50 protein-coding genes and 2 pseudogenes are annotated in these 56,797 nt (G+C 72.2%); 21 read left to right on the forward strand and 31 right to left on the reverse strand.

Annotated elements, in window-relative coordinates; genetic code table 11:
• Positions 1-252: hypothetical protein (locus tag IH00_RS44400; protein WP_234335007.1), on the forward strand; the 252-nt coding region annotated here is incomplete at its 5' end.
• Positions 253-551: 299 nt separating this feature from the next.
• Complete coding sequence (locus IH00_RS0129915) at positions 552-1,511, forward strand: hypothetical protein (protein WP_031079047.1); 960 nt, start codon at positions 552-554, stop codon at positions 1,509-1,511.
• A gap of 163 nt (positions 1,512-1,674) precedes the next feature.
• On the opposite strand, the gene IH00_RS0129920 is transcribed toward IH00_RS0129915, so the two are convergent.
• A complete protein-coding gene (locus IH00_RS0129920) occupies positions 1,675-2,274 on the reverse strand; it encodes an HD domain-containing protein (RefSeq protein ID WP_031079049.1) in 600 nt (199 codons plus the stop codon).
• A 513-nt stretch (positions 2,275-2,787) separates the two neighbouring features.
• Positions 2,788-6,198: an AfsR/SARP family transcriptional regulator gene (locus IH00_RS44405; protein ID WP_052411726.1), complete on the reverse strand. Its 3,411-nt coding sequence runs from the start codon at positions 6,196-6,198 to the stop codon at positions 2,788-2,790.
• Positions 6,199-6,356: 158 nt separating this feature from the next.
• On the opposite strand from IH00_RS44405, the gene IH00_RS0129930 reads away from it, so the two are divergent.
• The gene (locus IH00_RS0129930) at positions 6,357-7,271 is read left to right on the forward strand and encodes an NAD(P)-dependent oxidoreductase (RefSeq protein ID WP_031079055.1); all 915 of its coding nucleotides are present in this window, start codon (positions 6,357-6,359) and stop codon (positions 7,269-7,271) included.
• A 445-nt stretch (positions 7,272-7,716) separates the two neighbouring features.
• Positions 7,717-8,235, forward strand: a complete 519-nt coding sequence (locus IH00_RS0129935) for a hypothetical protein (protein ID WP_158827985.1) — start codon at positions 7,717-7,719, stop codon at positions 8,233-8,235.
• Between the two features lie 72 nt (positions 8,236-8,307).
• Here IH00_RS0129935 and IH00_RS0129940 read toward each other — a convergent pair whose 3' ends face one another.
• The 3 genes from IH00_RS0129940 to IH00_RS0129950 form a co-directional block, all read right to left on the reverse strand.
• Positions 8,308-9,435, reverse strand: coding sequence for a tetratricopeptide repeat protein (locus IH00_RS0129940; protein ID WP_031079058.1), 1,128 nt, complete (start codon positions 9,433-9,435; stop codon positions 8,308-8,310).
• A complete protein-coding gene (locus IH00_RS0129945) occupies positions 9,432-10,667 on the reverse strand; it encodes an ATP-binding protein (protein ID WP_031079059.1) in 1,236 nt (411 codons plus the stop codon). The genes IH00_RS0129940 and IH00_RS0129945 overlap by 4 nt, the downstream gene beginning before the upstream one ends.
• 140 nt (positions 10,668-10,807) lie before the next feature.
• Positions 10,808-11,137 (reverse strand): hypothetical protein, encoded by a 330-nt coding sequence (locus IH00_RS0129950; RefSeq protein WP_031079061.1) that lies wholly within the window; start codon positions 11,135-11,137, stop codon positions 10,808-10,810.
• Positions 11,138-11,384: 247 nt separating this feature from the next.
• On the opposite strand from IH00_RS0129950, the gene thpR reads away from it, so the two are divergent.
• Positions 11,385-11,966, forward strand: coding sequence for an RNA 2',3'-cyclic phosphodiesterase (gene thpR, locus IH00_RS0129955; protein ID WP_031079063.1), 582 nt, complete (start codon positions 11,385-11,387; stop codon positions 11,964-11,966).
• 416 nt (positions 11,967-12,382) lie between these two features.
• Here the strand turns inward: thpR and IH00_RS0129960 are convergent, their stop codons facing one another.
• The 5 genes from IH00_RS0129960 to IH00_RS42960 form a co-directional block, all read right to left on the reverse strand.
• Complete coding sequence (locus IH00_RS0129960) at positions 12,383-16,051, reverse strand: hypothetical protein (protein WP_031079065.1); 3,669 nt, start codon at positions 16,049-16,051, stop codon at positions 12,383-12,385.
• Positions 16,048-16,446: a hypothetical protein gene (locus IH00_RS0129965; protein ID WP_031079067.1), complete on the reverse strand. Its 399-nt coding sequence runs from the start codon at positions 16,444-16,446 to the stop codon at positions 16,048-16,050. The genes IH00_RS0129960 and IH00_RS0129965 overlap by 4 nt, the downstream gene beginning before the upstream one ends.
• A gap of 318 nt (positions 16,447-16,764) precedes the next feature.
• Positions 16,765-18,423, reverse strand: coding sequence for a peroxidase family protein (locus IH00_RS0129970; RefSeq protein ID WP_063835453.1), 1,659 nt, complete (start codon positions 18,421-18,423; stop codon positions 16,765-16,767).
• A gap of 43 nt (positions 18,424-18,466) precedes the next feature.
• Positions 18,467-19,798 (reverse strand): cytochrome P450, encoded by a 1,332-nt coding sequence (locus IH00_RS0129975; protein ID WP_052411728.1) that lies wholly within the window; start codon positions 19,796-19,798, stop codon positions 18,467-18,469.
• Positions 19,799-20,615: 817 nt separating this feature from the next.
• Complete coding sequence (locus IH00_RS42960; RefSeq protein WP_031079072.1) at positions 20,616-21,086, reverse strand: hypothetical protein; 471 nt, start codon at positions 21,084-21,086, stop codon at positions 20,616-20,618.
• A 391-nt stretch (positions 21,087-21,477) separates the two neighbouring features.
• Here IH00_RS42960 and IH00_RS0129995 point away from each other — a divergent pair, with 391 nt between their 5' ends.
• Both IH00_RS0129995 and IH00_RS43500 read left to right on the forward strand, forming a co-directional pair.
• Positions 21,478-21,672, forward strand: a complete 195-nt coding sequence (locus IH00_RS0129995) for a hypothetical protein (RefSeq protein ID WP_031079075.1) — start codon at positions 21,478-21,480, stop codon at positions 21,670-21,672.
• 41 nt (positions 21,673-21,713) lie between these two features.
• The gene (locus IH00_RS43500) at positions 21,714-21,884 is read left to right on the forward strand and encodes a hypothetical protein (RefSeq protein ID WP_199819836.1); all 171 of its coding nucleotides are present in this window, start codon (positions 21,714-21,716) and stop codon (positions 21,882-21,884) included.
• Between the two features lie 647 nt (positions 21,885-22,531).
• On the opposite strand, the gene IH00_RS42965 is transcribed toward IH00_RS43500, so the two are convergent.
• The gene (locus IH00_RS42965; RefSeq protein ID WP_158827997.1) at positions 22,532-22,684 is read right to left on the reverse strand and encodes a hypothetical protein; all 153 of its coding nucleotides are present in this window, start codon (positions 22,682-22,684) and stop codon (positions 22,532-22,534) included.
• 362 nt (positions 22,685-23,046) lie between these two features.
• Here IH00_RS42965 and IH00_RS0130010 point away from each other — a divergent pair, with 362 nt between their 5' ends.
• A complete protein-coding gene (locus tag IH00_RS0130010) occupies positions 23,047-23,430 on the forward strand; it encodes a VOC family protein (RefSeq protein ID WP_031079077.1) in 384 nt (127 codons plus the stop codon).
• Between the two features lie 9 nt (positions 23,431-23,439).
• Here the strand turns inward: IH00_RS0130010 and IH00_RS40725 are convergent, their stop codons facing one another.
• Positions 23,440-23,841 carry a transposase gene (locus IH00_RS40725; protein ID WP_078888030.1) on the reverse strand — a complete coding sequence of 134 codons (402 nt, stop codon included), beginning with the start codon at positions 23,839-23,841 and terminating at the stop codon, positions 23,440-23,442.
• Between the two features lie 128 nt (positions 23,842-23,969).
• Positions 23,970-24,302 carry a glyoxalase superfamily protein gene (locus IH00_RS0130015; protein ID WP_031079079.1) on the reverse strand — a complete coding sequence of 111 codons (333 nt, stop codon included), beginning with the start codon at positions 24,300-24,302 and terminating at the stop codon, positions 23,970-23,972.
• Positions 24,303-24,747: 445 nt separating this feature from the next.
• Here IH00_RS0130015 and IH00_RS0130020 point away from each other — a divergent pair, with 445 nt between their 5' ends.
• Entirely contained in the window at positions 24,748-25,488 is a 741-nt protein-coding gene (locus tag IH00_RS0130020) for a class I SAM-dependent methyltransferase (protein WP_031079081.1), read from the forward strand.
• Positions 25,489-25,804: 316 nt separating this feature from the next.
• On the opposite strand, the gene IH00_RS0130025 is transcribed toward IH00_RS0130020, so the two are convergent.
• The 5 genes and pseudogenes from IH00_RS0130025 to IH00_RS0130040 form a co-directional block, all read right to left on the reverse strand.
• Positions 25,805-26,479, reverse strand: coding sequence for a DUF3618 domain-containing protein (locus IH00_RS0130025; RefSeq protein ID WP_031079082.1), 675 nt, complete (start codon positions 26,477-26,479; stop codon positions 25,805-25,807).
• Positions 26,455-26,910: a phage holin family protein gene (locus IH00_RS0130030; protein WP_234335008.1), complete on the reverse strand. Its 456-nt coding sequence runs from the start codon at positions 26,908-26,910 to the stop codon at positions 26,455-26,457. Before IH00_RS0130030 ends, IH00_RS0130025 begins: the two co-directional genes overlap by 25 nt.
• A gap of 981 nt (positions 26,911-27,891) precedes the next feature.
• Positions 27,892-28,200 (reverse strand): hypothetical protein, encoded by a 309-nt coding sequence (locus tag IH00_RS45530; protein WP_158827999.1) that lies wholly within the window; start codon positions 28,198-28,200, stop codon positions 27,892-27,894.
• A gap of 108 nt (positions 28,201-28,308) precedes the next feature.
• A pseudogene (locus IH00_RS44415) lies at positions 28,309-28,419 on the reverse strand (IS5/IS1182 family transposase); the annotation flags it as partial.
• Between the two features lie 323 nt (positions 28,420-28,742).
• On the reverse strand, positions 28,743-29,150 hold the full coding sequence (locus IH00_RS0130040) for a RidA family protein (RefSeq protein WP_031079087.1): 408 nt from the start codon (positions 29,148-29,150) through the stop codon (positions 28,743-28,745).
• 80 nt (positions 29,151-29,230) lie between these two features.
• Here IH00_RS0130040 and IH00_RS0130045 point away from each other — a divergent pair, with 80 nt between their 5' ends.
• Together IH00_RS0130045 and IH00_RS40740 are read left to right on the forward strand one after the other, a co-directional pair.
• A complete protein-coding gene (locus IH00_RS0130045; protein WP_052411730.1) occupies positions 29,231-29,881 on the forward strand; it encodes a TetR/AcrR family transcriptional regulator in 651 nt (216 codons plus the stop codon).
• A gap of 205 nt (positions 29,882-30,086) precedes the next feature.
• Positions 30,087-30,227: pseudogene (locus IH00_RS40740) on the forward strand (transposase); the annotation flags it as partial.
• Between the two features lie 58 nt (positions 30,228-30,285).
• Here the strand turns inward: IH00_RS40740 and IH00_RS0130050 are convergent.
• Positions 30,286-30,732, reverse strand: coding sequence for a DUF6228 family protein (locus tag IH00_RS0130050; RefSeq protein WP_420710939.1), 447 nt, complete (start codon positions 30,730-30,732; stop codon positions 30,286-30,288).
• A gap of 453 nt (positions 30,733-31,185) precedes the next feature.
• Between IH00_RS0130050 and IH00_RS0130055 the strand changes: the two genes are divergently transcribed.
• The 3 genes from IH00_RS0130055 (at position 31,186) to IH00_RS0130070 (ending at position 35,027) form a co-directional block, all read left to right on the forward strand.
• The gene (locus tag IH00_RS0130055) at positions 31,186-32,226 is read left to right on the forward strand and encodes a vWA domain-containing protein (protein ID WP_031079091.1); all 1,041 of its coding nucleotides are present in this window, start codon (positions 31,186-31,188) and stop codon (positions 32,224-32,226) included.
• Between the two features lie 999 nt (positions 32,227-33,225).
• A complete protein-coding gene (locus IH00_RS0130065; RefSeq protein WP_031079093.1) occupies positions 33,226-34,017 on the forward strand; it encodes an alpha/beta fold hydrolase in 792 nt (263 codons plus the stop codon).
• A gap of 254 nt (positions 34,018-34,271) precedes the next feature.
• Positions 34,272-35,027, forward strand: a complete 756-nt coding sequence (locus IH00_RS0130070; RefSeq protein ID WP_039947564.1) for a DNA alkylation repair protein — start codon at positions 34,272-34,274, stop codon at positions 35,025-35,027.
• Positions 35,028-35,285: 258 nt separating this feature from the next.
• Here IH00_RS0130070 and IH00_RS0130075 read toward each other — a convergent pair whose 3' ends face one another.
• A complete protein-coding gene (locus tag IH00_RS0130075) occupies positions 35,286-35,942 on the reverse strand; it encodes a hypothetical protein (protein ID WP_031079096.1) in 657 nt (218 codons plus the stop codon).
• A gap of 423 nt (positions 35,943-36,365) precedes the next feature.
• Between IH00_RS0130075 and IH00_RS0130080 the strand changes: the two genes are divergently transcribed.
• From IH00_RS0130080 to IH00_RS0130095, 4 genes are all read left to right on the forward strand, one after another.
• Positions 36,366-36,662, forward strand: a complete 297-nt coding sequence (locus IH00_RS0130080; RefSeq protein WP_031079098.1) for a hypothetical protein — start codon at positions 36,366-36,368, stop codon at positions 36,660-36,662.
• A 660-nt stretch (positions 36,663-37,322) separates the two neighbouring features.
• A complete protein-coding gene (locus tag IH00_RS0130085) occupies positions 37,323-37,943 on the forward strand; it encodes a hypothetical protein (RefSeq protein ID WP_158828001.1) in 621 nt (206 codons plus the stop codon).
• 239 nt (positions 37,944-38,182) lie between these two features.
• Entirely contained in the window at positions 38,183-40,303 is a 2,121-nt protein-coding gene (locus IH00_RS0130090) for a DUF4139 domain-containing protein (RefSeq protein WP_052411733.1), read from the forward strand.
• Between the two features lie 21 nt (positions 40,304-40,324).
• A complete protein-coding gene (locus tag IH00_RS0130095) occupies positions 40,325-41,887 on the forward strand; it encodes a mucoidy inhibitor MuiA family protein (protein ID WP_031079104.1) in 1,563 nt (520 codons plus the stop codon).
• An 18-nt stretch (positions 41,888-41,905) separates the two neighbouring features.
• Here the strand turns inward: IH00_RS0130095 and IH00_RS42970 are convergent, their stop codons facing one another.
• The 3 genes from IH00_RS42970 to IH00_RS0130110 form a co-directional block, all read right to left on the reverse strand.
• Complete coding sequence (locus IH00_RS42970; protein WP_158828003.1) at positions 41,906-42,055, reverse strand: hypothetical protein; 150 nt, start codon at positions 42,053-42,055, stop codon at positions 41,906-41,908.
• A 10-nt stretch (positions 42,056-42,065) separates the two neighbouring features.
• Complete coding sequence (locus IH00_RS0130105; RefSeq protein ID WP_052411734.1) at positions 42,066-42,533, reverse strand: DUF6003 family protein; 468 nt, start codon at positions 42,531-42,533, stop codon at positions 42,066-42,068.
• A gap of 188 nt (positions 42,534-42,721) precedes the next feature.
• Positions 42,722-43,108 carry a thiol-disulfide oxidoreductase DCC family protein gene (locus IH00_RS0130110; protein ID WP_031079107.1) on the reverse strand — a complete coding sequence of 129 codons (387 nt, stop codon included), beginning with the start codon at positions 43,106-43,108 and terminating at the stop codon, positions 42,722-42,724.
• A 328-nt stretch (positions 43,109-43,436) separates the two neighbouring features.
• Between IH00_RS0130110 and IH00_RS0130115 the strand changes: the two genes are divergently transcribed.
• Entirely contained in the window at positions 43,437-43,829 is a 393-nt protein-coding gene (locus tag IH00_RS0130115) for a hypothetical protein (RefSeq protein ID WP_234335009.1), read from the forward strand.
• A gap of 220 nt (positions 43,830-44,049) precedes the next feature.
• Here the strand turns inward: IH00_RS0130115 and IH00_RS0130120 are convergent, their stop codons facing one another.
• From IH00_RS0130120 to cseB, 4 genes are all read right to left on the reverse strand, one after another.
• Positions 44,050-46,611 (reverse strand): ABC transporter permease, encoded by a 2,562-nt coding sequence (locus tag IH00_RS0130120; RefSeq protein WP_031079111.1) that lies wholly within the window; start codon positions 46,609-46,611, stop codon positions 44,050-44,052.
• A gap of 81 nt (positions 46,612-46,692) precedes the next feature.
• Complete coding sequence (locus IH00_RS0130125) at positions 46,693-47,454, reverse strand: ABC transporter ATP-binding protein (protein ID WP_039947573.1); 762 nt, start codon at positions 47,452-47,454, stop codon at positions 46,693-46,695.
• A 226-nt stretch (positions 47,455-47,680) separates the two neighbouring features.
• Positions 47,681-48,967 carry a sensor histidine kinase gene (locus IH00_RS0130130; RefSeq protein ID WP_031079116.1) on the reverse strand — a complete coding sequence of 429 codons (1,287 nt, stop codon included), beginning with the start codon at positions 48,965-48,967 and terminating at the stop codon, positions 47,681-47,683.
• Between the two features lie 14 nt (positions 48,968-48,981).
• On the reverse strand, positions 48,982-49,722 hold the full coding sequence (gene cseB / locus IH00_RS0130135) for a two-component system response regulator CseB (RefSeq protein WP_052411735.1): 741 nt from the start codon (positions 49,720-49,722) through the stop codon (positions 48,982-48,984).
• A 798-nt stretch (positions 49,723-50,520) separates the two neighbouring features.
• Here cseB and IH00_RS0130140 point away from each other — a divergent pair.
• Positions 50,521-51,393 (forward strand): PhzF family phenazine biosynthesis protein, encoded by an 873-nt coding sequence (locus IH00_RS0130140; protein WP_031079120.1) that lies wholly within the window; start codon positions 50,521-50,523, stop codon positions 51,391-51,393.
• A gap of 531 nt (positions 51,394-51,924) precedes the next feature.
• Here the strand turns inward: IH00_RS0130140 and IH00_RS0130150 are convergent.
• The 3 genes from IH00_RS0130150 to IH00_RS0130170 form a co-directional block, all read right to left on the reverse strand.
• The gene (locus tag IH00_RS0130150; RefSeq protein WP_234335011.1) at positions 51,925-52,356 is read right to left on the reverse strand and encodes a DUF4240 domain-containing protein; all 432 of its coding nucleotides are present in this window, start codon (positions 52,354-52,356) and stop codon (positions 51,925-51,927) included.
• A 209-nt stretch (positions 52,357-52,565) separates the two neighbouring features.
• Positions 52,566-53,144 carry a suppressor of fused domain protein gene (locus IH00_RS0130160; protein WP_031079124.1) on the reverse strand — a complete coding sequence of 193 codons (579 nt, stop codon included), beginning with the start codon at positions 53,142-53,144 and terminating at the stop codon, positions 52,566-52,568.
• 360 nt (positions 53,145-53,504) lie between these two features.
• Positions 53,505-53,822: a hypothetical protein gene (locus IH00_RS0130170; protein ID WP_031079127.1), complete on the reverse strand. Its 318-nt coding sequence runs from the start codon at positions 53,820-53,822 to the stop codon at positions 53,505-53,507.
• A gap of 526 nt (positions 53,823-54,348) precedes the next feature.
• On the opposite strand from IH00_RS0130170, the gene IH00_RS0130180 reads away from it, so the two are divergent.
• Positions 54,349-55,218, forward strand: a complete 870-nt coding sequence (locus tag IH00_RS0130180; RefSeq protein WP_031079130.1) for an alpha/beta fold hydrolase — start codon at positions 54,349-54,351, stop codon at positions 55,216-55,218.
• Between the two features lie 378 nt (positions 55,219-55,596).
• On the opposite strand, the gene IH00_RS0130185 is transcribed toward IH00_RS0130180, so the two are convergent.
• A complete protein-coding gene (locus tag IH00_RS0130185; RefSeq protein WP_031079132.1) occupies positions 55,597-56,283 on the reverse strand; it encodes a LysE family translocator in 687 nt (228 codons plus the stop codon).
• Positions 56,284-56,797 lie beyond the last annotated feature (514 nt).

A 56,797-nucleotide genomic window follows, 5' to 3' on the forward strand; every position in this document is an offset into this window, starting at 1 on the left:
GACAGACGCCGCCCCCTTGGCCACGGCCCCAAGGCGTCGGCAACACCCCCGAGCACACCCGCCGCGGAACCCCGCGCCCGCGTCCTGGCCGCGGAGGCGGATCTGGACACCGGCCTGCACCACCTGCAGCTGCCCGACCTCGCCGAGCTGAGGGACCGGGGCGTGCTCGATCCACACGTGCTGGGAGACTGGTCCGGTGAGCATGACGCGCCGCCCGCTGGGCACCGGACCCCGCCCGAACCCTGCCGCTGAAGCAGCCGACCGCGGCGAACGCGGCCGCACCGTTGCCGCGCTCGCCGCCCAGGTCGTCGCCTCTCCTTCCGGAGCCCAGCCGCCACCGACCGCAGTCGGCCGCCGTCCCCTCGGCGCCGGACCGGAAGCGACTCCGCCGGGCTGATACGTCAGCCGCTCCGTGTCTCCGCTGTCGGCATGCCCGTCCCCACCGGCGCCGGAGAGCCGACCAGGTGCGGACAGGGGCTCCGCCGCGCGGCGGAGCGGGACCCTCCTCCGGCGCGATGTCCGAGGCCGCTCCAGTGGCGAGGATGTCGTCCATGACACGACTGCACTCCTGGCCCTCCTATGCCGGCCGCGCCGCGCTCGTGTGGAGCGTGGTGTACGCGTCGGGCGCGGCCCTCGCCGCGCTGCTGGAGCCCACGCTCGGGTACGCGCTCGCGCACCAGGGGCGCGGCGCGGCCGTCGAGTGGTCGCTCGCGGTGGCGTACGCGGCTGCCGCGCTTCTCGCCCGGCTCATGCTGCGCGCCCCGGGGCTGCGGTGGCCGCCGCTCGCCGCTTGGACGGTCGTACTGCTGTGCTTGTGCTCCGGCTTCGGGTTCCTCTTCAGCCCGGCGCACCTGCTGAGTTTCCTCAGCCGCAACCAGGACGCCGTCGACGTCGTCGTCCTGGTGAACGAGGGCGTGGCGGTGCTCGGTGCCGTGTTGTGGGGATGTGCGGCGCTGGCCTACCGGCGCAGGGCGCGCGGCACGTGCCCGTACTGCGGCGGGTCCGACCGGCGCCATGCCGTGGATCGCCCGGGCCGCGCCGCTGGGTACACGGCCGTCGCCGCGCTGGTCCCGTACACCGTACTGAAGACGGCGTGGGCGCTGGGGCTCACCGTCGGGTACACGGGCGCGGGCCGGCCGGGCATGGACCCGCGGTACACGAGCGACCTGGGACTCCGGTTGTACGAGTACGGCGTCGACGTCACCGCGGTGCTCGCCCTCGTCGGCATGGCGCTGGCCATGGCGCTGGTCCGCCCGTGGGGCGGGCGGCTTCCCCGGCTTCCGCTGCTGGCGCTCGGTTGGACGGGCGCGGGCGCGCTGGCGCCGTTCGGGATCTTCCTGGCGGTGTGGGGTGTCCTGATGTGGGCGGGTGCGATCAGCAACGGCTTGCCGGACCACGCCCCATGGGTGGTCGTGATCGCGTACGGCGGTTTCTCGCTGTACGGGCTGGGGCTGGCGCGTGCGACCTGGGCGTACCAGGTACGGACGCGGCGTGCGTGTACGCACTGCTGACGCCGCGCCTGCCCGCCCCGGCCAGGCCCGCGCAGGGTTACTGGTCGGCGAGCTGCCGGAGACCGGTGAACTGCCGTCCGGCCCGTGGGTCGTAGCGTGTGCCTTCCGGATGGACGCGCAGGTGAGCCCGGTCGGCAGGCGTTGATCTCTCACGGCCTGCGTTTCATCCGAGCGGATTGGATTCAGTCCGTTCCGCCCACCCTCCCGCGATCAACTTGGCCGCTGCGCAACCCGGCTTGCGTACTGCCTGGTCCTGGAAGAGACGTACGAAGGACTTGGCGAAGCCCAGCCGGGGGTATGCCGCAAGGAGTGCGCCCCGGAAAGTCGGATCGAAGACCTCCAGACCGTCCCCGGACACATCCGCGCTGGTGCCCACCTGCAACAGGCGGCTCTCCACGTCCACTTCCGGTGCGACGTCTTCCCGCATATGGAGCACGATCAACTCTGCCGCCCGGTCGCGTCGCTGCGTCGGCCAGCCGAGACCGGCCGTGAACACGCGGGCCAGATGGCCACCAGCTTCTTCGAACGGAAGGGTGTGACTGTCGAAGGGCGGAACGAGAGCCAGATCGTGCAGCAACGCCGAGACGAAGAACAACTCTCGGTCGAAGTCCAGGCCTTGCGCCTGCGCCCAGGCCGCTCCGAAGAAGTACGACCGCATGGAGTGGTGATGGAGCGCCTTGTCGGCGTATTCCTCACAGACCAGCCGGGCTGCCTCTGCCGCCCGCCCACCAGGGGCGCGTACCCCTGCGACCTCGATCAGCATCCGCCTGCCTCCTTTGAACCCGACCATGGTGCTTCGTTGCGCTGGAACGTCTGAAAGCCCTCGGATGCCCGTCGCTCGGGTCCCAGGGATGCACGACACGTGCAGTCTCCCCAGCGCGAGTGATCAGCGGCAGTGGTGCTCGTGCCAACCTCGCGTACGATCCGGCCAGGTCCGAGACCCACTTGGAACCCCTCTGGCACCGATGGAAACCGGTCCTGCCGCCCCCGAACGGTGCTGTACCAGGTGATGGCCGACGGGCTCGGCGACACGCCCCGCCGCGTGAGCGCCGGACGGGGAGAGGAACCGGGCGGGGTGTGCCGACCGTCTCTCGTCCGCGCGAGCTGGGAGCGCGTGCCCGGCCTCGAGTGCACCGCCCCCGGGCGTCCCTCCGGCCTCTCGTCGTCGCCCGGCGTCCTCGGCCTCTTGGTGCGGGCGGCCCGAGGCCGGCGCTCGGCACAGGCGGCCTCTCATGCCGCCCGCCTGCCGGGGCGTCGGCTGCTGCCGGTGACACGCTCAACGGGGCATCGTGGCATCGGTGTACGCCAAGGCGTGGACGCCCTCCCGGTCCAGCGTGGCGCCTTCGGCGTGGGCGGCTGCGTACGCCTGCGGTGTGAGCGCCGCGCGGACGGCGGCCATGACGCGGTCCACGTCACCACGTTCCGCGGGCAGCAGCGGAGCTCCGACCGACGTACGGGCCGCCTCCGCCGCGCCCAGCAGGAGGGCCGCGCCGCGGTGGTCGCCGGCCAGGGCGAAGGCACCGGCCAAGCCTTCCAGCGCGAGGGCACGCGCGCGCGGATCTCCCAGTTCGGTCGCCGCCTCCAGCCCTTGGAGGTGCAGCGCTCGGGCCGCGGCGGCGTCGCCGCGGTGCTCGGCGACGAACCCGAGCTCGGCCGTCACCAGCGTGATACCCGGCCCGTACCCGACCTTGCCGAACCAGGCCAGCAGGGAACGCAGATGCAGCTCGGCCAGGGCATGGTCGCCCTCCCGGCGCGCGCCCAGCGCGAGACCGAGTTCCGCGTCGACCTCCACGGACCTGAAGTGGTGTTCCCTCGCCAGCGCACGGGCCCGCTCGTGGTGGGCGCGGGCCTGGGCATGGTCCCCCGAGAGGAGGGCGAGTCTGCCCAGGCCGCACAGCCGCTTCGCGACTTCCCGGGACAAGCCGAGTTCCTCCGCGACGGCCAGCCCTTCCTCCTGAAGCCGGCCCGCCGTCCGGTAGTCGCCGCCGATCTCGCTGAGAGCCGCCAGGGGGAAAACGGTCTGGAGCCATCCCCACCGGTCACCGGCCGCTCGGAACAGCCGCGCACTCTCCTCGCCGTCGCGCCGGACGGCCGCCAGATCACCACGGGCCATGGCGTGCCGTGCCCGTACGCTCAACGCCGCGGCCCTCCCCCAGCCGTCGCCCAGCGCCGTGAAGCCGTCCAGGGCACGGTTCACGAGGGCTTCGCCCTCCGCGACGGCCCCGGCGCCCATCTGGGCCGAACCCAGGAACCACAACGCGGTGGCGCATCCCGCGGGATCATCGATCCGGTCGTACGCCGACAGGACCGCCTCGATCCGGCCCGCCGTATCCGCGTGTTCCCCGGGGCCGGCCATCACGGCGATCCCCGTCCGCCAGACCATGGCAAGGGCCCGCTCGGGCGTCGGCCGGTCGGGCAGGGAACCGAGCACGGTGTCCAGGGTCCTCGACGCCTCGACGAGCCTGCCGCGCAGCACCCAGTACCAGGCGAGCGCGTTCACCATGCGCAGGCTCCGGTCCGCCGCGTTCACGGCCACGGCGTGGTCGAGCGCCCGGCGCAGGTCGGCTCCCGCACCGTCCAGCCGCTCCAGCCACCGCTGCTGCTCGGGGCCGCGCAGCAGCGGCGCGGCGCGCAAGGCCAGACGGCTGTAGTAGAGGCTGTGCCGGTCGCGTACGGCCTCGCTCTCGCCGGCCTCGGCAAGGCGTTCACGCCCGTACGCCCTGACGATTTCCAGCAGGTGGTACGCGGTCGTGTCCGGACGGTCCGACAGCACGACCAGCGACCGGTCGACGAGGCTCTCCAGCAGGTCCGGCAGGTCGGCGGCCGGGACGTCGTCGCCGGCGCACACCGCTTCGGCCGCCTCCGGGGTGCAGCCTCCCGCGTGGACGGACAACCGGCGCAGTACGGTGCGTTCGGCTGCGGTGAGGAGGTCCCAGCTCCAGTCGAGCACGGCGCGCAGGGTCCGCTGTCGCCGGGGGGCGTCCCGCGCGCCGCCGGTCAGCGCTCCGAAGCGGTCTCCGAACCGGTCGCCGAGCCGGTCGCCGAGCCGGTCGCCGAGCCGGTTCAGCAGCCCGTGCACGCCCGCCGTCCGGACGCGGGAGGCGGCCAGTTCCAGCGCCAGCGGAATGCCGTCGAGCCGTCGGCAGAGCCGGGCGACGGCTTCCGCGTCGAGCCCGTCAGGTGCGAGGGAGGGCGTGGCGGCACGGGAGGTGAACAGCTCGATGGCGTCCGGGAGGGAGAGGGGCGGCACCTGCCGCACCGCCTCACCGGTGAGGCGCAGAGGCTCCCGGCTGGTCGCCAGTACCGTCAGTCCGGGAGCTTCGCGGAGCAGTGCCGCGACGACGGCGCTCACCGCCCGTACGACGTGCTCGCAGTTGTCCAGTACGAGCAGGGCGCGGCGGCCGCGAAGGGCGCCGGCCAGCCTGCGCAGGGGGGACGACGCCGCCTCATCACCTTCCTCCTGCTCATCCCGGACGCCCAGCACCTTGGCCACGGCCTCGGCCACCGCCGATGCGACCGGATCGCCCACCGCCGGTGTCGCCGCCCCGACACTCTCCGACGTCGTCTCGGACGTGGTCCCCGTCGACCCCGGCATCGCCGCCGTCGGCGTTGCCGCCGCCGACCCGGCCGCTGTCGTCGTGGCCAGTCCGTCCGCCTCCGGTTCGGCGGCCCCTCGCGCGGTGTGGCCCCCCGGCTGCGTGGGGCGCTCCGGGTCGAGCGCTGCCAGTTCCACGAGCCACACGCCGTCGGGGAACTCGTCCGACACCCGCCGCGCGCTCTCCAGGGCCAGCCGTGTCTTGCCGACGCCGCCGGGTCCGGTGAGGGTGACCAGGCGGGAGGCCGTCATGGTGCGGGCGATGCCGGCGAGATCGGCGTCGCGCCCGACCAGACGGGTGACCGGCGCGGGAAGGCGGGTGCCGACCGCGCGGGGCGGCCCGTCCAGTGCGCGATCCTGTCGCAGGATCGCCTGCCGCAGGGAAGCCAGTCCGGCACCGGGTACGAGTCCGAGCTCCTCGTCCAGGCGGTGGCGCAGCGTGTCGTAGCTGTCCAGCGCTTCGGTCTGGCGGCCCGCCCTGTACAGGGCGCGCATGTGCGCGGCACGCAGCCGTTCCCGGAGCGGATGGGCGGCCACGAGTGCCTCCAGTTCCGCGAGGAGCGCGCGGTCCTCGCCCAATGCGAGTCGTATCTCGACCAGTTCCTCCAGCACCGTGAGGCGCTCCTCGGACAGGCGGGTGATCTCCGCACGAGCGAAGGGTTCGTCGGCGAATCCGGCGAACGGCTCCCCCCGCCACAGGCCGAGCGCCTCGGTCAGCGCCGCGGCCCTCGTCTGCGGTGCGGCACCTGACGGCCCCGGCGCCGCGAGTGCCCTGAACCGCCCCGCGTCGACGGCGTCGGCGGGGATCCGCAGCGCATAACCCCCGGCCTCGGACACGAGCAGGCCGCGCTCGTCCGGCGCGGCATGCCGCAGCACCCGGCGGAGCTGGGAAACCTTGCCCTGGAGCGCGTTGCGTGGATTGTCCGGCAGTGCTTCACCCCACAGGTCGTCCACCAGCCTGTCCACGGACAGCGGACGCCCGGGAGCCACCAGCAGCCGGGCCAACAGGGTTCGTACCTTGGCACCGGGCACGGGTACGACTCGGCCGTTCACTCCCCACACCGTCAGCGGTCCCAGCACCCCGAAGCGCACGACGCGCTCCTCCCCTCTCCCACCGTGTCGCGGTCCTGTTCACGGTCCTGTCGGCAGACCCGGCAGCGACAGCGACAGCGGACCGTCAGCGCACCAACAGCCGGTCAACAGCGCCCTTGGCCACGCTGTTCCCACACCGACCACCACGGAGGAACAGCATGACCGGGAACGACGTCACCACCGCCACCGCGCACGACACCGGCCGCACCGTCACGGTGATCGGCTTGGGCAACCTCGGTCGCGCCCTCGCTCGTACGTTCCTGCAGGCGGGCCACCGCACCACCGTGTGGAACCGGTCGCCCGGCAAGGCCGAGGGTCTGGTCGCCGCCGGAGCGGTGCAGGCGGTCACCGTGGGGCAGGCCGTCACGGCGAGCGACCTGGTCATCGTCTGCGTACTCGACCACGAGACCGTACGTCAGGTCCTCGACCCTGCGGCCGGTGCCTTGGCCGGCCGCGTGGTGGTGAATGTGACCTCCGGGACCCCTCAATCCGCCCGGGAGCTGGATGCGTGGGTCACCGGGCAGGGTGCCGCGTACCTCTCCGGCGCCGTGTACGGGGTGCCGGAGACCATCGGCACGCCGGAGACGTTCGCCCTCTACAGCGGACCGTCCGACGCGTTCGACGCGCACAGCGCGCTGCTCGAACTGCTCGGCGCCAGTACGTTCGTGGGCACCGACGCCGCGCTGGCATCCGTCTACGACATCGCCCTGCTGGGCGGGATGTACGGCATGTTCGCCGGGTTCTTTCACGCGGTGGCCCTGGCCGACTCCTTCGGGATCAAGGCTGAGGAACTCACCGGGCTGCTGCTGCGCTGGCTCACGGGGGTGGCCGGCACTCTGCCCGTCTTCGCCAGGGAGATCGACTCCCGCGACTACGTCACCGAGACGTCCAATCTGTCCATCAACGCCGCCGGACTGGCCAACATCCTCGGCGCGTCACGCGCCCAGGGCGTCAGCCCGGATCTCCTGGCCCCGCTGCACGACCTCTTCACGCAACAGATCGACGAGGGCCACGCGGCCGCCAGCCTGTCCCGCGCGATCGAGTCCCTGCGAACCACCTCCCGGACGGCGTAAGTCTCCCTCGGTGCGCGTGCAGGGGCGCTGATCGGCCCTGTTGCGGGCGACGGGCTCCGGCCGCCATGGCCCGTCGGGACCGGCGAGCGGGGGCCGGCGGTGGCGGCCGGACGGCGGCCCGGCGGACGGGACCAGCGCCGGGACGGCCGCCCGTAAGCAGGGCCAAGGGCCCCGGCACGGTGTCCTGAGGTGGTCACCGAGCAGTGCGGGGCCCTGCACCGGACGCCGGGGACCCCAGCGCAGGCGGCCCCACATGGCGTTGGGCAGGGGGAGCCCTGTCGCTGTTCCAGCCGTGGGAGCCGGACCAGGGTGCCGTGGCGTCTTGGCGCCATAGCGGTGCCGGCAGTGCGCCGCCCGGCTGCGGGCGGGCATCATCCGGACGGACGCCGCAGCAGGCATCCATGTGCGCGGGCGTCCGCCTGCATGGCCGAAACCTCGCGATGCCATGCACACGATCAACGCTGAACACCGCATTGCAGGCAGATGCGACAACGCAAGCCGATCGCTGCCTTGCCCGACCCACGGAGGCATCGTGCTGCAGTTCCCACACCGTCTGTTTCTGGCTTTCGCCGTGCTCGTCGCCGTCCATGGTCCGGCAGCAGCCGCACCTCCTCCGCCCCCTCCCGAGTACCTCCGCATCGGTGCGGTCACCGCACGCTCGGAGACAGAGGCGGACGTGCTCGTCGGATACCGGTGCCGTGGAGAGCGGCGGATCGAGGTTGCGGTGGGCGATGCCACGGGCTGGTACTCCACCGGGAGCGCCGCAGCCGACTGCACGACCTTCGCAACCCGGTACATCACTGTGCGTGCCTCGTTCGATCCGGACCCCTGGTCCGTCTGCCCCATCGGTATGCGCTGCGCTCCGGACTTCGAGAGGGGGGAGCGGGTCCGGGTGACGGCACGACTCGTCGAAGGGCTGTTGGATGTCGTGGACGAGGACGCGGACACCCTCACCTTGCGGTGACCGCACCGGTGCGGCGCCGGGCCGGAGGGGATGAGGGGACGCCGCGACCGTGCGCACGCGTCCCCTCCCCGCTCAGCCGGTCTTCTTCCGGTCGAACCACATCGTCGCCGCCGCGGGCACCAGTCCGGCCCAGAACAGCACCTGCGGGACCGTGCGCTCCGTCCAGGGGATCTGAGTGATCAGCAGGGCACAGAGCATGGCCCACGCCGCCTGGCCCAGGACGATGCGGGGCCACGCGCGGCGGGTCACGAGCGAGCGCAGGCTGACCCGGACGCCCGCGCGAAGCCGGCGGTACCTCAGCACGGCGCCCAGGGACCAGACGACGGCCATCGGGACCAGGTCCCAGAGCCGCTGGCCGAGCGGCAGCGGCAGCTCCCGCGGGGTCTCGCCCTGCGTGACGAACAGGTCGACACCGACACCGGCGAGGGCCAGGCAGAGCAGGGCCAGCCAGCGGATACCGCGCAGCAGACGGTAGGAGGCTTCGTCCAGGCCGCGCCGCATCGGCGCCGAGTCCGGGGCGGAGGCCAGCGCGTCGGCGTACAGCGTGGCGGCCTCGGCCGCCTTGACGCCGGGGGCGGTCGCCGCCCTCTTCGTCCACCGGGCGAGGGCCTGCTCGTGCTGCGGGTCGATCCGGAGGATGGCCTCGTCGAGCTGGTCGGCGACGGAACGATCGCCCGCCATGTCGGCGATGAGCCATGCCACCTCGTAGGCGAAGAGCTCCTCCGGCCCCAGCCGTATGGCCTCCTGGGCCAGTTCGCCGGCCTCCCGCAGTGCGGCGAACTGGTCCTCGCGCCGGACCTCGCCGCCGTTGGCCCGCGCGGAGCGGATCGCCTTGATGCGCCACAGCCAGTGGGCGAGCAACGCGTAGCCGTGCCAGTGGTCGGGGGCGACGCGGATCACCTCGCGCAGCACGTCCTCGGTCTCCAGGAAGCGGCCCGACGCCCGCAGGGCGTGCGCGTGCATGACGAGCGCCCCGATGTCCTCGGGGTCCAGCGCCAGCGCCCGCTCCGTCGCCTCCAGGGCCTTGGCGCCGTCGGTCTCGTCGTCCTGGAGATGGCTGCGGGCGAGCTTGACCCAGGCGCGGATGTCCTCCGGGTCCTCCGCGAGCCGCCGGGCCAGCAGTTCCCTGGCCTCGTCGTACCGCTTGAGGTCGATGAGCAGGTCGGCCCGCTCCGCGGCGGGGTGCACGGCGGACGTCACAGCTTGCGCCTCTTCTTCAGGTACGCGACCAGGTCGTCGTACATCCCGCCCTCGTTGGCGAACATGGCCACGTTCCGCGCGGAGGCGAACCACGGCTCGGCGGACGGGACGACGTCCTTCGCGGCCGCCAGCAGGTCCTTCATCCCGATCATACGGACGGTGCCCGTGCGCGCCGAGTCCAGCAGTGCCCGCTCGGCCGCCGCCTCGCAGACATGGGCCAGGTCCGCGCCGGACAGGCCGTCGGTGGCCTTGACCAGCTTGCCCAGGTCCACGTTCTCGATGGGCCGGTCCCGCAGGTGGTAGCGGAGGATCGCCTCCCGGGCGGGTCCGTCGGGCGGCAGGACGAGGATGGTCCGGTCCAGGCGGCCGGGGCGGCGCAGGGCGTTGTCCACGTCCCAGGGCACGTTGGTGGCGGCCAGCACGAACACGCCCTCGTTCGCCGCCGAGTCGATGCCGTCCAGCTCGGTGAGGAGCTGGTTCACCGTGTTGCGCATGCCGCTGTGCGCGGTGCGGCTGCGCTTGGCGCCGAGGGCGTCCAGCTCGTCCAGGAAGACGACGCAAGGCGCCTGGCGGCGGGCGGTCTCGAAGACCTCGTGCATGTTGCGCTCGGAGTTGCCGATCCACATGTCGAGCACGTCGTTGACCGACACGGACAGGAACGCGGCGCCGAGTTCCCCCGCGACGGCTCGTGCGATGAACGTCTTGCCGCAACCGGGCGGCCCGTACAGCAACAGCCCGCCGCGCAGGCTCTTGCCGTACAGCTTGCGCAGCTCGGGGTTGCGCAGCGGGGCGAGGAAGGCGGCCTCGAGGCGGTCCTTCACATCCTGCATGCCGCCGACGTCGGCAAGTCGCAGGGCGCCGGGCCCCTCCACGTCCCACGCGTCGGCTTCCCCGGGATCGTCCTGGCCGTCCGCGCGGACCGGCGTCTCGACGAACCGCGGTGGCACGACGTCCCCGACCTGCTCCTCCGCGGCCTTCCAGTCGAACCGGGACCGCGGGGGCGGGGGTTGCGCCGGCGGCGGGGCCGGCGTGCCCATCGCGCGGGCCATCAGGTCGCGGGCCTGTGCGTCGCCCGGCGCGTGCTGAAGGGCCACGGCCGCCTCGGCGACGGCGGCCTCGGACCGGCCCGCGTCCAGCAGGAGCTCGGCCAGGTGCAGCCGCAGGGGCACGTCGGCAGGGGCTGCTGCGACGGCGGTGCGCAGACTCTGTATGAGAGGGGAGTCGTCCGACATGATCCACAGCCTAACGCCCGCCGTACGGCACCTCGGGACGCGCTCGACGTCAAGCCGAACGGCTGGTCCGCGGCCTGGTGGCCGGGGCCTGGTTCTTCGTCCGTGTCGGTGCAGGCTGGTGAGACGTCGAGTGCACGGGGTCAGTGGGACGGGACGAAGCCCGTTGACCGGTCGAGGTGGAACGGTGAGCCGGGACTCTTGGGCGTCCAGCCTTCGGTGAGTGCGGCACGGATGCTGTCAGCCACGTGGGCGGGCAGGACCGGGTTGCCGACTGCTCCGCACCAGTTGCTCGGGTGCGGCCGGCTGGTGGTGATCACCAGCGTGGTGCCGGAGGTCTCGGCGTGCTCGACCGCGTAGGTGAGCGGTGACCGGACCAGTCCCTGGTCGTAGGTCGGCCGCCCGCGGAGTCGCCACCGGTAGGTGGTGCCGTCCACGGTGATGAGCCGGGATCCCTTCTTGACCAATGCCATGTCCACATCCTTTCCCATGTGACAGTAGTCAACGGCAGCTGATCGTGTCGTGCCGATTACCCTCGCCGGTGCGGGGGTGGCGTCGGCTCACCGATCCACAGGCCCGGAAGGGCAGTTGGCCCGTCCGAGCTCGGATGTGGGGGCAGCGGGTGGTGGCCGCGCACGACGGGGGCTGACTCTGTCCCGGCGCTGGACGACAGCCACGCGCGGCAGCGGCCGACGCGGGTGGTGTACGAAGTCCTTCATGATGCACGAACAGATCGAAGCCGGGACCGTCCGCGTCTTCATAGCCCTGGCTCCTCCCGATGACGCCAAGGACGAGCTGGCGCAGGCGCTGCGGCCCGCTTACGACGCGTACCCGCACATGCGGTGGAACCGTATCGAGGACTGGCACATCACCCTGGCGTTCCTCGGTGAGCTGCCGAGGCAGGCCGTTTCGCTCCTGCAGCCGCCGCTCGCTGAACTGGCGGCCGCGCACCACCCCCTGCGCCTGTCCTTGCACGGCAGCGGACACTTCGACGAGCGAGTGCTGTGGAGCGGGATCGGCGGCGACCTCCACGGCCTGCGGCTGCTCGCCGACGAGGTGCGGGCACTGGTCGAGGAGCACGGCATCACCCTCCCGGACCGGCCGTTGAACCCGCATCTGACCCTCGCCCGGGCCCGCCGCGACGACACTTCCAGCGTTGTACGAGCCGCCGCAGGGCTCTCCGCGTTCACCGGCCGCACCTGGCAGGCCGCGCGTCTGCACCTGGTCGGCAGCAACTACGGCCGCGGTCCCGGGCCGATCCGCTACCGCGACATCGAATCCTGGCCTTTCAACAGCGCGTGATCAACCACCCTTGCGGGCAGGCCGGGGAGGAAGGCCCCGTGCGCGGGGATGCGGACCGTCCCGGCGGCTGCCGGAAACGGCGCCCCGGGACGGCCGACCGACGACAGCGCCGGTTGCACACGGGCGGCGGCCCGCGGCCTCCCTCCGTGCCGCCGTCCGTCGAGGTCACCGGGATCGCCCCGCGGTCTGCGGCCACCCGCACGGCACAGCGCAGTGTCGGGGGTGGCCGACCGGGCAGCCGCGGGCGGACGGAGCCCGGCGGCGGACAGAGCTCGGGGGCCCGGCAACGACCGGCACCGGCTGCGCGCGCCGGTGGCCGCCGCCCCGGCGGTGCGCGGTGCCCACGTGAGCTGCGCGGCCCCGCGCCCGCCGTCCGCCACCGGCAATCCGCAACCCCACCTTGGCGCACCGCCCGGTCAGTTCCTGCGGCCCTCCCACGCCCGCGTGAACAGCGTGGGCAGTGGGGCGGAGGGCACCGCCGCCATGTGCGAGGTCGACCGGTGCTCCCGCGCCAGCGGCAGCAGGCCCAGCTTCGACGCCTCGATCGGGAGGCGAGGCGGCTTCCGCTCCTGCCAGGCGCCCGGCAGGAACAGGGAGCGGCCTGCTCGCGGCCGGGCGGCGCGCAGCACGCGGCCGGACGCGCCGAGTTCGGCTTCGGCCTTCTTGAAACGCGTGGGCTTCCAGCCGGTCCACGCCTTGACGTTGCGGTCCGAGGGATCCGGCAGGGCGAGCAGCATCAGGTAGAGCGCCGCGGCGTCCCCGCCCAGTCCGAAGACCGTGGCGCACTCCTCGACGAGGTGCGGCACGGACCGCGTGGGGTCCTGTTCCCAGCCCGGGGGCCGCTCGCCATCGGTGGCGAGGTGCTTCCCGAGCGCGGCGAAGTCGTCGCTCAGCAGCAGCCGCAGGTCCGCTAGGGCGGGCAGCCCGGAGGGGCGGGGCAGCCATTGGGAGGGCAGCACGGAGTCGAGGTAGACGTCGAGGGTCTCGAGCAGCGGATCGTCGGGCCCCTTGAGCGCGGCGGGGTCCACGCGGAGATGACGCATGTCGTACTCCGTGTCCGCCACCTCCGTGACCGCCGGATGAGCGGTGAGCGCCTCGGTGGAAGGAGGCGGTCCCATCAGGTGGTTGCTCTGCAGCGAAAAGAGCGCGAGCGAGCCTGGAACGGTGGCCTCCTCGCACAGCCGGGATATCGCCGCGCCGACCGCGGGGCGCAGCGGGTCTCCCGCCGCGGTGCGGTAGGCGATCCAGGCGGCGATCCTCGGCAGGTCCAGCAGCTGCGGCTCGCCCATGAGGCCCGCGCGGCGGGACGACAGGCAGCTCGCCCCGGCGGCGACGCGGCCGAGCAGGGCCGGCAGCCTCAGGTGCGGCCACCAGCCCTGGTCGCCCCGGCGCCGCTGCCGGGCGGGGGCGGCCTCGCCCTTGGGCGGAAGCGTCTCCTTGGCGGCGAGAGGCAGGAGCGCGCTCGGTGCGGGCAGGGGGCTGCCCAGCTCGTGCAGCCACCATGCGGCGGCGCGGTCGACGTCGGGGCCCGTGGTCCACAGCTGCTCGGGATCATCAGGGAGCAGCTTGTCGTAGAGCGTCGTGAAGAAGTCGGAGCCGAGCATGGCGGTCAGTGCGGCGACGGCCTGGTCGGCGTCCTTCGGCCGGATCCTCCAGGGCTCCAGGTCGGCGGAGTGGTGGTGGGAGAGGTAGTCCTCCTCCTCGTCCAACTGGAAGGGGGCGCAACGGACGTGTGCCATCAGCAGCACGGTGGCTTCCGCCGGAGAGAGTGCCAGCCGCTCGGCGAAGGCCGCGGCGAGTTCCGGCCGGGCCGGTGACGGGCCGTGCTCGCGGTACAGCTCGGCGAAGCGCGCGAACCAGCCGCCGGGGCGCACCGGCCGCAGCACGTGGGCACATGTGACCCGCACACCCGCGGGAGCCAGCGGACCGTCCTCGGAGAACGTACCGTCGGGTGCGTACTCCCACAGCGTCCGGTGGGGCCGCCTGTCCCCTCCACCGGCGAGTACGAGGGCCACCGAGGTGGCCGTGCGGTAGACCTTCCCGGGGATCGGCGCGCGCATGTCGGTGCGGCCCTCGGGCGCCTCGCAGTGGACGATCCGCCAGCGGCCCGGCGCACCGGAGACGAAGGGATGGGCGGCGTACGCCATCAGCGACTGCGCCGCCGGGCCGTCCGTCCTGGAGGAGACGGCGCACAGGGCGAGTGCCGCGGCACACGCGTGCGTCCGGCGCAACCGGCCGTCGCGGGGCAGGGTGTCGAACGTGGTGCTCGCCTGCGTCAGATCACCTCCCCAGACGGGGGTGCCGTGCTCGGCGAGCTTCATGATCCGGCGGCTCACCCGGACGTCGGGATCGTCCACGTCCGCGTCCGGAGCCGGCGCCGCATCACCCTCGTCCGGAGTGAGGCGGCGGACCAGCCGCTCCAGGCCCTCGCGGCAGTTGACGGCCATCACCAGGGAGCGGGCGGCCTGACTGTGCATCGGTTCGCCCAGCTGCGGCAGCGCTTCCAGGATCGGTCCGCGATTGGGACCCGTGACACCTTCGCGGTCGACGAAGTAGGGCTGGAGTCCCGCCAGCAGTTCCTCCACCTGCGCACGCGAGACGGTGTCGGGGAGCTCGGCCATCAGCAGCGGCATGATGTCCACCGCCGCGAACTCCGCTGCGGCCTCGCTGTTCTTGAGGAGCAGGTCCGCCGCCTCGCCCACGTGGACGAAACGGCCGAGCAGCAGGACCAGCTCCTGGAAGTCGAGTCCCGCACGCAGCTTCGCCCGCTCGCGGTCGCACCATGCGCGGATCTCCTCGTGCCCGATCGGGTTGTCGAAGAGCTGCGGGATCTTCTCCCATCCCTTGGTGTTGTGCGGCTGGTACCAGCTGTTGGGCTCCAGGCCCTTGATGGTCATCTCCAGGTCGGCGCGGGCCCGCGCCCGCAGCTCGCGGGCGAAGCGCTCGTCCGCCTGCAGGTGCTCCAGCTTCGGCCGGCGACCGAGCTGCATCTGGTACAGCGGCGACGGGCCGAGGAGTTCCGGCGGGTCGGCGACCGGGACGCCGTGCTCCAGCAGCAGGTCGATCAGGTCGAGCGGCGTCTTTCCGTCGAGCTTGTCGCCGATCCGCCGGTATCGGATCTTCACGGGGACACCATCGGCCGCCAGCCGCGGCGCGAGTCTTTCCGCGAGCTCGTACATGACCGGCAACGGGCCGTTCCGGTCGCTGCTGGTCCGCACGCACTGGGACAGCCAGGCGGCGGCCTCGCCCGCGGGCAGCCCCGGGGCCTCACCGGTGAGCTGCGCCAGCGCACCGGAGCGCTCCAGCAGTTCCCGCCACACCCCGGGGTCGTCCCCGAAGCGGTCCGGACGCAGCCTCAGCACCTGGTGGGCCGTTTCGGGGGCGTGTTCACCCAGCATGTCCACGGCCGTGCCCTTGAGGCAGTCGGTCCAGAACGTGACGTCGGACAGCGAGACACCGCCGGCCATGAAGATCTCCCCGAGCAGCGTGGCCAGTTCCCTTTCGGGCTCGAGACCGGCGGCCCTGGCGATCTTGCGTACGTCGACGGCCAGCTGCGGGTACAACTCGGCCGACGCCTGGACACGGCGGATGACCACCTGGCGGAAACGCGAGAGCTCCGTCTCGGTCGCCACCCCCTTGACGGCCAGCTCACGCGCCCAGGCCCGCAGGGTCGTGGCGGACAGGGCCTTGCCTTCGGCGTACGTGAGGTAGCGGCCCAGCAGCCACTCCTGGTCGACCTTGCGCCCCTGGGCGCGCTCGGCCGTGCGGGCACGGCCGAACCAGGCGGCGGCGGTCGACTCCTCGGAACACCGCAGGGCCACGTCGGCCATCTCGTCCAGGAGCGTGACCAGCAGCGCCGGAGCCGACTCCTCCAGCCCGTGGAGGATGCGGTCGACATCCGCCTTGTGAACGAAACCCCACGTGCCGATCTGCTTCTGCAGGGCCAGGAGTTTCGGGACCGCCGGCTCCGCGCACTCCGGATGGGCGGCCAGGACCCGCTCGGGGAAGGGCAGCGCGCCGTCGGAGGTGTCCGGTATGCCGGTGGAGAAGCAGCCGTCCGGCTCCCAGTCCTTGGCGCGCATCATGCGGTCGCGGTACGGGATGAGCTGCTGGGGAGCACCTGGGTCAGCGTGTGGCCGCCGAACCCGACGTACCTACGCGCCCACAGGCCGCCCTCGCCCGGCTCGTCGGTGAGCCCGACCCCCTCGCTCTCCAGGGCCTCGCGCCAGAGCGGATCGGCATCGGCCAGTGCCCGCGGCACGCTCACCCCGGCCGGCGCCCACTCCCGCGCCTGCTGGCGGCACGCTTCACGCTGCGTCCTCAGCTGCTGACGTGCATCGAACAGCGCTCCGAGCCCCGGAGCTCCGGCGATCGGGGCGGGGAAGCCCTTGAGCCTGCGCCCCTGTGGATTGCGGTAGACGACCTCCAGATCGTCCGTCAGTTCGGCGGTGTAGCCGTTCTTCTCGACACGCGTGCCCATGCGTCCGTCTCCCCCGTGGTGCTGATCGACGGCTACACGCTAGGCGGCGTCACTGACATCGCCGCTCACACCCCACGCGCGCACCCGGGCCGACAGCCGGACACCGGAAGAGAGCCTTGCTCTACGGCGACGGGTGCCCGCCGCGGGCGCCGCGCGACCGGAACGACGTCGGCGGGCGCCGGATCCGCCGCTTCGGGCTTCCGCCCGGCAAGGCCCACGGCGTACGGCGGTCCGCCCCGCGGCGGCCGGAGGCACGCCGCCGGCTTTGCGGACCCCGCGGCCCGGGCGGCCGCCCGGGCCCTGCTCCGCCGGGAAGTCTCATCCGGCCACGCGTACCCTCCGAGGCCGGGCGGCCGTGCGGGCTCCGTCCTCGGCGGCACCGTTGCGGGGGGCGTGCTTCATGCCGAGGGACACCAGGTACCGCCCGTCGTCCTCCGGCAGGTTGCGGTGCACGACGTCGGAGAGCGAACGGGTCCGGCGCAGGATGTCCAGCCCCTCCGCGGAGAAGGTCGCCGGCGTGAACAGGCGCGGCGACAGCAGAGGGTTCGTCAGCGCCTCGGAGAACGCGTCGACACCGATGATCCGCCCGAGCAGGTTGCCGAAGAGGCTGCCGTGCCGGGCGTCCTCGGCGAAGAGGCCGACGTACAGGTCCAGCTCGTCGACGCCGCCGTACAGGTCGTGCAATGCCTCGCGCACCACCGGGTCGCCCGACACCTGGCGCAGGTCGGTCGCGCGGGGGAAGCCGAAGTGCTCGCGGTAGTCGTTGTACGAGGCCACCTGCAGCTCGCGGCCGACCTCGACGCTGCGGGCCTCGATCTGCAGCAGCAGGGGGTCGGTGTTGAACATGCCCACGCGGCCGGCGGGCTGACGGGAGAGATCGTCGAAGAGCGGGCCCATGCCCCGTTCCTCGATGATCCGGCCGTTGGCGAGCGTGTGCAGCAGCGGGACGTCCCGTCCGCCGATGCGATAGGCCGACGGGATGAGGCTGTGCCAGCGGTACACCAGGCTGAACTCGATGGTCGACCAGTTCTCCCGGTACCAGCTCGACCGGACCGTCCGCATCGGGTCGAGGATGAAGCGGAAGTGGAACGGGGTCAGGTGGTTGATGTACTCCTCCAGGACCAGCCGGATCGTCATCACCACCAGGATGTTGCGGGTGGTCTGGAAGACCCGCTCGTCGTCCCACGCCGGGTACGCCCGGGACAGCACTCCCGCGATCCGGTTGTGCTCGCGCAGGAACAGCACGTTGACGAGCATCGGGCCGATGTGGGCATGTGCCCGGTCACCGCCGGTCGCGAAGACCGTGTCGCGCAGATGCTCGGGCACCTCTTCCCACCGGACCGGCTTGAGGCGCTCGAACTCCGCCTTGATCCGCCCCTGGTCGCAGAGCAGCGGCGGGAACTCGCCACCGCCGACCGTCCGGCTCTTCAGCCGGCCGCCCTCGAACTCGCGCAGGCACGCCGTGACCTCCTCACCCGCCCCGTACAACTGCATCAGGTCGATGGTGTGCGGCGAGTCGGTGCGCCGGGGATCCCCGCCCCAGCCGTGCCCGCGCAGGAAGCCGTCCGTGAACCATTGGGCGAAGGCGGGCAGCAGGGCGGTCGACCGCGGGCAGGTCTGTCCGGTTCCTTCGCGGCGGAAGAGCTCGGCCGCCCGCTCCGGCGCGGGGCGCCCCGGATGCGGCGCGGTGTCCGGGGGGAGGTGCCGGCCGACGTACGACCGGTCCGTCAGCGAGGGCCACGACGTGTACGGCGCCATGGTGCTCAGCGGGTTGGGCCGCGGCGGGGCCTTCATGACGGCGATGTCCGTCAGCAGGGTGTTGGTCTTCCGGTGCAGCCACCGGTTGCCCTGCACCGCCCGCCACAGCGGCGCGTAGTGGGTGAGGACGTGCGCCTCGACACGGTTGCGCAACCCGTCACGGGAGGGGTCGCGGCCGTTTTCGCCCGGCGCGTGGCTCGGGCGCGGGATGGTGGTCATCTGGTGCCTGCTCTCTGCTCGGCGGCTGGGGACGCCCGCACGGTCAAGGCGACGCCCCGGTGCCCGCCGTCACGGTGTAGTGCTGCGGATAGGGCATGCCCGCGTAGTCCAGGGCGCGTTCCGAACCGGGCAGCGGCCTGACACCCGGGCGCAGGAGCACCCGCCGCACCATCTCGCAGACGATCGCCCGGGCCGGGTACTTGCCCACGCAGTCGTGCGCCCCGTGGCCCAGCACCATGTTGTGCACGGGCGTCCGGTCGGGCCGGAAGGCGTACGGGTCCTCGACGACCGTCTCGTCGAACATCGCCGATGCCATGTGCGCGTGCACCACCGTGCCGGGCGTGAGGCGGGTTTCACGCGGTGTTCCGGCGGCCAGCACGTGCTCGCGCACGCAGAGCCGAGGTGTCGTCGGCACGAAGGGGTGGAAGCGCAGTGCCTCCCAGACGTAGCCGTCGAAGGGCGCGGTGTCGTCCTCGGCGGCCAGCCGCTCGGCGCGGGCCAGCTCCTCGGGGCGGGTCGCCAGCTCCTTGAGCGCGGTCGCCGCGCACTGGGTGGCGTTCTGCTGGTAACCGATCAGGAAGCCGACGAGCTGGTGGTTGATCCGCTCCTCGTCCAGCGGCCGGCCCGTACCCGGCGGGAGGGCCGTGCGCAGCATCCTGCCGAGGACGTCGTCCGGCACGTCCGGGGCAGTGTGCGCCGCGTCCCGGGCGGTGTCCCGTGAGGAGGCGCCGACGACCCGGCGGCGGATCACACCGGCCACGAGGTCGTGCAGTTCCTTCCCGGCCGCCACGCCGGCGGCGTGCACCTCGGGATCCCGGTCCGGATTGACGAACACCGCGCGCTGGACGCGCTGCGACAGGGTGTGCAGCGTCTCCTCGGCCACGTCCGTGAAGCCCAGGTACTCCCGGGCCACCCGTGCCGCGACCGGGGCGGCGTATTCCTGGACGTAGTCGAACGTCGTACGCCCTGCCGCGCGCGCCGTCGCGATCGCCCGGTCCAGGGCGTCGTCGGCGAGCCGGCCGGTGAGCCGGCGCACCGGGAGGACATCCTCCGCGGGCAGCATCAGCTGGGCGTGCGCGCGGTCGTGCCAGTGGACGTCGGCTCCGTCGCGGGCCAGCATGAACGGCCCGTGCAGCGCCTCCTCCAGGACCGGCCCGTACACACCGACCGTGAAGACGTCGGGTGTCGACAACACCTCCACCACATCGGGCATCCGGGTGACGAAGACCCCCACCGGTGTGGCGAACACCGGTCGGTCGGCGCGCAGTTCGCGCAGCAGGACCGGACCGTCGTCCTTCATGTGCTGTCGCAGCAGGGCCACGCGCCGCGCGGCGTCGGTCTGCGGGATCGCGTCGTACGCCGCGAGAAACTCCATGGCTCCACCCAGACGTGGCAGGGCGACGCGGACACGCGGTCGCCGACGGATTCCCCCTCATTACGGCACGGAGTCCTGCCGCCCGCACCACGACCGCGTCACCGGTGTGAATATGCGTGTGGCACACGGGTCCGGCCGCGTGCCGTCGGGCCTCCTCCTCCGGCGGCGCCTCAGCATGGGACCGGACCGAACCCGGCGACGACAGGAGGCCGCACACCATGCTGGGACCGGGCGAACCCCCCGGCGGCGCACCCAGCGCCGGCGGCGCACGCGCGGCCGCGACCGGTGGCGCGCGCTCCGGTACCCGCCGGGGCACCGGAGCGCTGCGGTGACGGCCGTCCACGAAGCCTCGGCGGACGGGCCCTCCACGGGGCCGGCGGGCACCGTCCCCGTCACCGGGGCGGAGTACACCGGCTACCTGGTCGGCATCATCGTGCTGCCCTTCGTGGTGCTCGCCGCGGCCCTGCCCGTCGCCTGGGGATGGGGTGTCGGCATCCTCGACGTGACACTCGGGATCGTCATGTACGTGATCTCGATCGCGGGCATCTCGACCGGCTACCACCGGCATTTCACCCACCAGTCCTTCAAGGCCGAGCGGCCGCTGCGCATCGCCCTGGCGCTGGCCGGCGGCATGGCGATGGAGGGCCCGGTCGCCCTCTGGGTCGCCGAGCACCGCCGCCACCACCAGTTCTCCGACCGGCCGGGCGACCCCCACTCGCCATGGGCGTTCGGCACCGGGCGCCGCGCTCTGCTGAAGGGCCTGTGGCACGCGCAGAGTCGGCTGGTTCGCCCGGCGGAAACGCGCGGACCTCGCCCACTACGCGCCCGACATCCTCGACGACCCCGACATCAGCAACGCCCGGATCGCCGACAGTTCCGCGAACAGGGGCGCCAGCGTCGACATGGCCCGCTCGGCGCCCTTGTCCTTCAGCAGCGCCCGCAGGGCGCGCAGCGCCTCCACGTCCCGGTCGCCCTCCACGGCGTCCATCAGGCGCCGCATCCCCGGGTCCCGCCCCGACTCCGGATGCTCGGTGAGCACCGCGGCGGCGCGAAGCCGCAGCGACGTCACGGCGACCCGGTTCGCCAGGCTCTCCCCACCGCAGACCTCGCCGGCCTGGCCCACGCGCTTCAGGACCCCTTCCGCGGCCCCGACCGCGAACCCCAGGCCCGACGGCCGGGTCAACGCCCGTACGAGCGACCACTGCGCCGCGAGACCGCTGCCCGGATACCGCACGCTCGACCGGGTGAACCCCGGGTGTGCCGCGCCGGCATGGTGGTGAGTCGCCATGACGGCCCTCGCAGAGACTGAAATCCGGGCCGACCGACTCGGCCTGCCCTGGGGACGATGATCGCGTCTCCCCCAGCGGTGCGCATCCGGGCCGGGCGGCGCAGGAGACTGATCCTTGCACCCGGTACGAGGACTCCCGCGGCTGCGGGCCGCCGGGGGACGATGCGGTCCGGGTCCCGCTCACGGGCGTCACGGCCGGGGACGGTACGTACCCGGGCCGTGTGGGGCACCCTCCCAGCGGGGTCGGCACGCGCCGGGGACGTACGAGCGCTGCTGCCGCGGTGGGGGGCAGCGGGCTCTGCCCCGGCTTGCACGTTTCGTGCGGAGCTGTGCGGCTACCTGTGTGATCGGCAAGCGATTCGGCGAACGCCCGCAGGAAGGAGCAGTGCCGATGTCGAACCCTCAACAGCCTGAATTGCGGCGCAGTGACAAGGGGGCCGGCACCCCGCAGGACAGCCAGGCCCGCAAGGCCGCACAGCCCGGTACCAAGGGCGGGGGCCGCGCCCACGGCACCGACCGCGGGGACAAGGGCGGGGGAAAGGGGGGCGGCACGCCTCCCGAGCAGCAACCCGACCACCCGGCCTGAACCGCCCGGCCCACCGCGGTGCACACACGCAAGGAGAAGTCGTGACCGTTCCCGAGGAGAACCGCCCCAGGACGACGTCCACCGACGATGTCATCGAGACGCGTGATGCGGGGACCTCCCATGAGCAGGACAACGGCGCCACCGGGCGCACCCTGCGCGAGGCGATGGAGGAGGCCGGACTCCGGCCGGACGACGTGCGGGCTGAAGGCTGAAGGCTGAAGGCTCAAGTCAGCGAGGCGGAAGTCAGACGGCTGACGCCCGAAGACTGACGCCCGTACCGGCTGTCGCCGGTCCTGAGGGCGGCTGGGGCAGCCAGGGGGGCGTACCGCGCACCCGCAGGAGCCCCGTCACGTGACGATCCCGGTCCCGCCGGGGCCGGGATCGTCGCGTCGCTCCGCTCCTCCGCCGATAGGAGCCCAGCGCAGCGGAGCAGCTGATTCCGGTGTCATGGGGCACGCTTCTGCAGCGGGTGATCATTGTCGTGATGGCGAGGTTCCAGGCGCTGAGCGGACGGACACGGGACCCTGTGCGACTGCACGCTGCTCGCCGCTGTCCTCGCGCACGCCCCGCTCCCCCGCCCCCACGGCTGCCTCGCTGCGCAACAGGATCACCGCAGCCCGTGAGTGCGTCCCACTGGTCGCAGTACCGGCACTCCCGTCCCGTCCCGGCCTGGTGCCCGCTACCAGTGCGGTGCAGGCCTGCCGAGGTGTGCGGGCTCCGTGCAGCGGTTCCTCGACGCCCCGTGAATCGAAAGGTCCACCGAAGCCGGCCGGCCTGGCTCGAAGTGCCCGCCGGACGCCACCCGCTGATCCAGCACCCCGGCGCCTTCCTCGATGGCTACGCTGACCACAGCGGCCCGTCACCAGTGGATCTCGGCGGCCGAAGCCGTGCACGCACGCACCACCCCCTGTTCGGCTGCGCCGACCCGGTGTGCCAGAACCGAGAGGTCACCGAGGAGACGAGCCTGACCATCGAGACCATCGGTGTCTACCTCGACCACTTCGACCACCACTCCGGCTCCGGGCTGGCCACCCGCCAGTTCAACTTCACCGCCACCCGCACCTCACCGACCGGGACGGTGCGGCTCACCGAACACGACGCCCATCTCCGGGCCGACGAGCATCAGCAGACCCGGACCTCTCCAACGCCGTCCAGGCCGTCCTCGCCACCTGGCCCACCACCAGGCTTCCTGAGCAACTTGCTTCCACCAGTGGACCGTTGTCGGCGGAGTGACCTCCGTCCGGCTCGATGGCCCGCAACGCCACCGGCCCGGCACGCGGACGACAAGCGACCGGCACGCGGACGATCGCGCAGCGCGCCGGCCTCCGGGCAGGTGGCCGACGAACTCCGAAGTGCCTCCGTACACTGGCGGACATGGCATGCCGCATCACTGAGCTGGTCCTCGACTGTGCCGACCCCGAACGGCTCGCCGCATTCTGGAGGGAGGTCCTCGGGTACGTGGAACTCGGCCGGGAGGACGACGGAAGCATCGAGATCGGGCCGCCCGACGCCGGCCCCGGCGGACCGCAGCCCACCCTCGTCCTCAGTCCCAGCAGCGCCCCGCGGACCGGGAAGCTGCGACTGCACATCGATGTCAACGCCACCGACCGCGACCAGGACGCCGAGCTGGAAAGGCTGCTCGCTCTCGGCGCCAGGCCCGTCGACGTCGGCCAGACTGGCGCCGAGACCTGGCACGTCCTGGCCGACCCGGAGGGCAACGAATTCTGCCTCCTGCGCACCCGGCTCCAGCCCCTCTAGGTTCAGTCGTCAAATGCACGCCCACATCAGGATTGATGCGAGGGTGACGGCTGCTGCGTAGGACTGGGCGGTCTTGTCGTAGGCGGGTGGCGATGCCACGCCATGCTTCAGGCGGTTGGAGCACCGCTCGACGACGTTGCGGTGCTTGTAGACCTCACGGTCGAAGGCGGGCGGGCGCCCTCCGTGGCTACCCCGCCGAGCCCGGTTGCGGGCCTGGTCGGCCCGCTCGGGGATCGTGTGCGGGATGCCGCGGTGGCGGAGCCAGGTGCGGATAGCTTTCGAGCTGTAGCCCTTGTCGCCCAGGACGTGACCGGGCCGGGTGCGGGGGCGTCCCGGTCCGATCCGGGCACCCGGATCGCCTCCATCACGGCGGTGAACCGGGTGCAGTCGTTGGTGTTGCCCCGCCGCCACGTCACCACCGACCCGCTGCCCCGGCGGATGATCCGCGGCAGGCGCTGCCCCTCTTCGTCATCGATCTCACGGACGCGCACTCGCTCAGCCACCAGCACAAGTTCCCTGCCGCGCGCTGCCGACGAGCGTCATTCCGTCGGCGTGCCGATCCGAAGCCGGTTGCCGTCAGGGTCGCGCAGCTCAATCTCACGCGCCCACGGAGCGTCCTTCGCCGGCACACCGAACTCGGAGGCGATGGCCTCGACATCACGAATGCGGAGGTAGACCAACGTGTCAGGGCGGGCATCTCCCTTGTGCTCCGACAAGAACAACCGCACCCCGCCCCGGGCGACCTCGACGAACGCGGGAAGTCCCGATTCGAAGCGGTGTTCCCACTGCATGGCGAAGCCCAGTCGCTCGTACCAAGTGACCGCCGCCGCAGCGTCCTCGACGCGAAGAATGGGAATGACTTCCTCGTCCATGGCGTCATCGTCGCAGACTGCCCAGGGCGAACGCTGCCTGATGCGGCACTAGGCAGTACGCCCCGCGCCGCGAGTACGTACCGGGGGTGTCACCCGCGCTCCGCCTGGCGGAGTGCGGGGGGTGCGAGGCCGGGGAAACGGCTCGCCGCGCCCCGGTTACGCCCGCGGAGCCGGAGCGCGCTCGGACCTGGACGCACCGGGGCCGGAGCCCGGACCGCGTGCGAGCCGGCTTCCGAAGGACGCCCCGAGGTCGCCCGCCATCCACCCGAACCCGCGCACCCGTGCCTGTACGGGCGGCCCGGACGGCGTCCTGATCTTTGTGGCTTCCGCCAGTACGGCGGTCCGCCGGGATGCGTAGAGACTGCCGAGCACAGGCCGCCGCGTGTCCCGGGGCCTGGGGGCCGAAGGCCACGAAGACGGCGTCACGCAAGGGAGGACGGCACAGGTGAGCACGCAGCAGTACGACGAAATCGGTGAGGCGTACGAGGGGTTCAAGGCACTGCCACTGGAGCAGTACGCGGTGGTGCCCAGTTTCCTGGCCCTGGTCGGGGACGTGAGCGGCAAGTCGGTCCTGGACCTCGCCTCCGGTACCGGCTTCTACAGCCGGGAGTTCAAGCGACGCGGCGCCACGGACGTGCTCGGGATCGACATCTCCGGCGAGATGGTCGCCGTGGCGCAGAAGCTGGAGGAGCACGACCCGCTGGGTGTGCGCTACGAGGTCGGCGACGTGTCCGCGCTGCGGACCTTCGAGCAGCCCTTCGACGTGGGCCTGGCGGTGCAACTGCTCAACTACGCACCGGACATCGCCACCACCGAGCTGATGTGCCGCAACATCCGCCGGAGCCTGAAGCCCGGCGCCGGGCTGTTCTTGCTCAACCAGTCGCCCGACTTCCGCTTCGACGGGCCGTCCCCGGACAAGTACGGCTTCCGCAGCGAGCTCACCGGCGAGGAGGTCGAGACCGGACCGCAGGTCCGGACCACGGCTCTGCTCGACCCGCCCGTCTCGTTCGTCGCCAACCGTCCACGCCGCGAGGTCTACGAGGACTGCCTGAAGGCGGCCGGATTCAGTGAGCTGACCTGGGTCCCGGTGGAGGTGTCCGAGGCCGGCGTACGCGAGTTCGGCGCGGACCACTGGGCGGATTTCCACGCCAACCCCCCTCTGGAGATGCTGCGCTGCCGCGCCTGACGCCCCACCGGGCGTTCCGGCGGCCCGGCCTGCGAGACGCGCCCGTGCGGAGGCGGCAGCGAGTCGGGACGGCGCCGGCACCGGCTTCGGCGCGGGACCGGACGACCGAGGCTCGAACGGTGGGGGGAGCAGCACTCACGCTGCTCCCCCACGTGGCGCCTGTACCGAGGCGGCGGGACGCCGGAGTCCGGCACCGGCCGGGCCCGGGGGCCTTCCGGCCGGTGCCGGATGCGTCGGCGAACTACGCGGTGACGCAGTCCCGTAGCGTCGGCCGCTCCCCCGGTCGTCCTGCACCGCGCCCCGCCACGGATCGCCGTCAGCGTCCCGTCTGGTCGCGTACCTCGGCGACGGTGTCCTGGCCCGTCCGGCGCAGGCCCTCAGCGGTGTCCTGACCGGCGGACCTCGCCTGCTCCTTGGTGGTGTCGGCGGCGTCCTTGGCCGTGGACTTCACGGACTCGACAGCCTGGGCGGCCGGCTCGCGGAGCTCTGCCTTGACCTCCTGCGCGGCCTGCACCGCCTGCTGCTTCACCGGCTCCAGCAGTTCGTCGGAGTGCTCGCGCACCCGCTGCCCGGCACGCTCCTCGGCGCTGGTGGTGGGCAGCAGTGCGGCGGTGAGCATGCCTGCTCCGAAGGCGATGAGGCCGGCGGCCAGCGGGCTGCCCTGGGTCTGCCGCTTCACCTGCGCGGGCGCATTCTGAAGGGCCTCCCCCGCCTGGCTGGTGGTCTCCTGCACCGTCCGCGCCGCGCTTGCCGCGGTGTCACTGGTGCTCTCGGCGATCCCGTGCGCGGACTGCGCCATCCCGCCGGCGGCGTCCCGGGTCGTACCCATCACCCGCTCCTTGATCCCGGTGAACCTGTTGCGGGCCGAACCCGCCTTGCGTCGTACGACCCTTCCGGGCGTCACCTTGTCGGCGAGGAGATCGACATTGCGTGCCAGGTGAGCTCGGCGGTACTCCACGTCGCTCCTCAGCTCCTGGGGTGTCGCGCCCATCGGGCGTCCTCCTTCAACGTCTCCATGGTCTGTTCGGGCTTGAGATTGACGGTGCGCAGTCGCTTGCGACCGGTCGAGTAGAGCACCGCGCCGACCACCGCCCACACAGCCGTGACGATGAGAGCCGCCCAGGCGATGTCCATCACGTTGCTCAGTGCGAAGATCACCGTGAAGCTGCCGAGCAGCAGCACCAGGTGTCCGGCGTACCCGGCTCCGCCGAGCATGCCCACGGCCTTGCCGGCCTTGGTCGACTCCTCCTTGATCTCCGCCTTGGCCAGTTCGATCTCGTCACGGACCAACTGGGACAGGTCTGCGCTGATGTCGCTGATCAGGTCACCGATGGACGTGTCCTGCGCGGTGGCAGGCGGCGGGGGCGGGGCCTGGACGTCCACCCCGTCCACCCTGTCGCGCTCGGATACGCGTGTGGTCACCGCCATCCTCCTTCTCCGGGCTGAGGCGTGGCCGGATAGGACGGCGTGGGGGGCACAGCGGGCGGCGGTGACGTAGGTGGAGTGACCGGCGGGGCGGGAGGCACCCCGACCGCGGGAGGCGCTCCGACCGCCCCTGCGGTACCAGTACCAGTACCGGCACCTGTCACGGGCGGCGAGGGCTGCGTCCGGTTCTCCTGCCCGGCTCCTGCCGAGGAGTCCGCCGAGCCGGCTGCGCTGATCCCCTTCCCGGCCCGCGCGACCACGAAGCCGGCCAGAGCCGCACCCGCGAGGAACACGCCTGGACGGCGGCGAGCGAAGTCCTGCAGGTCACCGACAAGACCTTCCGGGCCTTGCCGCTCCAGGCGGGCGGCCACCTGGTGTCCGCCGTCGGATATCTGCCGCACCACACCGCCGACACCGGAGTCCGGCTTGCCGTTCTCGCTCATCTCGCGCAACTCGTCGGAGAGCCGGCGAACGTTCTCTGCCAGTCGCTGCGTCTGCGTCTGCGCCTGGTCGCGGAGCTGGTCCCGGAGCTCTCCCACGAGATCGCGTGCCTGTGCACCGGCCTCGTGCGTCACACCGGCGACCTGCTCCTTTGCGGTACCGGCCACCTCCGCGGCCTTGCCACCGACCATTCCCGCGCTCTCGACCGCCTTGTCCTGGGCAGTTCGCGCCACCGCGCCAGGCGTGCTCTGTTCGCGGCGCCCCGAGTCCTCGAAGAATCCTCCAGAAAGGAAGGGAGTGCTCTTCTGCCGGTTCCGCGTACCCGGATTCAGGTAGGCAATCGCAGGAATATGCCGATTAAGCGGTTCTCTCCTCAGGATCAGCGTCCCGGGGTGAAGGGAGCGGTGGCCGACCCGAGCAGCCGGGGGCCGCCAGCGCCCTGTGGCCGGCTTCCACGCCGCACCTCACCGTTCGTAGCGATCGTTCACTCGCGTCGGCCGGTTTCGTCGCCCCGTACCAGGCGGCGAGCCATGCGAGTCACCTCGCGGCGTCCATCAGGTGGGGGCAGCCGGCGGGCCGGGCCATGGTCCAGCGGTGTCGTCCTTTTGGCCGCTCTGACATCTCCACGCTCTTGCGGGCGAAGCGATGCCGGATACCTCGCTGTGCCAGCCATTGGCGCAGGTGGCGGTACCGGGCCTTGCCGAAGCCCGGCAGCCGTCCGCCGCGTGAACCCGGGTGCAGGCGGGCGGCCTTGTGGTCCTGCTTCTCGGGAATCGCGTGTCGGATACCGCGTTTGCGGAGGTAGGCGCGGATCTCGCGGTTGCTGTATGCCTTGTCGGCGCTCACGGTCCGGCGTGCGACGGGAACGGCCGTGTCCCGCGCGCGGGACACGGATCTTGTCCATCACCGACTCGAACTGCGTGCAGTCCGCCCCTTGTCACGGCGTGCTCAGCAAGGACAGCGGGCGGCAGTGCCCTTCTCGGTAATGTGAATCTTGGTGGTCAGTCCGCCGCGTGACCGGCCGAGGGCTCCGTCCCCTCCGGGAGGCCGTCCAGCATCATGCTGGCCGACGGTCGCCGTCCTGGCCTTTGTCGGCCCCCTTTTGGAGGGCTCGGCGTCGCGGGCGGTGGGGTTCGAGGGGCTCCTGTGGCGTGCTGGCGAGCGCCTGCGGCGGTGGAGTCGACGTTGATGTTCCCGTCGATGCCGCCTTGGGTGTCGGCGGCGGACTGGACGTGCCGCAAGAGCCTCTCCCGGGTGCCGTCGGTCGACCACAGCAAGTGCCGCATGTGGATGGACTTCCACGGGCCTGCGTTGGGGCAGCCGTCAGACCCCCCGTCCCCCGGCTCAACATGGCCGGCGCCACGGTCTCCCTGCTCGCAGTGATACGGCTATTCGATGACCGCGGTGGCTTCGACCTCGACCAGGAGGTCGGGTTCCCCCAGTGCCGCAACGCCCAGAAGCGTGATCGGCTTGACCGGATCGATGCCGAGCTTCGCTGCCGCCCGGCCCACGCCCTCACCCAGCAGCGGCATCTTCTCGGGTCTCCAGTCGACGACGTAGATGGTCAGCTTCGCCACGTCATCGAAGGAACCGCCGATCCCGGCCAGAGCGGTGGCGACATTGAGATAGCACTGCTCGACCTGAGCGGCGAAGTCTCCGTCGCCCACGGGCCGGCCGTCGGCGTCGCGGGCGACCTGTCCCGCCAGGAACACCAGCTTCGATCCGGTGGCGACCGACAGCTGCCGGTAGGCCTCGGGCTTCGGCAACCCCGCGGGATTGACCAGCGTCACGGACATGAACGGCCTCTTCCTCTTGGCGTCAGGAGCAGCAAGATCAGCACTCATGAAAGCATAGCGGCGCTATGTATTGTGGAGCCATGGCGAGGACGAAAGATCCAGCGGTCCGCTCCCTGCTGCTCGACCAGGCCGCACACATGCTGCGGACGAGACAACCGGTCACACTCCGCACCCTGGTCGCCGGTACCGGGGTGTCAACGATGGCCGTCTACACCTACTTCGGCGGTATGGACGGCCTGTGGAAGGCTTTGCGGCAAGAGGGCTTCACCCGTCTGGCCGCCCAACTCGCAGCCGTCGAAGTGTCCGCGGACCCGGTACGAGACCTCGCCGCCCTGGGCGCCGCCTACCTGGCCAACGCCTTGGAGAATCCCGATCTCTACCGGGTCATGTTCGACGCGGGCTTCGACCTCGAAGACACCGGCGCCGCGGACGAAACCCTGGACCGCCTCGTCAGCGCCATCGACCGGGCCAAGACGAACAGCCGCTTCCGTGACGAGGTCGACCCGCTGGAACTGGCAACACAGAGCTGGACCATTGGCCACGGACTCGCCTCACTCGTCGCCACAGGCCCCCTGCCACACCAGGCACTCACTTACGGCGTGCCCATGCTGACCGCACTGTTCACCAGCGCAGGAGACGAACCCGGCCGATGCCGCCAGTCGGTCGAGCGCGGCTGGGGACGGATACTCCCAGCCACGCCCGGTTCTCGTGATCGGAGCGACAGGCCTTGACACAATGAGAGGGATCGCTGCTGATGACGGCGCCTACGGCAGGAGTTGAGCGTTCGGTCCCGCGTGGAGATATCGCCCGTGGATAGTGCCGGATGAGCTGTGGGGCCGCCTGAAGCCGCTGCTGCCGCAGCGCGCGAACGGCGCTTCCCGCACCCGGTCCGCAAGCCGTTGCCTGACCGGCTGTGTAGTGCGGGAGTGCGGAAGGCACGGCACTGGTCTTGGCACCTACCGGTGGGTGGTCGAGAGGACAGTTGCCTGGTTGCACGGCTTCCGACGTCCACGGATCCGCTGGGAACGGCGGGCCGACATCCACGAAGCGTTCCTCAGGCTCACCCGCTGCCTGATCACCCATCGAGAACGTGGCGCCTTGTGCCGGCCATGGGCGACTGACGAGCTTCCTCCGCTCACTGCAGCGGGTCCGACTCCAAGAAGGTACGCATCTCGATGGCAAGACTGCGCATGTCTTCTCCAGGAGCATGGATGGTCGTCGTCTCGAAACGCCACTCGTCGTCGGGGAGACGGTCGTGCAGCCCCCACGTCAACCGGACGTGTGATCCTGCGTGCTCGGCGGCCAGCGTCAAGTCGCCCTCAAGAGAGCGCCAGGTCCTGGTGCCGCTCCATCCTCGGAACCCCTCCGCCAGTTCGGCAAGGAAGACATCGAGGCCGTCACCGTCCCAGGTCCTCACCACGACCTCGATCCGCGCCGACTCACCTTGAGCTGTCACGAGGAAGTCGCGCATCAGGTCATCACGCACTTCCGGGAAGGAACGTGTCAGCTGGTGGAAGCGCAGGTTGATCGTTCGATACCGGTCACCCACGCGGACGACCGGGTTGATCTCGTCTTCCTCCATCACGTGTGCAGGCTACGGGCACGGGACTCCCTGTGACCAGTAGTTTTGTCCCTCCTGACACCGGTCTTCGGAGGAAGCCGAGCGCGGCTTTGACGTGGTCATTCCGTCACGAGCTGTAAGCCCGGGAAGCCATGGTGATGGTCCGTCAGGCGCTGGACGGCCACCATGCCGGGCACCTGGGCTGCCGGTGCGTTCTTTGCGCCGAGGAAACGTGCGACGCACTCGCCGGGGTCCAGGCTTCGTGTCCTTGCCTGGGTTCAGGCCTCTGGGGCGAGGCCTCAGGGGCCGGCCGAAGGCGGATCTGCTGGTGTCCGTGGTGCGGGCGGCACGGCGCGGTGGCCGCGCAGTGTCGCGACCGACCGCTCACCGCGGTCCGTCCCGCCCGGATCCAAGATCGATTGTCAGTGGTGGGTGAGAGGATCGAAGCATCGAGTCGGAAAAGGGGGAGCACTCATGTCCGGAAACCAGAACTACATCAATCACGTCGCTCTTGTGCTGGATGCCAGTTCGTCCATGTCGCACCTGAGCCGCAAGGTCATCGACGTCGCCGATCAGCAGATCGCCTATCTCGCCCGCCGGTCAGGGGAATTGGATCAGGAAACACGCGTCACGGTGTACGTCTTCGCAGAGAAGGTGGAGTGCGTCATCTACGACAAGGACGTGCTGCGCATGCCGTCCTTGAAGGAGCTGTACCGGGTCGGCGGAATGACGGCGCTGCTGGCGGCCACGCTGAAATCGCAGCGCGAGCTGGCGCAGACAGCTCAGCTGTACGGAGACCACAGCTTCCTGACGTTCGTTCTGACCGACGGCCAGGAGAACGCGAGTCATCGCTGCCCGGATGCCCCCGTCAGGGACCAGCGTGAACTGGTGCAGGCCGTGGCCAAGATGATCGAGACTCAGGAGGACAACTGGACGCTGGCCGTCCTCGTGCCGGACCAGATGGGCAAGCGTGAAGCCATGCAGTACGGCTTCCCGAAGGACAACATCGCCATCTGGGACGCCACGAGCACGCAGGGTCTGGAGGAGGCCGGGCAGGTCATCCAGGAGGCCACCGAAAAGTTCATGGTGGGCCGCACCAAGGGTATCCGGGGATCGCGGGCGGTGTTCTCCACGGGTGCCGAGGTGGTCAATAAAGACACCATCAAGGCAGCCGGCCTCACTCCGGTGGATCCGTCCGAGTACCAGCTGATTCCCGTGGATCGCGCAGCGGCGATACGGGAGTGGGTCACCGAATGCGGGCACACCTACCGCACCGGTTGTGCGTTCTATCAGCTGAGCAAGTCGGAGAAAATCCAGGCGCGCAAGCAGATCGCGGTGCTGGAGAAGAAGACGGACCGCGTGTACACCGGCCCGGAGGCCCGTGCCCTGCTGGGTTTGCCGGACACGGAAGTCCGCGTCAAGCCGGACCACAACGACGAATTCACGATCTTCGTACAGAGCACCAGCGTGAACCGGAAGCTCGTACCGCAGACGCGGCTGCTGCTGATGAACTGAGCTTTGCAACCCCCGTCGGCGGTTCAGACGCCGCCACCCAAAACCGCCTGCGTGGCCGGGAGCCTTCCGCGGCCCCATGGGAGCCTCGCGGGGCAAAGCCACTCAGGCGGTGCGGTCCGGTGGGCGCGGGGGGGGGCCACCCGGACCGACGGGCGCCGAGCGAGGGCGTGAGCGGTCGGCGACTGGGCCGCTGGCCGACTTGCCACACGGACGCTGCGCCCTCCCCTCAAAGGGGGGCGGGTCGCCACACGGGGGCCGGTCGCCGCACAGGGGGGGCAGGTCGCCGCACGGGGGGCGGGTCGTCGCACACCGGCTCCGCACCGGGCCCCGTCTCCGCACCGGGACAGCGGCGAGGCGCGGCGGCAGTAGCTCAGCACGAGCACGGGCCGCCACCACCGGCCCCGCTGCGTGCCGCGCCGGACGGTCGGCCGCGGCGCACTGGGCCAGGCAGCCGCCGTCACCCTCTCGACGAGCCGACCCACAGGAGGCGGTCGACCACGTCGTTCGCCCAGCCCGGACCAGGGAGCCACAAGAATGCCGCCGAGGCCCCTTGGCCTTGCCCGGCGGGCCGCGGCGTTCCGCCCGGGACCGCCTGGACCGCCTGGACCGCCTGGCGGGCGAAGCGCTGCTCGACGTCGTCCACGAACGGCGCAGCGGCCCTGCGGTCGCGACCGCCCTCACTCGGTGCTGACACGCGATCACCCCGGCCCGGGCGCACCCGCCTGGGTGGCCCCCGGCGCCAGCCCAGCAGCAGGCCGGGCAGCGGGCGCCGGTCGCCGCCGGGCGCCCCGCCCCGTCCGTACCGGCCCGCGTCCGGCGTCGTCATCGAAGCAGAGCGCTTCGCCTGATCCGCAAGCCCCACCGGTACAACACCTGTGCAGCGTCGGCCACTTGGTGGGGCGGGACGGCTCCGGCGGCAGCACGGCAGTCGGGAGGAGGCCGCGGCGGGAAGGAGGTTAGGCTCGCTGACCGCTGCATTCCGACCAAGGAGCAAGAACCATGCGCAGTGCCGCAGTGACCGCGGGGAACGACCGCATACGCTGGGTCGAACTTCCCGGGCGCGAGCCGACCCGGGTCTACGTCCACGGCTTGGGTGCCACATCCCCTGCCTACTTCACCCAGGTCGCCGTCGACCCGCGCCTCAGTGGCCACCGCTCACTGCTGATCGACCTGCTCGGCCACGGCCACAGCGACCGGCCCACCGGCTTCGACTACACCCTGGAATCCCACGCCGAAGCCCTCGCCGCCGCCCTGCGGTCCGCCGACGTCGGCCACGCCGAGGTGATCGCCCACAGCATGGGCGGATCGGTGGCCATCGTGCTGGCCTCCCGTCATCCCGGCCTGGTCTCCCGGCTCGTCCTCATCGACTCCAACCTCGACCCCATCCCGCCCGACGCCGCCGCCCTCGGAAGCAGTGGCATCGCCGCCCATACCGAGGAGGAATTCCTCGCCGGGGGCTGGGAATCCGTCCGCGACCGCGTCGGCGCTCACTGGTGGTCCACCATGCGGCTGGCCGGCCGCGAGGCGCTGTACCGCAGCGCCGTCAACCTGGCCCGCGGCACGGTGCCCACCATGCGCGAACTCCTCATCGGCCTGAAGATCCCGCGTACGTACATGCTCCCGGAAGCCGACGGCCCGCTGCCCGGCGCCGATGCGCTCGCCGAGGCCGGTGTCAGTGTCGTCCGCATCCCCGACTGCGGTCACAACATCATGCTGGACAATCCCGAGGCCTTCGTCCGGGCGACCGAGGAGGCGCTCGCAGGCCCGGTTCCGGCGGAGCGGGGCGCGTGAGCCGAACCGGCACCGGGCCAAGCGGGCGGGGTGGGCGCCCACCACCCGGCGGCGTGGGAGCAGGCGGCGGAGCGGCTGCGCACCGGCCCGGCGCCACGGCAGACTGAAGAGCGGCCGGGCGGGCCGGAACGGCGCAGCCGCTCGGCCGCCGACGGACATGGGTGCACCGGCGGCTCGCGCGGCGATCTTGCTCACCCCCCACGGCCACTCCCACTGTGGGCGGACACACGACGACGGTGGAGAGGAGCGGGTGGGTGGACGCGTCGACAGCCCTTCTGGTGGAGGAGCTCTCGGCCGGCCTGCGCGGGGCCGGTGACCCACGGACCGCGGAGAGCACCAAGCGGTATCTCAAGAGCGATCTACAGCACCACGGGGTGAGGATGCCGGTCATCCGCCGGCTGGTGGCCGACACCGTCCGGGCCCATGGCCCGCTCGATCGTCCGCACCTCGTGTCCTGCGCCCGCGCCCTGTGGCGCCCCGAAGTGTACGAGTCCCGGATGGCTGCCGCGATCCTGCTGGAACGGCATGTCCGTGTTCTGGAGGCGGAGGACACGGCACTCCTGGAGGACTTGCTGCGCGACAGCCGCACCTGGGCCCTGGTCGACCTGCTCGCCGGATCGGTCGCGGGCCGGCTGCTGCTGCGGAAACCCGCCGTGGTGGACACCTACCTGCGCTGGGCCGCTGAGGACCACCAGTGGATCCGGAGGTCCGGCATCCTCGCCTTCCTCGTCCCCCTGGGTGACCAGGACGGGTTTCCCCGCTACTGGCACGTCTTCACCGCGTCGGCCGACCCACTCCTGGAAGACCCCCGGTTCTTCGTCCGCAAGGCCCTGGGATGGGTGCTGCGGCAGGCGAGCAGGAAGCACCCCGACGAGGTGTACGGCTGGTTCCTGCCGCGCGCCGGCCGCTCCTCCGGTGTGACGGTCCGGGAGGCCGTCCGTCATCTCGACGCCGCGCGACGGGATGCGATCCTGACCGCATCCCGGCAGGGAGGCGGCGCCACGCCCTGACCTGGCGCGCCCACAACTCCGGGGGCAGCAGGCCCGGCCCGTCATACGGCCGGACGGCCGGACGGCGGGCAAGGAGGCGGGACGCAACGGGGGCGAACGGAACCGCGGCGCGCACCGGGCCGACACCGGCAGCCCCGTGCATACGGCACGCCGGCCTGCGAGGCGACCCGACGAAGGGCATGGATTCCCGGCAGAGGTACGGCTGCACCCCGGCACCGTGCCGTGGCCGCCACAACCTGGCCGCTCGGCCGGGTCCGGTCAGGGGCGGTGGCGCCGGTTCCGGGGCATCAAACCGGCGCGGCGGGCCAATTCGTCCTCCGCGACCCAACCGCGGCGCTTGCCCGGCACGGAGCGGACAACGTAGCGGAAGGGCAGTCCGCCCGGTTCGGCGACCATCCCCCCGAACCGGGTGTCGCCCGCGAACCACACCTGGTTCCCGGGGCGCTGCCGCCCCCGCGGCTGCGGGCCGTCCCATCCGTCCGAAGGGACCGGGAAGGAACAGTGGCTCTGTCCGTCGGGCTGCAGCAGCACCACGCGGCCGTCCGTGCCCCAGCGTCGACCCTGTGCCCGCTCCCCCTCGGCAGTGACCACCCGGACGTCCTGTGTGCGGACGGGCCATATCTGCCAGCCATAGGTGCTCATGACCAGACGCTCCCTGCGGCGCGCCCGGCGCCAGAGCAGCGTCAGGCCGGCCGTCGAGGCGATGACGGGGGCGAGGCATGCGGCGGTGACCATACCCGGCGCCGAGCCCGGGCCCACAACCAGGAGTACGACGGCCAGCAGCACCACCTCGGCGGTCAGAGCCAGCACGCCCCACCGCAGGCCGCGTTCACGGCGGCGAAGGACGTCCTCGACGCCGGGGGTGTCCATCGCCACTCCGGGCAGCACCTCGTAGCCGTACTCCAAAGCAATCAACGCGTGCTCCCGTCTCAGGGCGGCCGCGGGAAACGCGGCACCGCCGGTAGGACTTCCGGCGGCAGTCGATACCGCCTCAGTCCCGGCCGGCAGGAGCCTACTGGCCGCGCGGCCCGCCCCACGCAGGCCGGGACGGGGCGCGGGAGCCCAGCGGCCCTCCGTCAGGCCGCGCGCCGTGGCATCCCAGCCCGTGCCCCACGGCTCCCGTACACCGCCGGCCCGCACCGCATCCGCGCCCCGCAGAGCCCGACAGGCACCGGGAACGGGTGTCCGGGCCGTACGGGGGCTTGCCCGACCCGTACCGCTGGTGCGCCCGAGTTGCCACTCGGATGGGTCCCGCCTGGATGCGCCGCCCGGCACGGCACGCGAACACTGGGGCCGAACGGGGATGACTCCGATCCGAAATCCGAAAAGAGGCGGCTCATGCGCACGATGCTGATGTGCCAGATGGACACGGAGAAGGCCAACGCGGCGATCAGGGCCAACAGGCTGGACGAGGTTCTCGGTGCCGCTATGGAGCGGCTGCAGCCGGAAGCCGCCTACTTCGGGGCGCTGGACGGCATGCGCACCGCCTTCATCGTCTTCGACATGGAGCAGCCTTCTGATCTGCCCGTCATCTGTGAACCGCTCTTCAACGAACTCAACGCGAAGATCACTGTCTTCCCCGTGATGAACCCCGAGGACGTCCGCACGGGTGTAGGACGGTTCCTCGCCTCCTGACCTCGCGGAGCCGATCGCGTGCTGCCGGGTCTGCCGGGTCACCGCACGGGCCGGGGCCGAACGGAGAATCCGGTGACCGCGTGGCCCCTCCCCGGTGCGGTGCGGCGGCGGCGGGGCTACTGGCACGGGCGGACCGAGGTCTGCCCCCTGCCCCTCCCCGTGCATCGGCCCTGCTCGGCACCCGCCGCCACGTGCGCACCGGCATGAAGCGCGGCCTGGTCGTCGAGGGCCGATGACGTAGCCGCCGAAGTCACGGCTGGGGAACGGCAGGGCTCCGGTACGGAGCGACGGCACGGCGCGGGAGTGACCGGCCTCGCCGGGTCGGCGCCACGGGCACAGCGATGGACCGCGGGCAGCGTCGCGCGGCCGCCGGGAGCGCAGTACCGCCACCCGGCCGTGAACGCCGGGCCGGGGCACGGTCCGCGTGGCCGGCACCCGGCAGCCGGCCGGCCGACGGCGTTCCGGTGCGACGCCTGGATGGTGCCCCGGGCCCCCAGGCCACCGCCCGTCTGCTCGGCGTTTCGGCCTCTCCGCCGCAGCGCACCGAGTTTCGGCAGCCCCCACCGAGGTCTCCGGCGCACGACGTCGTCAGCACTCATGGGCACGTATGGGTACGGCTACTCATGCGTCACGCACATGACGACGCCTACCGTCACACGCATGATCAACAGCTCCGTACGCAAGGCCCGGGTCTCCGGGCGGTCGGTCGCGTATGCCGTCACCGGGCTCGTGACGGTGGCGCTGCTCGTGGCTGCCGTGGTGGCGGCAAGGGCCGTGTGGAACGGCACGCCGTATCCCTCGGCCGACCCCGACGCGGTCGCGCAACGGCTCAAGGCCCGGTCCGACGAGGTCTACGACAGCTTTGCGCTGCCCGCGACGTACGCCGCGAGTGGGGGCAGGGTGTCTACCGGAGCCTGTTACTACCGCGGGCTGAGGGGCATCGCCCACATCGACGAGGCACGGAGTGACGTCCGCAGTTTCGGCCTCCGTTGGAGCATCCCGGGCGTTCCCGAAGCCACTGCCCGGGACGCGCAGCGGCGCGTGCGCCAGCGGCTGGCGCAGGAGGGCTGGAAACTCACGTACGAAGAAGACCGTGCGGGTGCGACCTTCCGCGAACTCGGCTTCCGGTTCGAGAGCCCGGGAGGCGGCGACCATGTCGACGTGCAGTGGAACGACTCGACCACCACGCTGTTCATCAGCGTCTACGCCGCCTGTGGGCAGGTTCCCGACGACTTCGTGGAGCACGACTGGCCGGAGGCGGACTGGGAGCCGAAGGGGTAGACCGTCCCGACCCGCGCGGCGTTGCCAGGAGGTCGGACACCGGGCGGTCACTGCCCCTCCCGGTCCACCGGGACGTGACGGTGGCGGGCACCTTCGTGGGCTGCCCACGGCTCGTCCGGCGGGAACGCACGACACGCCCCCGGCCCCAGGACAGGCATCGAACATCGGGACTCGACCTGGGCGCGCAGGATCGCCCGGCGTAGGCTTCGCTCAGCACGGACGCGGCGGGGGCGGAGCATATGACGGCTGAGACGGCACAGCGGTGGGGATCGACCCTCGACTCGGTCGTGGTGTACGCGCAGGGCGCGGTCTGCCGGCGTCGGGCGCGCGTCGGCGTGCCGCCCGATGGCCGGGTGCGGGTGACGGGACTGCCCCGCTCGCTGGACGCGGGCTCTCTGCGGGCCCGGGTCCTGCACGGTCCCGGACTGCGCGTCACCGAGGCCAGGGTGGAGGTCGAGGCCGAGCCGCTGGAGGCCGGCACGCCGCACGCGTTGCGGGGCGAGTTCGAGCGGCTGCGCGACGCGTGCGCGGCGGCGCAGGGACGCCGGGACCGGCAGCTGCGGTTGATCGAGGAGATCAGCGGCCTGCACCCGGTCCCGCCGGCCCGCAGGCGCGATGACCCGCACCGCCGCACTCCCGCCGATGCCTGGCTCGAGCTCGCCGACTTCGTCGACGAGCGGCTGACCGGGCTGCACGCCCGCCTGGTCGAGCTGGAGGACGAGCTGCGCGGCCTCGAGCACGAGCTCGGCATCGCAGCCGACCGGCTGGCCCGGGCCTCCAGCGACGTGCCGTCGGCGCACGTGGAGACCACGGTCTGCGCGGTCCTGACCCTCGACGGCACCGGTGACGCGCAGGTGGAGGCGGAACTGGAGCTGGAGTACGGCGTCCCGGGCGCTGTCTGGGTGCCGGCCTACCGCCTCACCCACCGTCAGGGGGACGGCACCGGCCGCCTGGTGCTGCGCGCCTCGGTCGCCCAGCGCACCGGCGAGGACTGGACCGGTGTGCGCATCGGGCTGGCCACCGCCGACCTGCGGCGCCGCACCGACCTGCCGAGGCTGCGCTCGATCCGGATCGGACGCCGTCAGCAGGACCCGGCCCCGTCCGGCTGGCGCGAGCCCCCGGCGGGGCTCGCCGACCTGTTCACCGGGTACGACGCGGCCGGGCCTCGCCCTGCCGCGCCCGCCGCCCCCGTGGCGGTCGGAGCCGGCCCCGTACCGGCGGTTGCCGCGGGCGGCTTCGCGTCCGGTCCCGTTCCGCCGCCACCGCCCGCTCCACAGGCCTACGGCGGGGCGCCGGCCGCGCCCGGCAGCACGGCCGGCCTCTCCACGGAGACCCTCGGTGGCGGTCTGCCCGCGCCCGCGCAGCCGGTCCCGTCACGACCGGCCGGCAGGCCGCGCACCGCCGGCAGGGCCTTCGCGGCCGCCCCGGCCCCCGGGGCTCCCGGCCGCGGCGCGCCGCCACCTGCGGCCCCCGCGGCTCCTGGCCATGCCGCACCGGCGGCTCCCGCCGCGCCCCCTGCCGGCCCGCCGCAGCCGAGCGGCGCCGAGCTCGACTACGCCGCCCTCGTCCTGCGCGGCCCCGAGGAGCAGGGCAGCCGCAGGGGCAGGCTGTTCCCCGGCGCCTCCTTCGACCCGGTGGCGGCCGAACACCGCCGCCGCGCCGAGGCGGTGACGGGGCTGGCACTCCCCCAACACGCCGTGCGGCCACGCGAGTCGGCGGGCTCCTTCGACCACCGCTTCGATGCCGCCGCCCGCGCCGACATCCCGTCGGACGGCACCTGGCACACCATCACCGTCGCCGAGATGCCCGTCGGTCTGCGCACCGAGTACCTCTGCGTGCCGTCCGTGGAGCAGACCGTGTACGCGACGCTGGTGATCTCCAACGCCACCGACCAGGCGCTGCTGGCCGGCCCGGTCGAGGTCACCGTCGACGACGACTTCCTGGTGACCGCCGCACTGCCCACCCTCGCTCCCGGCGGCCTCCGCCGGCTGGGGCTCGGCCCTGCCGAGGGCATCCGGGTCACCCGCCGTACGAACCTCCTCGAGTCCACCGCGGGCCTGCGCAACAACACCACCGTGCTCGACCACCGAGTCCACGTGGAGCTGGCCAACCGGCTGGCGAGGCCCGTCACCGTCGAGGTCCGCGAGCGGATGCCGGTCACTTCCGAACCGGAGGTCCGGATCGAGGAACGGGCCGACTGGACGGTCCCCGAGGACGGCGCCGGGCCCGAGCACCACGCCCCGGGCACCCGCGTCTGGCGGGTGGACCTGCCCGCCGGGGGCACCGCCGCCCTCGACGGTGGCTACGAGATCCGCATCCCGGCCGGCAAGGCCCTGGTCGGCGGCAACCGCAGGAGCTGAGCACGCATGTCCACGGACGTCATGTCCACGGCCCTGGAGCCGATCGCCCTCCCCGTCACCGCCGTCACCTGTCTGGAGGACCGCGCCCACATCGAGCGAACGGCCGTGCTGGACCTCGAGGCGGGGGTCCAGCGGCTGCGTCTGGGACCGGTCAGTGCGCTGGCCGTCGACCGTACGCTCCATGCCGAGCTGACCTCCGGCCATCCGGCGTCCGTGCTCGATGTGCGGATCGTCCGCGACTGGACACCGCGCGGCCCGCGCCCGTCCGACGACGAGGACTCCGCGCTGCGCCGGCGCGTACGCGAACTCGAGGAGGAGCGGCTCGTCCAGGGGCAGCGCCGCGACCGGTTGCACGCCCGCCTCGACCTGCTCGGCCGCCTCGCCGCCGACCTGCTGCGCGAGATCGGCGAGGGAGCGGGCCGCGGGGAGGCCGAACAGTCCCGCTGGGCACGCGAACTGGACCGGGTGGACGGCGAGCGGGACGCGTACGGCGAGGAACTGCGCGCCGTGGACGCCCGGCTGGCCGCCCTGGCCACCGAACTCGGGGAAGCCGTGCGGGCGATGGACCTCGCCGAGCACGAACCGGCCGAACTGGTCGGTCATGTCGAGCTCACCGTGGAGGCCTCGGCCGCCGGACCGGCCGGGCTGCTGCTGAGCCACCTCACTCCGTGCGCCCTGTGGCGGCCCGCCTACCGCGCCGTGCTCGACGGGGAGTCCCTGACGCTGGAGACCGATGCCATGGTCTGGCAGCGCACCGGCGAGGACTGGTCGGACGTACGGCTGACGCTGTCGACCGCCCGGTCGGCGCTTGCCAACGACCCGCCCCGGCTGGGCGAGGACCGGCTGACGCTCACGGACCGCTCCGCGGCGGAGCGCCGCACGGTCGACGTCGAGCTGCGGGAGGAGGAGATCGGCGACCTCGGCCCCGTCCCCGGGCTCGGCCTGCCGGGAGTGGACGACGGCGGCGAGGTGCGGGTGCTGAACGCGTCCGCACCGGTCTCCGTACCTGCGGACGGCCGCGCCCACCGGGTGCCGCTGTCGGCCTTCACCACGGCCGCGCGCAGCGAGTACGCCTGTACACCCGAACTGTCCCCGCTGGTCACCCAGGTGGTGTGGTGCGACAACCGGTCCGGCCACGCGCTGCTCGCCGGGCCCGTGGACCTGATCCGCGGCAGTGGATTCACCGGCCGCGGCACGCTGGACTTCACCGCCCCGGGCGCTCCCGTCGAGCTCGCCTTCGGCAGCAGCGACGACTACCGGGTCGTCCGGCGGACCGAGGAGTCCCGCGACTCCGCCGGGCTCACCCAGCGGACCGTGATCACCCGCACGGTCCGCCTGCACCTGTCCCGGTTCTCCGCTCCCGGAGAGCGCGATGAACGGGTGGTCCTCCTCCGCGAGCGCATCCCGGTCTCCGAGGTGTCGGCCGTGGACGTACGGCTGCGCAAGGAAGCGTGCGCCCCGGTGCCCGACGCGCTCGACGCGGATGGAATCGCACGCTGGGACATCACCCTCCCGCCGGGCGGGCGCCGCACGGTCACCCTGGTCTACGAGCTGTCGGCGAGCGGGAAGGTCACCGGGCTCTAGAGCCTCACCTCCGGCCGGTCAGGGCGTTCCGCCGCCGTCGTCCTCGTCCTCCGCCGTGGTGGGCGGGGGCAGGGGTATGCGGGTCTGCCCCTCGATCGGCGCCGGTGTCCGCTCACCGAGCCGGTCCTCGAGGAGCTGCAGCCGGGTACGCGTCTTCTCGGTCGTCATGTTCTCCCCGTCACCGCTGCAGCGGCCCGGAAGCCGACGGACGGCCCGGCCGTTGCGCCGCGGCGGCCGACGCCACGGTCCCGGGGTCCTCGCCGGTGAGTTCGACGATGCGGTGCGGCGCGAGCCCGGCGGCCACGGCGCGCGTGAGCAGCGCGTCCCGCTCGCCGGCGCAGTCGCGGTAGGCCAGCAGTTCCTCCTCCATGCGGGCGAGGGCGCCGGGCGCCAGCGCATGGCGCAGCCGGCTCAGCTCCTCGTCGCTCAAGGGGACGGGCAGCTTCTCCGCTCCCTCGGGGATGCTGCCCGTCTCCTCGGGCGGCAGCAGCCGTAGCCGGGCGGAGTCTGCCGTGACGCCGTGCGCGTCGAGCCAGGCCCGTACCGCGGGCGTCTCCAGGCACGCCAGTTCCCCCACGGCGGCGACGGGTGCGCCCAGCGGGGGCGCCGAGCCGTCCACGAAGAACAGGTAGGCGTCGTCGGTCATGCTCGTCTCCTTCGCAGACGCGATGGTGGTCTGCTCTCCTCCTTACCCCCTCCGGCGCGAGCCACCGCCTTGTTCCGGACGGCCGCCGTCGCCCTCCGTCTCCGGCCGGCGCGAGCCCGGGAAGCGCAGCCGGCGCGGATCGGCGCCACGTGGAGGAGCCGGGACGTGGCCCGGGCGGCCGGCTCGTGTCACCCTTGCGCGCGCCGGGCGGGCACCGCGCACGCCGCCGTGCCACCGGGCATGCGGTGCCGGTTGTTCGCCACCAGCCGGTAGCCGACGCGGGCGGCCCACCGCACCGGAGGCAGCATGAGCAGCGCCCCCAGCGGCGCCCAGCCCCGGCCCGTGTACAGAAGGATCTTGGCCACCGCCTGGGCACCGCCGTACACCCTGCCGACAGGCGTCACCCAGAGCGCTTCATGAGCCGCGCGCTCCGGCGTCACCCCCAGCGCGGGCAGATCCGCGAACTGCCGGGCGACGACCTCGCAGTCGGGCCGGAGGCGACGCTCGACGAACGTCACGCAGGCAGTGCAGAAGCCGCAGTCACCGTCGAAGACCAGCACAGGTCGGGTCCGCATGTCTCCAGTCCGCATGTCTCCATGGTGCCGGACGGGGATGTGCGGCCCGGGCTGTCCGGGACAGGCGGGGAGGATCGTCCGGACAGACTTCCGACCAGGCCGGACAGGAGTGCCTTGTCCGGGACAGCCGTTCGCCATTGCCCGCGGCTGCCCGGGGTCAGCACCATCGGCACTGCTGCACGGACCGGCGAACCGACCGCCGGGAACGCGGCGAAGCCGACAGCGACGCGCGGCGACAAGAACGGTCCTGCCGCCGGCACGGCGACGCATCTCATGACCGGGACAAGGGAGAACTATGAACATCAAACGCACACTCACGGGTAGTGCCGTGATCGCATTGCTGATGGTGCAACCCATGGTGGCGAACGCCGCCCCCGCCGGACCGGCGGATGCGCCCGCGGGCGTGACGAACGAACCGCCGAACTGGACACCGTCGAACATCGGCCCCCTGGCCTGCTGGGACGACAACGTCGTGAACGGCCCCGGCGGTACGAGCGTGAGGAACTCCATCTGGCTCAGGAACGGGCCCAACGCGGGCTGCGGCAACTCCAGCGGCTACTCGCTCCCGGTGGGGACGCGGCTCGGCGGCTGGTGCTACACGTACAACGAATCGGGGAACAAGTGGTACTACGTCAGCGTGGGAGGCGCGGCTCCGTACGGCTGGATCTACGCGGGAAACGTCACGCCGGACGCAAGCTCCATCACCACGCCCTGCTCCTGAGGTGACGTGAACGGTACCTGGAGCGGCTGATGCCGGTTCGGTCAGGGGTTTGTCCGGCGCCCCGGGCAAACCCCTGACCGCCGGAGGGGTCCGGGGGGAGTGCTGCCACCGGCATGGCGCCGGGCGCCGGATCCCTTCCGATGATCGCTCGGCCCGCCGTGTGGCCGGGGGCCGGCGGTGGAGGGCCCGAGCGGTGGCGCGGCGGGCCGGAGGGGGTTCATCAGCTCTCCGCGACGGCTTCGAGCGGGCGCAGAGCGGCTGCCCGGCGGGCCGGGACGGCGGCCGCCGCCACGCCGATCGCGAGGGAGAGCAGGCACACGAGGAGCAGCGTCCCCCAGGGCAGCGCGTAGGAGTACTGCTCCAGCGCGCCGTTGGCCAGCGCGCCGACCGCCCAGGCGCCGAACAGACCGCCCGCCAGGCCGAGAAGGGTGCCGAAGGCGGCGACGGTGAGCGACTCCAGGCGGATCATACGCCGGACGCCGGCGCGGTCCATGCCGATGGCGCGGAGGGCGCCGATCTCGCGGGTGCGTTCCGCGACGGACATGGCCAGGGTGTTCGCGATGCCGAGCGCGCCGATCACGGCCCCGATGGCGAGCATCCCGCGCATCACACCCAGCAGGTCGGCCATGGTGCCGGCGGCCTCGTCGACGAGCCGCTCCCGGTCCTGGACCCGCAGGAGCGGGTTGTTGCCCACAGCGGTGCGCAGCCGCTCCTCCAGCGCCTCGGAGACCGCGCCTCCGTCGGTACGGACGAGGATGCGCTGGACGGAGCCGGGCATGAAGCTGTTGCGCGCCACCTCGGCGGCGACGCCGAGCGCGTCGCGGGCGACGGGGTTGTCCTGGTAGACGCCCACGACGGTGTACTGCCGGAGAGCCTGGCTCCGCCCCATGCGGGCGCCGAGCCGGCTGCCCGCGGTCACGCCGTACTCCCGGGCGAGGGAGCTGGAGACGGCGATCCGGCCCGGCCCGAGGTCCTTGACGGAGCCGCTGACGAAGTCGAGCTTCATGACGGCGCCCACGGTTCCGGGGTCGACGCCGGAGATCTCCCGTACACCACCGGCGGTGAACAGGGTGGAGTCGGTGACGGCGCTCGCGGTCCGCACCCCGGCGGTGTCGGCCGCCCGGCGTACGGCGGCGGGGTCGATACCGGTCATGGTGGAGCGGGTGCTGATGACGTAGTCGGCGCCGAGTCCGGCCGCGGCCCGGCGGTCCAGGGCCTGCCCGGTGGAGTGTCCGATGACGGCGAGCCCGGAGACCAGCGCGGTGCTGATCAGCAGGGTGGCAGCGGTGGCCGCGGTCCGCCGCGGGTCGCGCAGCGCATTGTCCCGGGCGAGCCGGCCGGTGATCCCGAAGCGGGCGGTCAGCCGTCCGGTCAGCCTGATCACGGGGACGGCGAGCACCGGCGCCAGCACGAGCAGGGCGGTGACGAGGAGGGCGCAGCCGAGAAGAGCGCTCTGCAGGTTCTCCTCCGAGGCGTCCTTCGCCCCCTGGAGCGACACCAGCCGGCCGGATCCGAGAACGAGCAGGCCGAGACCCGTCGCGACACGGACCCGCGACCGGGTGGCGGAGGGCGGCTGTTCGACGGTGCGCAGCGCCTCGACGGGCGCGACCTTCGCGGCCCTCCGGGACGGGAACCACGCGGCGAGCACGGTGACGCCCACTCCCACACCGAGCGCTGCCACGACGGAGCGCGGGCCGATCACCAGGGGACCTCGCGGCAGCGTGGTCCCACCCGCGCTCAGAACGCCGGGCAGCACGTGGGCGATGCCGAGACCGAGCAGAAAGCCGGCCGCCGATGCGACGAGGCCGACCAGGAGCGCCTCCAGGAGGAAGGAGCGGGACACCTGGCGGCGCGTGGCTCCGATCGCCCGCAGCAGCGCGATCTCACGGGTGCGCCGCGCCACGAGCATGGTGAACGTGTTGACGATGAGGAACGAGCCGATGAAGAGCGAGGTCGCGGCGAAGACCAGCGGCAGCTTCTCGTACCCCCGTGTGAGGGTGTCGACGAGTACGGCCTGCCGGGCGGCCTGGGCCGCGCCGGTGGTGGCCTCGGCGCGGTCGGCCGGGAGCACGCCGGTGACCCGGCGGGCGAGCTCGGAGGGGGTGGTGCCGGGCGCGGCCGACAGATCGATCCCGGTGTAGTGGCCCGGGGTGGCGAACAGCTTCTGGGCGGTCGCCTTGTCGAACACGGCGAGGGTGCCGCCGGCCGTCACCCGGGTGTCCTCGGTGGTGACGATGCCGACGAGACGCTTCGTGATGACCGGACCATCGGTGGCCAGCGTGACCATGTCGCCGATGGCGAAGCGGCCCGCTGCGGCGGTTCCGCTGTCCACGGCGAGCTCGTCGCCGCGCACAGGGGCGCGGCCTTCGGCCAGCGGAAAGCGGCTGTCCTCACCGTCCTCGGCCGGTACGTAGGCGGCGGCCAGGTTCGCCCCGGGCCTGACCCGCAGCGGGGTCCCGTCCGCCGCGTTCATCGTGGCCGAGCCCTCGGCCGACGGCCGCACGGAGGAGACGCCGGGAACGTCGGCCAGTTTCCGCGTGAGCGCGTCGTCGAGCACGCCGGACCCCTGGTCCACGGGGGCCCCGGGCGGGGGCTCCTTCGCGGTCACGGTGACTGCGATGCCGGCGAAGTTCTTGGACGCGGCGGCACGATGGGCCGCGGCGGTGGAGTCGGCGAAGAAGAGGGTGCCGCAGACGAACGCGACCCCCAGGCAGACCGCGAGCACGGTCATGGCCTGTCGGGCCTTGTGCGCCAGGACGTTGCGCAGAGCTGTTCTCAGCATGGTGGCTCCCGGGACGTGGGGCGGGGGCGTGGGCCCGGCGGATGGGGGGCGGGGGTTGATGGGGCCTGGGGCGGGACCGGGTCAGCCGGTGCGTGCGCGGGTGTCCAGGTTCTTCATCAGGTTCAGGACCCGGTCGGGGGTCGGGTGTGCCATCTCGTCGACCAGGCGGCCGTCGGAGAGGAAGACCACGCGGTCGGCGTAGCCGGCTGCGATGGGGTCGTGGGTGACCATGACCACGGTCCGGCCCAGCTCGCGCACCGAGTCGCGCAGGAAGCCGAGGACTTCGGCCCCGGCGCGGGAGTCGAGGTTGCCGGTGGGCTCGTCGCCGAAGACGATCGCGGGGCGGGAGGCCAGGGCGCGGGCCACCGCCACACGTTGCTGCTGCCCGCCGGACAACTGTGCGGGCCGGTGGTCGAGGCGCTGGGAGAGGCCGACCATGGAGATCACACGGTCCAGCCACTGCTGGTCGGGGCGGCGTCCGGCAATGCTCAGCGGCAACGTGATGTTCTCCAGCGCGGTCAGCGTCGGCAGCAGGTTGAAGGCCTGGAAGACGAACCCGATCCGGTCGCGGCGCAGCCGCGTGAGCTGCCGGTCTTCCAGCGTGCTGAGCTCGGTGGTGCCCACGCGCACGGAGCCGCTGCTGGGTGTATCGAGCCCGGCGGCACAGTGCATGAGGGTGGACTTGCCGCAGCCGGAGGGGCCCATGATCGCGGTGAACTCGCCCTCACGAAAAGCGATGCTCACCCGGTCGAGAGCAACGACACGGGTGTCGCCACTGCCGTAGACCTTCGTCAGGTCGGTGGTGGCTGCCGCGACCCCGGGCGTGGTGCGGGGCGCGTACAGGGCAGGGGGATCGGCGGTCACGAGGGACTCCTCTTCGAGTACGGAAGGGCGCACTTCGAAGGGTGACCGTCGAACGTATCGGGGCCTGGGCCGGCGTGTATCGGCGTCCGCGCCGTTTTGTATCGGTCCTGTACGGGTCCTCGCGGGCCGGTCAGGCGCGCAGGCTCACGCAGGGCGGGCGGGCAGGCCGGAGCGGGGGGGCGGCGCAGGCAGGGGGCCCAGGTGATCAGGCCGGGAGGCGCGCAGGTGGTCGGACCGGGATGTGCAGGGTGGCGACGGCGCCCCCGTCGGCGGCGTTGTCCAGGCGCAGCTCGGCGCCGAGGAGCCGGGCCTGACCCACGGCGATGGTGAGGCCCAGGCCGTGGCCCGAGCCGCGCTCCGGCGTACCCGTGTGAAACCGGCGCGGACCGTGGAGCAGCAGGTCCGGGGGGAAGCCGGGGCCGTGGTCGCGTACGACGACCGTACGGCCCTCGACGGTGACCCGCACCGGGGCGTCGCCGTGTCGGTGGGCGTTGACGACGAGGTTGCTGACGATGCGTTCCAGACGGCGCGGGTCGGTGTCCACGGTCTCCCCGCTCCCCGGAGCCGCGGCCTCCGGCGCCTCGGTGATGGTGACCTCGGTGTCGAGGCCGGTGCGCGCCACGGCCTCGGCGACGACCGCGCCGAGCGGCACCCGGGCGCGGACGGGCTGCTCGGCACCGGCGTCGAGCCGGGAGATCTCCAGCAGGTCCTCGACCAGGCCGCGCAGATCCCGCACGCGGGCACGGAGCAGGTCCTCCGTCTCACCGGGCGGCAGCAGGTCGGCCGCCACCAGCAGACCACCGACGGGGGTGCGCAGTTCGTGGGCCACGTCCGCGGTGAACCGACGCTCGGTGCACAGCCGTCGGCCGAGGCTGTCTGCCATCAGATCGACGGTGGCGGCGATCTCGGCCACCTCGTCGCGGCTCTTGGTGGGCCCCGTCCGGGCGTCGAGGTCCCCGGCGGAGATCCGGGCAGCGGTCCGGGAGACCCGCCGCAGCCTGCGGGCGAGCAACCCGGCCCCGCAGACCGCCAGGGGCGCGGCCGCGGCGAGGGCGACGAGCGAGGCCAGCGTCATGGTCACATCGAGCCGGCGCAAGGTGTGGAACTCCGGGCTCATGTTGATCCGGACGGCGAGCACCGGGCTGCCCGGGCCGCCGGTCCGCTGGGCGGCCCAGACGCTCGGCCCCAGGTTGCCTTCGACGTGTCCGTCGGGGGCCGCGTGACGGTCGCCGTCGGCCGGGTCGCGCAACGCGGCGGGCAGCTCCGCCGGATCGAGCTCGGCACCGTCCGCCAGCGTTCCGGTACGCCGGTAGACGTCCATGGCCGAATAGAGCGTGTTGAGAGCCTGACCATGGGCGCGGTCACGGATGTCGTGCGCCGTCCACAGGTGCACCAGCACGCCCACCGCCGCCACGACCAGGCACGCGGTGACCGCGGCCAGTGCGGCGATCTTCCAGCGCAGGGACGCGCGAGCGGGCCGGAGCCGGTGCAACGGACGCACCTGCCTCAGCGCCTGAACTTGTAGCCGAAGCCGCGGACCGTTTCGATCCGCTCGCGCCCCAGCTTCCGGCGCAGCCGCTGCACGCACAGGTCCACGACCCGGCTGTCGCCGTCCCAGCCGTACTCCCACACGTTGCGGAGCAGGGTGTGCCGCTCCAGCACGACGCCCGGGTGCGCGGCGAATTCCAGCAGCAGCTTGAGTTCCGTGGGAGTCAGCGCCACCGGGCTGCCCGAGACGTGCGCCTCCATGCCGGCGGTGTCGATGCTCAGGTCCCCGAACACCAGCACCTCCCCCTCGGACGGCGGCCCCTCGCTCGTGGCGGCGCGCCCGGGTCCCGGCGTGGCCGCGTAGGTCGCCCGCCGCAGCAGCGAGCGGATGCGTGCCACGAGCACGTACGTGTCCAAGGGCTTCACCACGTAGTCGTCCGCCCCGGCCTCGAGACCGGCGACGACATCGAGCCCGTCGCCACGAGCGGACATCATCAGCACGGGCACCAGGCTGGTCTCCCGAACCCTGCGGCACAGACCGATCCCGTCCAGACCGGGCAGCATCACGTCCAGGACCAGCAGGTCGAAGCTCTCCTCACGGAAGAGTTCGAGCCCGGCGAGGCCGTCGGCCGCGGCCTTCATCCCGTAGCCGTAGCGTTCGAGGGCGACGGTGAAGGACCGGCGCATCAGGTCGTCGTCCTCCACCAGCAGCACACGCACAGGGCGCGACGAGACCCCGGCCGGGGCTGACGAGGACACGGGTGGGTGACTCCTGTTCGGGTGGACGGGCTGAGTGATCGGTCCAGCGGGGATCATGCACGGCCGGCGACCTGAAAAGCACGATACGGCAGACCCCGGACGCGGCGACCGCGTCGCGAAGACGAACCCGCAGGTCCCCTCGCCTCCGTGAACTCCGGTCTCCGGACGGTCCCACCGGCCCGGGAGGCCGACTGCGCAGCGCACGCCGGCTTCGTGCGGTGCCCCGTTCGCCATGGTGGTGCAGTGTTTCGATGGGTAACTGAGCGCTCCTTGATACCCGGCTGAAACAATGCCGACCGGCACCGTACGCCCCCGCCGGACGGACTGTGATCGCTCCGCAGCGCTGTGGCTCGGCCGCTCGAAATCCTGATGGCGTTCGTGCGGCGGTGCACGGCGGACCGCCCCGGTGACCGAGCCGAGGGGCACATGCCCTGACGTGGGAAGACGTTGATCCGTCACGGCATCCGTTCAGGCCGGACGAGGATGCCGCGAGAGCGTTGACGGGGTTGGTCGCGCCTTTGCTGCCCGGCGCCGATGCCGTGCCCGAACAGCGTCGGCGGGCGCTGGATGCGGTCTGATTTCGAAACGAACTCGACGGGAGAGCCGACGTCGCGGATAGCCCTGCTGGAACCGCCGTGCACCTACCCGGGCCGGCGCACCACTATCCGGTGCAGGACGGCACCGGCTGAGGCAGGCCGGTACGATCCGGGACGCGTTCGGTCGGCCGTTGTGGCCAGGTGCGGCTATCGGCGGACGCCGTTCGCGGTTGCCGGTTCGTCGAGCGTCGAAGGTGGTCCGATGTCCTGGCCGGATGTCACGGTGGTTGATGCGTGCGTGCGGCGCGACGGCCGGGGCGGCAGCCCCACGGCCGTCACCGACGACGACCCGGCGGCGACGGACGCCAACCGGCGTGCGGTCGCTGCTGCGGCCGGCACCTCGCACGCGGCGTTCCTCGGCCCGGGGCGGACGCCGGACGGTGGCTGGCCGGTCCGGTTCTTCACCGCCGCCGCCGAACTGTCCGGCTGCGGCCACGGCACCGTTGCCGCGCAGGCCGTCCGGTTGACCCGCACCGGGCTGGGCGAGCTGAACGACCGCCAACACACCGGCGGGCGCACGTTCGACACCGTCGCGATCCGCCGCCCCGCCGGCATCGAGGTGTGGTTCGATCAGGGACTCGTCGCGCTGCGTCACCCGGCACCGGACGAGCGCGCCGCGATCGTCGCCGCGCTCGGGCTCACCGCGGACGACCCGCATCCGATGGACGCGCCACGGATCGCCGCGCCCGGCGCACCACGCATGCTGGTACCGGTCCACGACCGGTCGGCGTTGCTCCGAGTCCGCCCACACCTCGGCAGGCTGGCAGAGGTGTGCCGGCGGTACGGGCTTCTCGGCTGTTTCGTGTACGTACCGCCGGTGGGCGACCGACCGGGTGCGGCGCGGATGTTCGCGCCGGCGATCGGCGTCGACGAGGACGTCGCCAACGCCAACAGTACCGGCTGCCTGGCCGCCCACCTGCTCGACACGGCAAGGGCACAGACGATCGCGATCGAGGTGGAGCAGGGCGACACCCTCGGTCGACCGGCCAGCGTGCTCGCTTCGGCCCGACGAGGGCCGACGGGCATCACGACCCGGGTCGGCGGGTTAGCGGTGGTCCGCGACTCTCACAAATGAGTAGTTCTGAGAGATCACGGACTCCCGCCGGGCCGTGTCCGGTTTGCCCCTGATCTTCGTTCTCATCACCTCTCGCAACAGGGCGTCGGCGCTGGGGTGTCCGGCCCGGCGCATGACGCTGGGGTACTCATCGGCGATGCGCTGCGCGAGCGCCCACAGCACGGCACCTGGACGGGCGCTGCCGGGGAGGGTGGGCCGAGGGTCTCGTACCGCAGGTACGAGGCCATGGCGAAGGTGCTCCTGTCGACGGCGGCCAGGGCGGCGAAGGCGAGCGTGCAAGGGGTGCGGACCAGCCCCGCCGCGGCGTGCAGCATCGTCAGCATGCCGCAGGGGACGGCGGTCAGTTCGCGAACGAGGCGGGCGTAGATCTCGGGTTCGGGCAGGGTGCCGGGCGGCACGCCACCCAAAACGGCGCGTCAGGGCGCGCTCAGCTCAGCGCTCCGGCCGTGACCGACGCGGAAAGCCGGGCGGCCCATCCTGCAATGGCGCAGCCTGCTTCCCGGCCCCGGGCCAGCAGATGCGGGACAGCCCTCAGGCGTCGGTCCATCCGGCCGTGTTGGAGTACGACTCGTAGCTGTAGCGGGTGCCGCGATCCCATACTTCACTGGTGAGGAGCTCGTAGGCCTTGTCCGGCACGTAGAGCAAGTCCTCGGCCCAGGCGAGGTCGGTGACGAACGGTATGAAACGCGCTGGTTCTCGAAGTACCCTGTCGTACTCCTCACGGCCTGCCGCAACGACCGCTGCCCGGGTGTACAGGAACGCATCGCCCGACAGTCCCTCGCCGTACTCCTTGCGGTCCAACCTGTACATAGCCCAGGAGAGCTGTTCGGCGAAGCCGACGACACCAGCCACAGGTCCGGCGGCCAGGCGGGCTGTCAGTGCCGCGGCGAGCCAGGCGCCCTCGGGGTCGGGCGTTGAGGGGCTGCACTCCTCGATGAGCTGCCAGAAGACGTCCTCGTTCATACCGGAGAGCATGGCGGAAGGGTCTGACACGCCGGGGCGTGTGGCGTTCCCCCTGGCCGATCGGCGGCGGTCGGTGCGAGCCGCGGCCGGGCAAGCCGCGAGGGCGGTTGATCACTTCAGTTCCCGACGCAGAGCTGGACGGCACCGCAAGGGCGCCGCACCCGGCTGGTCACCGAGGCTGGCGGAACCTGGAGCCGGAGGACGGAAACTCAGGCAACCGACGCCCGGAAAGGATCGGTGGGGATGATCTCTGCCTCGTCGAAGAGTTGCTCCAACGCCTCGTGCCCGTGACGCCCGCGGAACTCGATCTCGGCTGTCGTTACGGGCAGGGCCCACAGGATGCGGGCATGGCCCCCGGGGACGGGACAGTGTTCAAGGTCTGGTCCGTGGAGATAGGGCAGGCTGATCAGCAGGTGATCGCAGGTTGACCCTGGCACCCACGGTTCGCCGATCGGCATGCTGTGCTCCAGGTCGAGCCGATGTCCTCCGCAGTGGTAGGAGGCGATCATCGCCATGAGCTCGATGAACCGCTGGTCGCGGACGTGGGCGGTCATGACGAACTCAAGGCCGTGACCGTCCTTCTCCATCGCGGCCCAGCACCCGGCGGTCACATAGGCCCAGCTGTCCCCGCGGGGACCGGGCCCCACGACGAGAACTCGCAGATCGGATGCCACCTCTCGCCGTTCCGGCCCGAGATCACAGTCGACCACCTCCACGGAGTGCCCCTCGAAGAACATCCGGACATGGGACTCGACAGCCTCCGCGGCCAGCAGCCTCGCATCACTCACCACGCGATCATCCCAGACCGCGCTCGCCCCCCTGACAGCTCACTCAGCGTCATGAGCCGCCGACGTCAGCTCCGAATACGCGACACCTCGACATACGAGCCCACCAGCCTCAGTCCCCGTCCTGGACCCGGCAGGGCTGGTTCCCGGCGGTGAGCTGCCCGACGACCCGGCCGCGGTGGAGGAGGACCATCCCTTCGCCCCCTCCATGCCGGACCGGCCGCCCGTGGACAGCATCGAAGGCCACTTCGCGGCGGTGGTCGGCTCCCGCCCGCCCGGCGGACAACGGCGTCCGGAACAACATCCCCGACCGGCTGCGCACGGGGCAGTCGCCGCTGGGACGGTCGCGGACCGGCGGAGGTGTCAGCCCGTCATCAGCCGGTGGACGAGGAGTGCCGAAGCGCCGGCCAGCAGTGCGATCACCCAGATGGCGACCAGCGGCTGCCGCCCCTTCGCCAGGGCCTTCACCGTGGCGACGACCTCGACGGCCGCGCCCACCATTCCGACGGACCCGACGACGGCCGCCGTCCAGTAGGCCCAGGCGTGCCCCTCGAAGAAGCGCAACAACATCAAGGCCGGGCCCAGGAATACGACGGGCCACGTGTTGCTGCTCAGCGAGGGCTCCGCGGGCTCGGCCCGCCCGTCCTTCGGCCCCGCACCGGGCGCACCGACCTCCGGCATCGTTCCCACTCCCCCGTTCCGTCATGATCAAGACCTGGTAACCCGTACGACGTCAGGATCAGCCGTCGGGTTGCCCGGCACCGGCAGGAATTACGCCCCCCGTCTGGCCGATGTCTTCGCGCTCGACCCGCACCGTCGCGTCGGGCCGGCCGACGCGGAGCACGACCGCCACCTCACGCTGAAGGCGGAGGTGCCCCGGCTGCCGGGGGAAGAGGGCCTCAACGCACGGGGGCGGGAAGTGATGTAGTACAGCCTCGAAGAGTTCGGCATGTTCGACCCCCAGCGCGTGGAGAGTCTCCCCGAGCGGCACGAAGACCATGACGTGACTGAAGGCCAGTCATCTGCTGCTCCCGTTCCTCGAAGTCGGCACGTGGATGCGTCAGTACGGAGTCACGATCGCCTGACGGCGTACCGCACCGCCACCCTCCCGCCCCGACGGCCCCCTGCTGAAGAGACCGCGATCTCGGCAGCGGGGGGCTTTCCGCTTTCCGTGTTTCTGTCCGGTGCATACGGAAACGGGTCTCTCATGTTTCCCGACTTCACACTCGAGCACATCTCTCTGGACGAGGTCTCCCTCCGCGTCCGCCACGGGGGGACGGGGCCGGCCGTCCTGCTGATCCATGGCCACCCGCGCACGCACACCACATGGCACCGGCTCGCGCCGCTCCTGGCACAGGAGTACACCGTGGTGTGCCCGGATCTGCGCGGCTACGGCCAGTCGTCGAAGCCCCCGACGGACGGCCGGCACGAGACGTACTCCAAGCGGCGCATGGCGGCGGACTGCCTGCGGCTCATGACGGCGCTGGGCCATGAGACGTTCCACGTCGTCGGCCACGACCGGGGCGGGTACGTCGCCACCCGGCTCGCCCTCGACCACCCGCGGGCCGTCACCCACCTCACGGCCCTGGACATCGTTCCGATCGCCGAGGCGCTGGAGCGCTGCGACGCCGACTTCGCCACCCGCTGGTGGCACTGGTTCTTCCGCGCGCAGCCCCATCCCGGGCCGGAGACCATCATCGGCAGCAACCTCTCGCTCTGGTACCAGGACACGGCGGAACAGATGGGCGAGGAGTCCTGGCAGGACCTGCAGAACGCCCTGAGCGACCCGCGCACCATCCACGCGATGTGCGAGGACTACCGGGCGGGGCTGGGCGTGGACAACGAGCACGACCTGGCCGACCGGCGTGCGGGCCGGCGCGTTCAGTGCCCCACCCTGGCCGTCTGGGGGGAGGAGAGCGATCTGCCGGACCTCTATGACGACATCACGGGGATCTGGCAGTCCTGGGCGGACGGTCCGGTGACGGGCCGCTCCGTCAAGAGCGGGCACCATCTGGCGGAGGACGCTCCCGGGGAACTGGCGCGGGTACTGCGTGCGGCATGGGCCGCGTGCGCCTGAACACGACCCTGCCGGCACACGCCCGCCGGCACGGACGGCGGCGCGGCGGGGGCCGGCGCCGGAGGTGGTGCAACGAGCCTGCGGCCCCCACCCCGCCGGTTGCGCACGGCGACCGCGCCGCTCCCTCTCAGTCCCGTTCCCGAGGGATGCGCGCGGGCGCACCACTCCTGCCGGAGCCGTCGGCACGGGGAGTGCACGCGGTGCCGGCCTCTTTCCGTGGCGCACCGCGAACGTTCCACACCTGCACGGCTGTGCATGGCCGATGCCGACATGGCTCGCGACCGCCCATCCATCCAGCCGGTACGGCGGGTCGAGCCGTCGCCTGATGGCGGTTCGCTCGGCCGGCGCAGCATCACCGTGGCCGGACAGCGGGCGTGTTCAGGCGGCTGCGGCGACCCCGGCGCCGATGGCGATGAACAGCCAACCGGTGGTCAGTTCCCAGCGGTGGCGGACCTTCGGCCGGGCGAGCAGGGCCCGCAGCCGGGCGGCGACGAGGACGAGGCCGAACCAGTAGACGACCCCGATGAGGACGTCCAGGATGCCGAGGAGGAAGATCTGCCGGGCCGGCGAGCCACTGTCGTCGACGAACTGCGGCAGGATGCTGAGGAAGAACAGCGCCGCCTTGGGGTTGAGTACGTTGGTGAGGAAGCCCTGGCCGAAGAAGGACCGCCGCCTGCCCGGCGCGCCTCCGTCTTCCGCCGTCGGCGTCCCGGCCGGGCAATGGGCGCCGTCCTCGTGCCCGCCCACCCCCTCCCCGTCCGTACGCCGCCGCTCCCGAACGGCGCGCCGCGCGGCGAGCACCGCCCGCACCCCCAGGTGAACGAGGTAGGCGGCGCCCAACAGTTTGATCGCGCCGTACACCGAGGGCGAACGGGCGGCGATCGCCGACAGCCCGGCGGCGGCGGCGAGCATGTGGACGCACAGCCCGGCCTGCGCACCCAGCGCGGCGGCGCGCCCCATCGACGGATGCTCGGCCGCCGCTCTCACCACCACGAGGAAGTCCGGGCCGGGGACCACGTAGGCCACCAGCACCACGCCGAGGAAACCGATGAGGTCGACCGACATGTGCTCTCCATTCGTCCGCCCGCCTGCCTGTCCGCCGTGACGGCAGCACGGCGCCCGACCGCGGCACCGGGCGGGCCCGGCGCCGTACACCGGCCCGGCGAGACGGCGGCATCGCCGACCCTCTGCGGCTGTACCGCGGTTGACCATCCGTCAGGACGTCGGGGCATGCGCTTCCGGTACCCACGGACAGCCGGGACAGGCCCGCCGCTCCCACGGTTCCCTCCGGGCGCCCGGACCTCCAGGCCCTCGTCCGTCGCGCCCCAAGGGCGACCCTTGCGGCGGTAGCGACGCTATTCGGTCAGCTTGGATGGACGTTTGATGAACGCGCCGCGACGGAGAGCAGGTCAGCGGGCCGCGCACGGCTCTCACGTCCAGGTGTCACGGTGCGTCCGGGGGCGATCACGCACTGCGCGCACCCCCGCTGACCTGCCTGAACGACCATTCGGTCGCCGATAATCGAACGAGATGTCTGTAAATCGGTCACGGATGTGCACACGCCTTTCACACCCGACAG

Origin of the sequence: Streptomyces sp. NRRL S-118, assembly GCF_000716335.1 — a bacterium.
Taxonomy (GTDB): domain Bacteria; phylum Actinomycetota; class Actinomycetes; order Streptomycetales; family Streptomycetaceae; genus Streptomyces.

Bases quoted from the DNA above. Each gene is read 5' to 3' on its own strand.
- IH00_RS0129915 (WP_031079047.1), top strand. From the start codon at position 552: ATGACACGACTGCACTCCTGGCCCTCCTATGCCGGCCGCGCCGCGCTC.
- IH00_RS0129920 (WP_031079049.1), bottom strand. From the start codon at position 2,274: ATGCTGATCGAGGTCGCAGGGGTACGCGCCCCTGGTGGGCGGGCGGCA.
- IH00_RS0129930 (WP_031079055.1), top strand. From the start codon at position 6,357: ATGACCGGGAACGACGTCACCACCGCCACCGCGCACGACACCGGCCGC.
- IH00_RS0129935 (WP_158827985.1), top strand. From the start codon at position 7,717: ATGCACACGATCAACGCTGAACACCGCATTGCAGGCAGATGCGACAAC.
- IH00_RS0129945 (WP_031079059.1), bottom strand. From the start codon at position 10,667: ATGTCGGACGACTCCCCTCTCATACAGAGTCTGCGCACCGCCGTCGCA.
- IH00_RS0129950 (WP_031079061.1), bottom strand. From the start codon at position 11,137: ATGGCATTGGTCAAGAAGGGATCCCGGCTCATCACCGTGGACGGCACC.
- thpR (WP_031079063.1), top strand. From the start codon at position 11,385: ATGCACGAACAGATCGAAGCCGGGACCGTCCGCGTCTTCATAGCCCTG.
- IH00_RS0129960 (WP_031079065.1), bottom strand. From the start codon at position 16,051: ATGATGCGCGCCAAGGACTGGGAGCCGGACGGCTGCTTCTCCACCGGC.
- IH00_RS0129965 (WP_031079067.1), bottom strand. From the start codon at position 16,446: ATGGGCACGCGTGTCGAGAAGAACGGCTACACCGCCGAACTGACGGAC.
- IH00_RS0129970 (WP_063835453.1), bottom strand. From the start codon at position 18,423: ATGACCACCATCCCGCGCCCGAGCCACGCGCCGGGCGAAAACGGCCGC.
- IH00_RS0129975 (WP_052411728.1), bottom strand. From the start codon at position 19,798: ATGGAGTTTCTCGCGGCGTACGACGCGATCCCGCAGACCGACGCCGCG.
- IH00_RS42960 (WP_031079072.1), bottom strand. From the start codon at position 21,086: ATGGCGACTCACCACCATGCCGGCGCGGCACACCCGGGGTTCACCCGG.
- IH00_RS0129995 (WP_031079075.1), top strand. From the start codon at position 21,478: ATGTCGAACCCTCAACAGCCTGAATTGCGGCGCAGTGACAAGGGGGCC.
- IH00_RS0130010 (WP_031079077.1), top strand. From the start codon at position 23,047: ATGGCATGCCGCATCACTGAGCTGGTCCTCGACTGTGCCGACCCCGAA.
- IH00_RS0130015 (WP_031079079.1), bottom strand. From the start codon at position 24,302: ATGGACGAGGAAGTCATTCCCATTCTTCGCGTCGAGGACGCTGCGGCG.
- IH00_RS0130025 (WP_031079082.1), bottom strand. From the start codon at position 26,479: ATGGGCGCGACACCCCAGGAGCTGAGGAGCGACGTGGAGTACCGCCGA.
- IH00_RS0130040 (WP_031079087.1), bottom strand. From the start codon at position 29,150: ATGTCCGTGACGCTGGTCAATCCCGCGGGGTTGCCGAAGCCCGAGGCC.
- IH00_RS0130045 (WP_052411730.1), top strand. From the start codon at position 29,231: ATGGCGAGGACGAAAGATCCAGCGGTCCGCTCCCTGCTGCTCGACCAG.
- IH00_RS0130050 (WP_420710939.1), bottom strand. From the start codon at position 30,732: ATGGAGGAAGACGAGATCAACCCGGTCGTCCGCGTGGGTGACCGGTAT.
- IH00_RS0130055 (WP_031079091.1), top strand. From the start codon at position 31,186: ATGTCCGGAAACCAGAACTACATCAATCACGTCGCTCTTGTGCTGGAT.
- IH00_RS0130065 (WP_031079093.1), top strand. From the start codon at position 33,226: ATGCGCAGTGCCGCAGTGACCGCGGGGAACGACCGCATACGCTGGGTC.
- IH00_RS0130080 (WP_031079098.1), top strand. From the start codon at position 36,366: ATGCGCACGATGCTGATGTGCCAGATGGACACGGAGAAGGCCAACGCG.
- IH00_RS0130085 (WP_158828001.1), top strand. From the start codon at position 37,323: ATGATCAACAGCTCCGTACGCAAGGCCCGGGTCTCCGGGCGGTCGGTC.
- IH00_RS0130090 (WP_052411733.1), top strand. From the start codon at position 38,183: ATGACGGCTGAGACGGCACAGCGGTGGGGATCGACCCTCGACTCGGTC.
- IH00_RS0130095 (WP_031079104.1), top strand. From the start codon at position 40,325: ATGTCCACGGCCCTGGAGCCGATCGCCCTCCCCGTCACCGCCGTCACC.
- IH00_RS42970 (WP_158828003.1), bottom strand. From the start codon at position 42,055: ATGACGACCGAGAAGACGCGTACCCGGCTGCAGCTCCTCGAGGACCGG.
- IH00_RS0130105 (WP_052411734.1), bottom strand. From the start codon at position 42,533: ATGACCGACGACGCCTACCTGTTCTTCGTGGACGGCTCGGCGCCCCCG.
- IH00_RS0130110 (WP_031079107.1), bottom strand. From the start codon at position 43,108: ATGCGGACCCGACCTGTGCTGGTCTTCGACGGTGACTGCGGCTTCTGC.
- IH00_RS0130120 (WP_031079111.1), bottom strand. From the start codon at position 46,611: ATGCTGAGAACAGCTCTGCGCAACGTCCTGGCGCACAAGGCCCGACAG.
- IH00_RS0130140 (WP_031079120.1), top strand. From the start codon at position 50,521: ATGTCCTGGCCGGATGTCACGGTGGTTGATGCGTGCGTGCGGCGCGAC.
- IH00_RS0130150 (WP_234335011.1), bottom strand. From the start codon at position 52,356: ATGAACGAGGACGTCTTCTGGCAGCTCATCGAGGAGTGCAGCCCCTCA.
- IH00_RS0130170 (WP_031079127.1), bottom strand. From the start codon at position 53,822: ATGCCGGAGGTCGGTGCGCCCGGTGCGGGGCCGAAGGACGGGCGGGCC.
- IH00_RS0130180 (WP_031079130.1), top strand. From the start codon at position 54,349: ATGTTTCCCGACTTCACACTCGAGCACATCTCTCTGGACGAGGTCTCC.
- IH00_RS0130185 (WP_031079132.1), bottom strand. From the start codon at position 56,283: ATGTCGGTCGACCTCATCGGTTTCCTCGGCGTGGTGCTGGTGGCCTAC.